This is a genomic window from Flavobacterium aestuarii (assembly GCF_040049115.1).
Lineage (GTDB): Bacteria > Bacteroidota > Bacteroidia > Flavobacteriales > Flavobacteriaceae > Flavobacterium > Flavobacterium aestuarii.
In genome coordinates, this window is sequence record NZ_JBDLZZ010000019.1 from 14,160 (window position 1) to 71,830 (window position 57,671).

The 57,671-nt window shown below is 35.1% G+C and carries 44 protein-coding genes and 1 pseudogene (1 of these 45 only partly in view); 20 read left to right on the forward strand and 25 right to left on the reverse strand.

The annotated features are described in order from the left end of the window. The first annotated feature begins 143 nt into the window (after window positions 1-143). The 12 genes from ABEG11_RS16600 to ABEG11_RS16655 all read left to right on the forward strand — a co-directional run bounded on the left by ABEG11_RS16600 (window position 144) and on the right by ABEG11_RS16655 (window position 12,720). A complete protein-coding gene (locus ABEG11_RS16600) occupies window positions 144-803 on the forward strand; it encodes a DNA/RNA non-specific endonuclease (protein ID WP_348825302.1) in 660 nt (219 codons plus the stop codon). Window positions 804-902: 99 nt separating this feature from the next. Next, window positions 903-1,580 carry a tRNA (guanosine(37)-N1)-methyltransferase TrmD gene (trmD, locus tag ABEG11_RS16605; RefSeq protein WP_348825303.1) on the forward strand — a complete coding sequence of 226 codons (678 nt, stop codon included), beginning with the start codon at window positions 903-905 and terminating at the stop codon, window positions 1,578-1,580. Between the two features lie 67 nt (window positions 1,581-1,647). Continuing rightward, complete coding sequence (locus ABEG11_RS16610) at window positions 1,648-2,019, forward strand: hypothetical protein (protein ID WP_348825304.1); 372 nt, start codon at window positions 1,648-1,650, stop codon at window positions 2,017-2,019. Window positions 2,020-2,163: 144 nt separating this feature from the next. Continuing rightward, window positions 2,164-2,514, forward strand: coding sequence for a 50S ribosomal protein L19 (gene rplS, locus ABEG11_RS16615; RefSeq protein ID WP_348825305.1), 351 nt, complete (start codon window positions 2,164-2,166; stop codon window positions 2,512-2,514). Window positions 2,515-2,803: 289 nt separating this feature from the next. Continuing rightward, complete coding sequence (locus tag ABEG11_RS16620) at window positions 2,804-5,041, forward strand: NADP-dependent isocitrate dehydrogenase (protein ID WP_348825306.1); 2,238 nt, start codon at window positions 2,804-2,806, stop codon at window positions 5,039-5,041. A gap of 159 nt (window positions 5,042-5,200) precedes the next feature. After that, complete coding sequence (locus tag ABEG11_RS16625; protein WP_348825307.1) at window positions 5,201-5,791, forward strand: TetR/AcrR family transcriptional regulator; 591 nt, start codon at window positions 5,201-5,203, stop codon at window positions 5,789-5,791. Between the two features lie 11 nt (window positions 5,792-5,802). Beyond that, the gene (locus tag ABEG11_RS16630) at window positions 5,803-6,030 is read left to right on the forward strand and encodes a hypothetical protein (RefSeq protein ID WP_348825308.1); all 228 of its coding nucleotides are present in this window, start codon (window positions 5,803-5,805) and stop codon (window positions 6,028-6,030) included. A gap of 10 nt (window positions 6,031-6,040) precedes the next feature. Next, window positions 6,041-7,312, forward strand: a complete 1,272-nt coding sequence (locus ABEG11_RS16635; protein WP_348825309.1) for an MFS transporter — start codon at window positions 6,041-6,043, stop codon at window positions 7,310-7,312. 78 nt (window positions 7,313-7,390) lie between these two features. Further along, window positions 7,391-8,443 carry an alpha/beta hydrolase gene (locus tag ABEG11_RS16640; RefSeq protein ID WP_348825310.1) on the forward strand — a complete coding sequence of 351 codons (1,053 nt, stop codon included), beginning with the start codon at window positions 7,391-7,393 and terminating at the stop codon, window positions 8,441-8,443. Window positions 8,444-8,696: 253 nt separating this feature from the next. Continuing rightward, complete coding sequence (locus tag ABEG11_RS16645; protein WP_348825311.1) at window positions 8,697-11,099, forward strand: TonB-dependent receptor; 2,403 nt, start codon at window positions 8,697-8,699, stop codon at window positions 11,097-11,099. 4 nt (window positions 11,100-11,103) lie between these two features. After that, on the forward strand, window positions 11,104-11,940 hold the full coding sequence (locus ABEG11_RS16650; RefSeq protein ID WP_348825312.1) for a DUF4249 family protein: 837 nt from the start codon (window positions 11,104-11,106) through the stop codon (window positions 11,938-11,940). A gap of 117 nt (window positions 11,941-12,057) precedes the next feature. Beyond that, window positions 12,058-12,720: a thiamine diphosphokinase gene (locus ABEG11_RS16655; protein WP_348825313.1), complete on the forward strand. Its 663-nt coding sequence runs from the start codon at window positions 12,058-12,060 to the stop codon at window positions 12,718-12,720. 81 nt (window positions 12,721-12,801) lie between these two features. Here ABEG11_RS16655 and lysA read toward each other — a convergent pair whose 3' ends face one another. The 6 genes and pseudogenes from lysA to gltB form a co-directional block, all read right to left on the reverse strand. Then, window positions 12,802-14,028, reverse strand: coding sequence for a diaminopimelate decarboxylase (gene lysA, locus ABEG11_RS16660; RefSeq protein ID WP_281635733.1), 1,227 nt, complete (start codon window positions 14,026-14,028; stop codon window positions 12,802-12,804). Window positions 14,029-14,215: 187 nt separating this feature from the next. Next, complete coding sequence (locus ABEG11_RS16665; RefSeq protein ID WP_348825314.1) at window positions 14,216-16,873, reverse strand: type I restriction endonuclease subunit R; 2,658 nt, start codon at window positions 16,871-16,873, stop codon at window positions 14,216-14,218. A 61-nt stretch (window positions 16,874-16,934) separates the two neighbouring features. After that, window positions 16,935-17,759 (reverse strand): KilA-N domain-containing protein, encoded by an 825-nt coding sequence (locus tag ABEG11_RS16670; protein WP_348825315.1) that lies wholly within the window; start codon window positions 17,757-17,759, stop codon window positions 16,935-16,937. A gap of 311 nt (window positions 17,760-18,070) precedes the next feature. Continuing rightward, window positions 18,071-19,626: pseudogene (locus tag ABEG11_RS16675) on the reverse strand (type I restriction-modification system subunit M). Between the two features lie 204 nt (window positions 19,627-19,830). Continuing rightward, window positions 19,831-21,285, reverse strand: coding sequence for a glutamate synthase subunit beta (locus ABEG11_RS16680; RefSeq protein ID WP_348825316.1), 1,455 nt, complete (start codon window positions 21,283-21,285; stop codon window positions 19,831-19,833). A 2-nt stretch (window positions 21,286-21,287) separates the two neighbouring features. Continuing rightward, a complete protein-coding gene (gltB, locus tag ABEG11_RS16685) occupies window positions 21,288-25,805 on the reverse strand; it encodes a glutamate synthase large subunit (RefSeq protein WP_348825317.1) in 4,518 nt (1,505 codons plus the stop codon). A gap of 408 nt (window positions 25,806-26,213) precedes the next feature. Between gltB and sucC the strand changes: the two genes are divergently transcribed. Further along, window positions 26,214-27,407, forward strand: coding sequence for an ADP-forming succinate--CoA ligase subunit beta (sucC, locus tag ABEG11_RS16690; RefSeq protein WP_348825318.1), 1,194 nt, complete (start codon window positions 26,214-26,216; stop codon window positions 27,405-27,407). A 91-nt stretch (window positions 27,408-27,498) separates the two neighbouring features. Here the strand turns inward: sucC and ABEG11_RS16695 are convergent, their stop codons facing one another. Then, on the reverse strand, window positions 27,499-28,641 hold the full coding sequence (locus tag ABEG11_RS16695) for a geranylgeranyl reductase family protein (protein WP_348825319.1): 1,143 nt from the start codon (window positions 28,639-28,641) through the stop codon (window positions 27,499-27,501). Between the two features lie 175 nt (window positions 28,642-28,816). Here ABEG11_RS16695 and ABEG11_RS16700 point away from each other — a divergent pair, with 175 nt between their 5' ends. Further along, window positions 28,817-30,382, forward strand: coding sequence for a protein adenylyltransferase SelO (locus tag ABEG11_RS16700; protein ID WP_348825320.1), 1,566 nt, complete (start codon window positions 28,817-28,819; stop codon window positions 30,380-30,382). Between the two features lie 20 nt (window positions 30,383-30,402). On the opposite strand, the gene ABEG11_RS16705 is transcribed toward ABEG11_RS16700, so the two are convergent. Next, the gene (locus tag ABEG11_RS16705; RefSeq protein ID WP_348825321.1) at window positions 30,403-30,867 is read right to left on the reverse strand and encodes a DUF1456 family protein; all 465 of its coding nucleotides are present in this window, start codon (window positions 30,865-30,867) and stop codon (window positions 30,403-30,405) included. A 161-nt stretch (window positions 30,868-31,028) separates the two neighbouring features. Here ABEG11_RS16705 and ABEG11_RS16710 point away from each other — a divergent pair, with 161 nt between their 5' ends. Then, complete coding sequence (locus tag ABEG11_RS16710) at window positions 31,029-32,540, forward strand: redoxin domain-containing protein (RefSeq protein ID WP_348825322.1); 1,512 nt, start codon at window positions 31,029-31,031, stop codon at window positions 32,538-32,540. Window positions 32,541-32,552: 12 nt separating this feature from the next. Here ABEG11_RS16710 and ABEG11_RS16715 read toward each other — a convergent pair whose 3' ends face one another. After that, the gene (locus ABEG11_RS16715; protein ID WP_348825344.1) at window positions 32,553-33,362 is read right to left on the reverse strand and encodes an alpha/beta hydrolase; all 810 of its coding nucleotides are present in this window, start codon (window positions 33,360-33,362) and stop codon (window positions 32,553-32,555) included. A 53-nt stretch (window positions 33,363-33,415) separates the two neighbouring features. Here ABEG11_RS16715 and ABEG11_RS16720 point away from each other — a divergent pair, with 53 nt between their 5' ends. Further along, entirely contained in the window at window positions 33,416-33,817 is a 402-nt protein-coding gene (locus tag ABEG11_RS16720; protein ID WP_348825323.1) for a TerB family tellurite resistance protein, read from the forward strand. On the opposite strand, the gene uvrB is transcribed toward ABEG11_RS16720, so the two are convergent. The 3 genes from uvrB to ABEG11_RS16735 all read right to left on the reverse strand — a co-directional run bounded on the left by uvrB (window position 33,810) and on the right by ABEG11_RS16735 (window position 37,341). Next, a complete protein-coding gene (gene uvrB, locus ABEG11_RS16725) occupies window positions 33,810-35,801 on the reverse strand; it encodes an excinuclease ABC subunit UvrB (protein WP_348825324.1) in 1,992 nt (663 codons plus the stop codon). The two genes, ABEG11_RS16720 and uvrB, sit on opposite strands and share 8 nt — an antisense overlap. A 76-nt stretch (window positions 35,802-35,877) precedes the next feature. Continuing rightward, window positions 35,878-36,858: a 23S rRNA (adenine(1618)-N(6))-methyltransferase RlmF gene (rlmF, locus tag ABEG11_RS16730; protein ID WP_348825325.1), complete on the reverse strand. Its 981-nt coding sequence runs from the start codon at window positions 36,856-36,858 to the stop codon at window positions 35,878-35,880. A gap of 117 nt (window positions 36,859-36,975) precedes the next feature. Further along, the gene (locus tag ABEG11_RS16735; RefSeq protein ID WP_348825326.1) at window positions 36,976-37,341 is read right to left on the reverse strand and encodes a DUF2200 domain-containing protein; all 366 of its coding nucleotides are present in this window, start codon (window positions 37,339-37,341) and stop codon (window positions 36,976-36,978) included. Window positions 37,342-37,624: 283 nt separating this feature from the next. Between ABEG11_RS16735 and ABEG11_RS16740 the strand changes: the two genes are divergently transcribed. Then, complete coding sequence (locus ABEG11_RS16740) at window positions 37,625-38,221, forward strand: hypothetical protein (RefSeq protein WP_348825327.1); 597 nt, start codon at window positions 37,625-37,627, stop codon at window positions 38,219-38,221. A 68-nt stretch (window positions 38,222-38,289) separates the two neighbouring features. Here the strand turns inward: ABEG11_RS16740 and pafA are convergent, their stop codons facing one another. The 13 genes from pafA to guaA all read right to left on the reverse strand — a co-directional run bounded on the left by pafA (window position 38,290) and on the right by guaA (window position 55,616). Continuing rightward, window positions 38,290-39,906: an alkaline phosphatase PafA gene (pafA, locus tag ABEG11_RS16745; protein ID WP_348825328.1), complete on the reverse strand. Its 1,617-nt coding sequence runs from the start codon at window positions 39,904-39,906 to the stop codon at window positions 38,290-38,292. 278 nt (window positions 39,907-40,184) lie between these two features. Continuing rightward, window positions 40,185-40,598 carry a hypothetical protein gene (locus ABEG11_RS16750; protein ID WP_348825329.1) on the reverse strand — a complete coding sequence of 138 codons (414 nt, stop codon included), beginning with the start codon at window positions 40,596-40,598 and terminating at the stop codon, window positions 40,185-40,187. 36 nt (window positions 40,599-40,634) lie between these two features. Continuing rightward, window positions 40,635-41,579 carry an NAD(P)H-dependent flavin oxidoreductase gene (locus tag ABEG11_RS16755; protein ID WP_348825330.1) on the reverse strand — a complete coding sequence of 315 codons (945 nt, stop codon included), beginning with the start codon at window positions 41,577-41,579 and terminating at the stop codon, window positions 40,635-40,637. A 12-nt stretch (window positions 41,580-41,591) separates the two neighbouring features. After that, a complete protein-coding gene (locus ABEG11_RS16760) occupies window positions 41,592-43,205 on the reverse strand; it encodes a S8 family serine peptidase (RefSeq protein WP_348825331.1) in 1,614 nt (537 codons plus the stop codon). A gap of 27 nt (window positions 43,206-43,232) precedes the next feature. Further along, complete coding sequence (gene mnmA, locus ABEG11_RS16765; RefSeq protein WP_348825332.1) at window positions 43,233-44,420, reverse strand: tRNA 2-thiouridine(34) synthase MnmA; 1,188 nt, start codon at window positions 44,418-44,420, stop codon at window positions 43,233-43,235. Between the two features lie 195 nt (window positions 44,421-44,615). Further along, window positions 44,616-45,332: a toxin-antitoxin system YwqK family antitoxin gene (locus tag ABEG11_RS16770; protein WP_348825333.1), complete on the reverse strand. Its 717-nt coding sequence runs from the start codon at window positions 45,330-45,332 to the stop codon at window positions 44,616-44,618. 176 nt (window positions 45,333-45,508) lie between these two features. Next, a complete protein-coding gene (gene yidC / locus ABEG11_RS16775; RefSeq protein ID WP_348825334.1) occupies window positions 45,509-47,401 on the reverse strand; it encodes a membrane protein insertase YidC in 1,893 nt (630 codons plus the stop codon). A 124-nt stretch (window positions 47,402-47,525) separates the two neighbouring features. Then, window positions 47,526-49,139, reverse strand: coding sequence for a CTP synthase (pyrG, locus tag ABEG11_RS16780; protein WP_348825335.1), 1,614 nt, complete (start codon window positions 49,137-49,139; stop codon window positions 47,526-47,528). A gap of 167 nt (window positions 49,140-49,306) precedes the next feature. After that, entirely contained in the window at window positions 49,307-49,537 is a 231-nt protein-coding gene (locus ABEG11_RS16785; RefSeq protein ID WP_194639588.1) for a DUF3820 family protein, read from the reverse strand. 65 nt (window positions 49,538-49,602) lie between these two features. Continuing rightward, window positions 49,603-50,004, reverse strand: coding sequence for an OsmC family protein (locus ABEG11_RS16790; RefSeq protein WP_348825336.1), 402 nt, complete (start codon window positions 50,002-50,004; stop codon window positions 49,603-49,605). Window positions 50,005-50,097: 93 nt separating this feature from the next. Continuing rightward, window positions 50,098-52,056: a LysM peptidoglycan-binding domain-containing protein gene (locus ABEG11_RS16795; protein ID WP_348825337.1), complete on the reverse strand. Its 1,959-nt coding sequence runs from the start codon at window positions 52,054-52,056 to the stop codon at window positions 50,098-50,100. A gap of 90 nt (window positions 52,057-52,146) precedes the next feature. After that, a complete protein-coding gene (locus ABEG11_RS16800; RefSeq protein ID WP_348825338.1) occupies window positions 52,147-54,024 on the reverse strand; it encodes a lytic transglycosylase in 1,878 nt (625 codons plus the stop codon). 62 nt (window positions 54,025-54,086) lie between these two features. Beyond that, on the reverse strand, window positions 54,087-55,616 hold the full coding sequence (guaA, locus tag ABEG11_RS16805) for a glutamine-hydrolyzing GMP synthase (protein ID WP_348825339.1): 1,530 nt from the start codon (window positions 55,614-55,616) through the stop codon (window positions 54,087-54,089). 361 nt (window positions 55,617-55,977) lie between these two features. On the opposite strand from guaA, the gene ABEG11_RS16810 reads away from it, so the two are divergent. From ABEG11_RS16810 to ABEG11_RS16820, 3 genes are all read left to right on the forward strand, one after another. After that, window positions 55,978-56,253, forward strand: coding sequence for a hypothetical protein (locus tag ABEG11_RS16810; protein WP_348825340.1), 276 nt, complete (start codon window positions 55,978-55,980; stop codon window positions 56,251-56,253). Beyond that, window positions 56,228-56,449 (forward strand): hypothetical protein, encoded by a 222-nt coding sequence (locus ABEG11_RS16815; RefSeq protein ID WP_348825341.1) that lies wholly within the window; start codon window positions 56,228-56,230, stop codon window positions 56,447-56,449. Before ABEG11_RS16810 ends, ABEG11_RS16815 begins: the two co-directional genes overlap by 26 nt. A gap of 251 nt (window positions 56,450-56,700) precedes the next feature. Then, window positions 56,701-57,671: the 5' portion of a DNA methyltransferase gene (locus ABEG11_RS16820; RefSeq protein ID WP_348825342.1), read on the forward strand. Its footprint extends 604 nt past the window's final position; the window shows 971 of its 1,575 coding nt (coding positions 1-971); the start codon lies at window positions 56,701-56,703; its stop codon lies beyond the right edge, outside the window.

A 57,671-nucleotide genomic window follows, 5' to 3' on the forward strand; every position in this document is an offset into this window, starting at 1 on the left:
TCTGCTCATCACATAAAGCAGTTTAACGTATAAACCTTAAAATATTAAACAAACTCATTTATGAGTATCATTAGACAATATAATCTGCTCATCACATAAAGCAGTTTAACGTATAAACCTTAAAATATTAAACAAACTCATTTATGAGTATCATTAGACATAAACATTACTTTTTATCTTATTCTGAAGAACACGAACAAGCTGAATGGACGGCTTATTATTTGACTGGCAGATCACAGCATCAGCACCATTATGAACGCCCCTATTTTAAGCAGGATCCTCTAGTAGATACTGAATCGGCTCACTGGAGAAATTATAGAGACACAGGCTATGACAAAGGACATCTGGTTCCAGCAGCTGATATGAAATTCTCTAGCGATGCTTATATAGAAACTTTTTACACCTCCAATGTTGCTCCTCAAAACAGGGACTTTAATGCAGGAATCTGGAACAGGCTCGAACAGAAAGTCAGATATTGGGCAGATAAATACACGGCACTTTTTATTGTAACAGGAAGCATTCTGCATGATAATCTGATTAGAATTGGAGAGGAAGAAGTTTCAGTCCCTGATTATTTTTTTAAAATCGTAGTCAGGGTTGAAAACAACGGATTGAATATGATTTCGTTTTTGATTCCCAATGCAAAATCAGACGCCCCTCTTTACAAATTTGCAACAACGATTGATCAGATTGAACAAATTACCGGAATTGATTTCAACCAGAAGCTAATGGAAAGAATCGAAGAAAAAATCCAGAAAGAACTAAGTTATAAAGAATGGAGCTTTAGCAAGGCTTCCCTTTAACCTCGAAGCTTTACGCTCATTGCGTTTTTACACTGTAATATAATTATCATTGTGAACCTTACGGTTAAATACTATATTTGCCATTCTTAAAAAAGCAATATGAGAATTGATATTATAACCGTATTACCTGAATTGTTACGAAGCCCTTTTGAAGCCTCGATTATGAAACGCGCCATAGACAAAGGGCTGGTAGAGGTTCATTTTCATAATTTAAGAGATTACACAGCCAATAAGCAGAAAAGTGTTGATGATTATCCTTTTGGCGGCGGTGCAGGAATGGTAATGACTGTTCAGCCTATAGATGCCTGCATTACTCATTTAAAAAGTGAAAGATCATACGACGAAATTATTTATATGTCTCCTGATGGTGAAACCTTAAACCAGAAAATGGCCAACAACATGTCGATGCATGAAAACATCATTATCTTGTGCGGACATTATAAAGGTGTCGATCAGCGTGTCCGCGACCATTTTATAACAAAGGAAATCTCAATAGGTGATTATGTTTTATCTGGCGGAGAATTAGGCGCTCTTGTATTATGTGATGCTTTAATACGATTAATTCCTGGGGTTTTAAGCGATGAAACATCAGCATTGACAGACAGCTTTCAGGACGGCCTGCTATCTGGTCCTATCTACACCCGGCCTGCTGATTATAAAGGATGGAAAGTTCCCGATGTACTGCTGAGCGGTCATTTTGCCAAAATTGACAAATGGAGAGAAGACAAGGCTTACGAACATACAAAAAACAGAAGACCCGATTTATTAAATGATTAATTTATGAGATTTTATACTTTAAAGTGAATAAAAACGTTCATTTTAAATAACTTTAAAGTATAAAATCATGAAAAAAATAATCAATAAAATATTTTTAGCTGTTCTCCTTTTAGGAACTTCCGCTTCTTTTGCACAAGGAATAAACAAAAGTTCCTTACTAAATGAACTCAACAAAACAAATGGAGTTACACTAAGTACAGATGAAAAAATGTACTTCGAAAAAGCAAACAGCCAATTAGTCTTGGAATTGTTTGGCATTGATGAAAAGAATTTATCTAAAGAAAACCGAAATAAAGAAATTGATAAATTATTTGACAAACGAGACAAAACATTGACTTCTTCATTAGGAATAAACAAATACAGCGACATTAAATCCAGAACTGATTTGAAAACTGCTGCAACTATTCAAAAAATAAAAGAAGCAAAAATGACTCCTTAACCCTTTAAATCAATTAATTATAAAAAAATTACAATTTATAATTCATAATTCATAATTTATAATTAATTTTGCACCCTCATTAGACCAACCTCTGGCGAAAACCGTGAATGTTGCTCTTTTAAAAAACCATAAAATAAAAATAAAATGGCAGATTTATTGAAATTCGTTCAAGACGAATTTGTTACTAGAAAAGATTTCCCAGATTTCGGAGCTGGAGACACAATCACAGTTTTCTACGAAATTAAAGAGGGTGAAAAAACAAGAACACAGTTTTTTAAAGGTGTTGTTATTCAAAGAAGAGGTTCAGGAAACACTGAAACTTTTACAATCCGTAAAATGTCTGGATCAGTTGGAGTTGAGCGTATCTTCCCAGTTAACTTGCCAGCATTGCAAAAAATTGAAATCAATAAGAAAGGTGCTGTACGTAGAGCGAGAATTTTCTACTTCAGAGAACTTACTGGTAAAAAAGCAAAAATTAAAGATAAAAGAAGATAGTCTACTAATTTCTTTACTCACAAAAAAGTCCCATTTCGATCTAAATCGAATTTGGGACTTTTTTTTTGATAATTTTCAGGGGTCAAAAATCATAATTTGAAAATCAAACAGCACTAAAAATAGCAAATTGAAAATATCACAGAATATGTTCTTAATATTATTTTTTTATATAAATTTTAAAACGCTATTACAACTTCATTTCATATCTTTGCCCGCCTTATCTAAATCGTTGTAATACTAGAAAGGCTGTTTATAAACTTATGATTTTAGATCAAAAAAAATAAAAAAAATGACACCAAAAGCCAAAATTTTTTACACACTGACAGACGAGGCACCTTTATTGGCAACCTACTCTTTTTTGCCAATTGTTCAAGCATTTACTGCTGCTTCAAATATTGAAATTGAAACAAGAGACATTTCACTTGCTGGAAGAATATTATCTAACTTTCCTGAGTTTTTAAAGGAAGAACAAAAAACAGCTGATGCTTTATCTGAACTTGGAAAACTAGCAACATTACCAGAAGCCAACATTATAAAACTGCCAAACGTTTCAGCATCGGTACCTCAATTGAAAGCTGCTATTGCCGAATTGCAATCACATGGATATGCAGTACCTGATTTCCCGGAAGATCCACAAAACGAGACCGAAAAGGAAATTAAAGCTAAATATTCTAAAGTATTAGGTTCTGCCGTAAATCCAGTTTTGCGTGAAGGAAACTCAGACCGCAGAGCACCAAGAGCTGTAAAGAATTTTGCAAAAGCAAATCCACACTCAATGGGAGCGTGGTCCAGTGACTCTAAAACAAAAGTTGCATCAATGTCTAATGGAGATTTTTATGGAAGTGAAAAATCAGTTACTGTTTCCGAAGCCAATGATGTAAAAATAGAATTTGTTGCAAAAGACGGAACAACAACAGTTTTAAAAGCAAGCACTCCTTTAAAAGCAGGAGAAATCATTGACAGCTCAGTATTAAACATTACTGCTTTGAAAAGCTTTGTTGCTGAAGCTATTGCTGAAGCTAAAAAAGAAAACGTATTGCTTTCGGTTCACTTAAAAGCTACGATGATGAAGGTTTCGGATCCAATCATTTTTGGCGCAATTGTAGAAGTGTATTTCAAAGATGTTTTCGAAAAATATGCCGCTTTATTTACTGACCTGGGAATTGATACAAAAAATGGCTTAGGTGACGTTTATGCCAAAATAGCAGGAAAACCTGAACAAGCAGAAGTTGAAGCTGCAATCAATAACGCTATAGAAAACGGACCAGCTTTGGCAATGGTAAATTCCGACAAAGGTATTACCAATCTGCACGTTCCATCAGATGTAATTGTAGATGCTTCTATGCCTGCAATGATCCGTACTTCGGGTCAAATGTGGAATAAAGACGGCAAAGCACAAGATACTATCGCTATTATTCCTGATAGATGTTATGCTGGAGTATACACTGCTACTATCGATTTTTGCAAAAAAAACGGTGCTTTTGACCCGACTACAATGGGAAGTGTTCCTAACGTAGGCTTGATGGCTCAAAAAGCTGAAGAATATGGTTCCCACGATAAAACTTTCCAAATGAAAGCTGATGGAACTGTTCGTGTTGTTGACCAGAATGGAACTGTTGTAATGGAACAGGCGGTTGAAGCCAATGATATTTTCAGAATGTGCCAGGCTAAGGATGCTCCAATCCAGGACTGGGTTAAACTAGCTGTAAACAGAGCCCGTTTATCTAATACTCCAGCAGTTTTCTGGTTAGACGAAAACAGAGCACATGATAGAGAATTAATTGTTAAAGTTGAAAAATATCTGAAAGATTATGACACATCATCTTTAGATATCCGCATCCTAAATCCAGTTGCGGCTACTGAATTTACTTTAGAAAGAATTATCAAAGGTTTAGACACCATCTCGGTAACTGGTAACGTTTTACGTGATTATTTAACTGACTTGTTCCCTATTCTTGAAGTTGGAACATCGGCAAAAATGCTATCTATCGTTCCATTAATGAATGGTGGCGGATTATTCGAAACCGGCGCCGGCGGATCAGCTCCAAAACACGTTGAGCAATTTATCGAAGAAGGATATTTACGCTGGGATTCATTAGGAGAATTCCTTGCTTTAGGTGCTTCATTAGAACATTTAGGACAAACATTAAACAATTCAAAAGCAATTGTTTTATCAGAAACTTTAGATGAAGCCAATGATAAATTCTTAGCAAACGATAAGTCACCAGCTCGTAAAGTTGGACAGATAGACAATAGAGGTTCTCACTTTTATCTGGCTTTTTATTGGGCACAAGCCTTGGCTGCTCAAACGAAAGATGCTGCATTAAAAGCAATCTTTACTCCTATTGCTGCTGAATTGGAAGCTAACGAAAGTCTTATTAACAGTGAATTAATTGGAGCACAAGGAAAAGCACAGAACATTGGAGGCTATTATCAGCCAAATCCAGAATTAGTAAGCAGTGCAATGCGTCCTAGCACTACTTTCAACAGTATTTTAGATAAAATTGCAACTTCGAAAACTGCATAATTTACTTTTTTTAGTTTATATATTTAAAGACAGCTCGAGAGGGCTGTCTTTTTTTATCTCTCTAATTTCAACAATAAAAAAATTAACATAAACATTTTTTATAAATAAGCGAACATTCATTTATATTTAATATTTTTGTCTTGTCCCAAAAAAAATAATATGCGTACCAGAGATACAAACAAAGAAGAAATAGTTAAGCAAAAAGCTATAGAAATGCTTGTAAAATCAGGCATAGAAGGATTTAGCATGAATCGATTAGCCAAGGAATCAGGTGTATCAGTAGCAACTTTATACATCTATTATGCAGATAAAGAAGATTTGATAAAAAAAATCGGGATTGACATTGGCCAGTCTTTCTTCAGTGAAATGATCCAGCATTTCTCCCCGGCAATGCCTTTTAAAGAGGGATTACGCAAACAATGGGAAAACAGATCGCGCTTCACTATAGACAATCCCTTGAGCGTGGCATGCTGGGAACTTTTAAGCCATTCGAGTTATCGTGAGAGCATTTTAGAAAAAAGCATTATTGATTTTAAAACAGTAATGAGCACTTTTTTAAATAATGCTATTGAGAAAAAAGAATTAGTCAGTATGCCCAAAGAAGTCTTCTGGAGTATTGCTTATGGCCCTTTATACACCTTGTTACGTTTTCATAATGAAGGAAAAAACATGGCAGGGACTCCTTTCAAACTGACAAAAGAAGCTACTGACGAAGCATTTGAACTAGTAATAAAAGCATTAACACCATAAAGCAGCAAACCATGGAAAACCTCACAGAAAATATACTGGTTTTTGCAACCAATATTAAAACAGAAAATGACAAGCTGAAAATAAGAAGCACTCTTGATGAACATTCCGAAATAGATGATTGGAACATCGATCAAGAGGATATTGATTGTGTTTTGAGAATTGTAAGCAAATCTTTAACCGAAGAACAAATTATTAAACTTATTGACAAACACGATTTTGAATGTGTTGCATTAGAATAAAAAACCAAAAATGAAAGAAAAAAATATTGCAGCGACACCGTTTACATCTTATCAGAAACTGGCCGTTTTTTTACTGGCTGTCACGCAGTTTACAGTAATCCTAGATTTCATGGTAATGTCGCCTCTTGGAGATATTCTCATGAAATCTCTAAGCTTAAAACCAGCTCATTTTGGGTTGGTAGTTTCAGCTTATGCCTTTAGCGCAGGAATTTCTGGGCTTCTAACGGCCGGTTTTGCAGATAAATTTGACCGGAAAAAACTATTGCTGTTTTTTTATATTGGGTTTATTGCAGGAACCATTTTATGCGGAATAGTGACAAATTATCCATTATTAGTTGCAGCGCGAATTATTACTGGCCTCTTTGGCGGAGTCATTGGCTCTATCTCCATGGCAATAGTGGCTGATTTATTCAGCATTCAGCAACGCGGGCGAGTGATGGGTTTTATCCAGATGGGATTTGGTGCCAGCCAGATTTTAGGAATTCCAATTGGCTTATACCTCGCGAACGCCTGGGGCTGGCACGCACCATTTATCTGGGTGGCGGGAATGGCAGGAATTATTGCTTTAATCATAGCCGTTAAACTAAAACCTATAACAAAGCATTTAGAAATACAATCAGACAAAACCGCTTTTAAGCATCTGATACATACCATTGCAAAAAAAGATTACCGAGTAGGTTTTACAGCCACAGCATTGCTCTCAATCGGCGGATTCATGATGATGCCTTTCGGGAGTGCTTTTGCAATAAACAACCTGCATATTACCGAAAATGAACTGCCAATGATATTTATGATTGCTGGGATTGTTACCTTAGTCGTCATGCCATTAATCGGAAAATTAAGCGATAGAATAGATAAATACAAAACATTCGCATTCGGTTCTATATGGACCATTGTAATCATAGCAATTTACACCAACCTGAGCATTACTCCTTTTGCAATAGTAGCAATTTTTAATGTACTGATGATGGTAGGAATTATGGGACGTATGGTACCCTCGACAGCACTGGTTACAGCAATACCTGATATGCAGGACAGAGGAGCATTTATGAGCATTAATTCATCGCTTCAGCAGATAGCTGGTGGTATTGCTGCGGCTTTTGCAGGTACAATTGTTGTTCAGAAAGACAAATTAAGTCCTTTGGAACATTACGATACCTTAGGACTCATTATTATTTTTATTTCAATTATATCTATACTGCTTATGTACAGAGTGGATAAACTTGGAAAAAAAAGAGCAAAGGAAAAAAAAGAGGATTTTTTTACAGTTAACGAAATATAACCGCCGTAATACTATTCTGCTGATTAAACCATTTGCCAAAATAACTATCCAACAGCAAACCAAATAAAACCGAAATGCATGAAAATTTCTTTACCCTTGATTTTGATGTTAACTGTACTTATCACATCATCCTGTTCTAAAAATGATGAAACACCAGCTGCACCAGTTAATATTGATGATGATTTAGCTGGACCGATTTCTAGACCTAAAAACGGATATGGATCCGATGGAACTTACACTGTTGCCAAAATATCATTCCCGAGCCCAATGTATAGCGGAAAAAATGTAGAAATATTCTATCCTAAAGGGATCACCTCGCCAAGACCAACTATCTTTTATTCCCATCCTTTTGGAGGAGAGGAAAGCAGCTATAACATTGGTCTATATGAATTCATTGCAAAAAAAGGGTATGTTGTAGTTTTTGCACCCTACCCGACAACCGGTGTCACTGTAGATGAAAGATACATCACTTTATGGGAAAGTTTTAAAAAAGCAGTAACCAATTACCCCAATATCATTGATACTTCCAAAGTGGGTTTCATGGGTCATTCCTTCGGTGGCGGCGCTTCTTTCACATTGGCTCACAAAGCATTTATTGACGAGGGCTGGGGACAAAACGGACGTTTCATTTTCACAATGGCACAATGGTATGCACATCAAATCACTCAGGAAGACCTGCAGGATTTTCCCGCCAATACTAAACTTATCACCCAAGTCTATGATGACGACGTAACCAATGACCATAGACTGGCAATTGATATTTTCAAAAACATTGCTATTCCTGATTCGGAAAAAGATTTTATTTTAATCAAAAAAAGTGTTTTACCAGCCTATACCTATACAGCCGAACATAACTTACCCAATACACAATCTGCCTATGATGCATACGATTATTATGGCATCTACAGACTATTGGATGCTTTGATTGATTATAGTTTTAATGGAAGTGCAGCTGGCAAAAAAACAGCATTAGGAAATGGTTCGGCAGAACAGATTACAATGCCAAGCTACAATGGACAAGCTTTATCATCACTTGAAGTAACTGATAATCCAGCTCCTCTTTATCCTCAAAGCAAATATTTATTTCCATGCAATAACGCAAACAACCCAAGAATTGCAAATTGTAAATAAACTCAAAGAAGCATTATCTTACTGCTAATCTGAACTCGATTATTAATTGTCATTAAAACATTTCGCTCCATGGAGCAAAATAAATTATTAATCGTGTTCAAGTTACTAGTCATTTGGCTGAAACAAAAATTTCACCAAATGACTTTTATTGTTTCCCAAAAGTTCTATTAAAGCGTTATTAACGATAGATTAACATATTAAATGTACGAATTGAACCTCAAATTAATGACATTTGCAAATCAAAACTAAAAAAATGATTTTTAAGAAATTTATTTACACTTCTTTATTACTCCTCATTTCCTTTTCCGTTTTTTCGCAAGAAAAGAACAATGGCGATGCTAGTAAACAGAAATTTACTCTCAGCGGAACAATAACAGATTCCAACAATAATGAAACCCTGATTGGTGTAAATGTTTTAGTTCCTGAATTAAAGGCGGGAGTTATAACAAATGAATACGGCTTTTATTCCATAACACTTCCTGCGGGCAATTATAAAATCCAGATTACATCTATAGGATTTGGAACTATTGAGGAAACTGTTGAATTAAAGCAAAACTCAAAAAAGAATTTCAAGCTGACCGGCAACGAAAATGTGTTGCAGGAAGTAGTTATTAATTCCGAAAAAACAACGGCAAACATCCGGAAACCCGAAATGAGTGTCAATAAACTATCTATTTCGGCTATCAAAAAAATGCCTGTTGTCATGGGAGAAGTAGATGTTATTAAATCCATTTTATTCCTCCCTGGTGTTACCAATGCTGGTGAAGGACAGTCAGGATTTAACGTTCGAGGCGGTGGTGCAGACCAGAATTTAATCCTTTTGGATGAAGCCATGATATTTAACTCGTCTCACGTATTTGGTTTTTTCTCAGTATTTAACCCCGATGCTATCAAGGATTTGAAGTTATACAAAGGCGGAATCCCATCCAAATATGGAGGAAGAGCTTCCTCTGTTTTGGATATTTACCAAAAAGACGGTAACAGCAAAGAATTTCACATGAATGGCGGAATCGGTTTGATTACCAGCCGGATTCTTGCCGAAGGTCCTATTGTAAAAGACAAAGGCTCCTTCCTGATTGGAGGCAGAGCATCATATGCACATTTATTTTTAAGATTAGCAGATAATGATAACACAGCTTACTTTTATGATTTAAACACAAAGCTGAATTACAAACTCAACGCTAATAATAACTTATACCTTTCGGGTTATTTTGGACGTGATATCTTTTCTCTTAACGAAACTTTTGCTAATACCTACGGCAACGCAACATTGAATTTGAGATGGAATCACTTGTTCAGCGATAAATTATTCTCTAACCTATCGTTCATTTATAGTGATTATTATTACGGATTAACACTTGATTTTCTAGGATTCGACTGGAATTCTGGTATAAAAAATTATAATTTAAAATACGACTTCAAGCATTATATATCTAATAATATAAAATTAAATTACGGTTTCAATTCTATCTATTATGATTTCAATCCTGGTACAATTGACCCAAGCGGCAGCAAGTCCAGCGTTAATTTTAAACAGTTAGAAAAAAAATATGCTTTAGAAAACGGTATCTATCTGGAAGCAGAACAAATCCTGACCAATAAATTGGCAATCAATTATGGAATCCGTTACAGCATTTTCAACCGATTGGGAAGCTCAACCATCAATCAATACGAAAATGATCAGCCCGTAGCTTACGATTCGGATTTAAAGATTTATGAAAAAGCAAAGCCAATTGGAAGCACTTTTTACAAAAAAAACAAGAGTATTGCCAGTTTCGACAACTTTGAACCACGTGTTTCTGCAGCTTATGAGTTAAATGAAAACCAATCGATCAAAGCCAGCTACAACCGCATGGTGCAATACCTGCAATTGGTTTCTAATACCGCCTCTCCTACTCCATTAGATGTTTGGACGCCAAGTGACCAATACATAAAACCACAAATTGCGGATCAGGTAGGGATTGGGTATTTCAACAATTTCAAAGACAATGAATACACCCTGGAGCTGGAAACTTTTTACAAAAAAATTAAAAACCGCATGGATTACATTGATGGTGCCGACTTAATTGCCAATGAAGCCATAGAGCAGGTAATACTTAACGGCGAAATGCGTTCGTATGGACTGGAAATACTGTTGCGGAAAAACACTGGGAAATTCAACGGATGGATTTCATACACCTTATCCAAATCACAGCAGCGAACTCCTGGAAGAACTCCTGACGAAATAGGAATCAATAATGGAGAATGGTACCGTTCTGCCTACGATAAATTACACAACTTAGCTTTTACAGGAAATTATACCTTAAGTGAAAAATGGAATTTCGGAGCGAATTTTACTTTCCAATCAGGACAGCCGGTAACCTATCCAAATAGTCAATATGTTTACCAAGGCATCACAGTTCCTAATTATGGTGAACGAAATGGCAACAGCCTGCCTTTATACCATCATTTAGACGTTTCGGCAACTTACACTCCAAAACCATACAAAAAGAAAGGCTGGCAAGGCGAATGGGTTTTCAGTATTTATAACCTATACAACCGCCGAAATGCTGCTTCCATGAGTTTTAGAGAAAATGCAGATACAGGAGCAAACGAGGCTGTACGGCTTTCTATTTTTGGTGCTATTCCATCTGTTTCTTATAATTTTAAATTTTAACATAATGAAATACATAAAACTTTACATAACATTAGTAATTATCTCATTATCAATTTCAAGCTGCGAAGATGTAGTTGATGTCGATCTGGACACGGCTCCACCAAAACTAGTAATAGATGCATCTATTAAATGGGAAAAAGGAACCACTGGAGAAGTTCAGAAAATTAATTTAACCACCACCACCGATTTTTATTCCAGCAGTGTTCCTCCAGCAACTGGAGCTGCAGTGACTGTTACCAACACATCATTAAGCACTCCTGTCACTTTTCAATTTGTTGAAAATGGACAAACAGGAGAATATGTATGCAGCAATTTCAATCCTATCATCAACAATGAATACTCGCTTACGATAATCTACAAAGGTGTAACTTATACTTCAAAATCAAAACTCATGCCTACACCCATTATTGCATCAACAGAGCAAAGCGTGAAACCCGGAATTGAAGGCAAGGATGTATATGAAATTAAGTTTTATTGGCAAGACAATGGTGACGAAGACAATTTTTATCTGGTAGGAGCCAAAAACACCAATATAGTCTACCCGGAATACGGTGTGCTTTCGGACGAGTTCTATCAGGGTAATTCGATGTTTGCTTTTTATCGTGACGATGAACTTGAAAAAGGTGACAAAATACAATTCAGCTTGCAGGGAATTACCGAGCAGTATAATAATTACATGAACAAATTGCTCAATATTGCTGGCACCGATGGAGGAAACCCTTTTGCAACACCGCCGGCAACCGTGCGTGGGAATATCGTAAATCAAACCAATCCTGATGATTATCCTCTTGGCTTTTTTCATCTTTCTGAGATAGATTCAGATAGTTATACCATTCAGTAGCTAAACAGAAAAATTACGAATTACCGGTTATGAATTACGAATCAAGAAATACTATCTTTGTCAACTAATTTATAATTGGCAATTTTATAATTGACAATTCGTAATTCGTAATTGATTATGTCTTCACACCACATTGTTCGCGACGACCAGGAACCCGCTTTAATCATTGCAAACGGTGCTGCCTGCAATCCTGAATTGCTCGGACAGCTGCTGGAATGGTCGCCGTTGGTAATTGTTCTGGACTCGGCAATGGAACGTGTATTGGAATTAGGTATCAAAGTGGATGTGTTATTAGGTGATTTTGACCGCGGATTTGACCCTGAAATATACAAAACCACACAATATCCAATAGAAATTGTACACACGCCAGATCAGGAAAAAACCGATCTGGAAAAAGCATTTGATTACCTCATAGCAAGACAAATTCCTGCAGTAAATGTTGTTTGGGCAACCGGAAAACGTGCAGATCACACTATTACGAATCTTACCAATATTGTTCGCTACCGAAACCTGATTAAAATCGTAATACTGGACGATCATTCCAAAATATTTCTGCTTCCAGATAAATTCGAAAAATGGTACACCGCAGGAACACCAATTTCATTAATTCCAATAGGAGTTGTCAACGGAATAAGTTCTGTAAATTTAGTATATCCATTAAAAAATGACACATTAACTATAGGCTATCGAACCGGAAGCAGCAATTCGGTTGCTCAGGATGGACTGGTAACCATATCACATACCAATGGCGATTTATTGCTTATGGAATGTATGGATTAATGATTTTAGAAAACAACCAATGATTATTAAAAAGAAATCCCGAAACATCAGTTAGACTGTGTGTTTCGGGATTTTTTAGTTTTATACTGCTGCTACAGCTATTTCAGCAGGCAGCGGAATCTGATTTTGAAGCAGGTCTTCGAATTTTTCATGAGCACGGATTAAATATCCTTGTCCATTCATCCATAAAACTTCTGCTGGTTTGTATCTTGAATTGTAATTAGAAGACATTGAGAAGCAGTAAGCTCCTGCATTGCGGAAAGATAGAATATCACCTTCTTTAATTTCGGCAATTCTTCTGTTAGTTGCAAAAGTATCCGTTTCACAAATGTATCCTACAACTGAATAAAAACGCTCTTTTCCTTTTGGATTGGATATGTTTTCGATAAAATGCTGTGACCCGTAAAACATTGGTCGGATTAAGTGGTTGAAACCACTGTCAATTCCAGCAAAAACTGTTGAAGTAGTTTGTTTTACTACGTTTACTTTTGCTAAAAAGAATCCAGCCTCACTTACTAAAAATTTACCAGGCTCAAATATCAAAGTCAGATCTTTACCATATTCTGCGCAGAAAGCGTTGAATCTTTTTGATAACTTTTTACCTAATTCATCAATATCTGTTGCGATATCATCTTTTTTGTAAGGAACTTTAAATCCGCTTCCGAAGTCTAAAAACTCTAAGTTTTTGAAGTTTTTGGCAGCGTCAAATAAAATTTCGGCAGCATATAAAAATACTTCAATATCCAGAATGTCTGATCCTGTATGCATGTGAATACCTGCGATATTCATATTGGTGTTTTCCACGATACGAACCAAATGTGGTAACTGATGTACAGAAATACCAAATTTGCTGTCAATGTGGCCTACAGAAATATTAGCATTACCGCCAGCCATTACGTGCGGATTGATACGTATACAAACTGGAACATGCGGGTGTTTTGCACCAAATTGTTCCAATATAGATAAGTTGTCGATATTAACCTGTACGCCTAATGCGTGTACTTCTTCGATTTCCTCCAAAGAAACACCGTTTGGAGTATAAAATATTTTTTCTGGAGCATAACCAGCATGTAAGCCTAACAAAACTTCTTGAATAGAAACGGTATCTAGTCCAGATCCCATATCTCTCAATAACTGTAATATGGCAACATTGGATAATGCTTTCATTGCATAGTTGATGCGTAAATTAGGTACTTTTGAAAAAGCCTTCGTTAATCGATTATACTGGGATTGTATTTTTTCGGCATCATACACATAAAGTGGACTTCCAAATTGTTCTGCTAAGTGTAGTAAATCGTTTGCTTGCATCTTTAATTATTATTTTTTTACAAATTTATTATTCTTTAATATCACGACCAAATTAATTGACATTATTTAACAAAATATAACAAATTGTTTTGTTTTGAACAAAAAATCATTATTTATGTGTTTTTTTAACCTGATAGAATGTAATATAAAGTCTAAATTTTTAACAAAAAAAAACGAGTTTTATGTTTTATACTCCCGTTACTCCGTTAACAAATGTATCTACAAAACTTATAATTTTACTTAAAATTCGGTCTCCAGTTTTTTTACGAAGTAAAATGGAGGGCTTTTCACCTTCAATTAATTCTAGAATTTCATCTCTCAATGGTTCTCTTTCGGCAAAAAGATAATTTTCTAGTAATTTCTCTGTTTTGGATTCTGAAAGATTTTCTTCATCGATTAATGATTTGAAAGCTTTAATCTGCTCTTCATTCCAAAATTTTTCAAACTCATCCGGAATGTTATCATTATCATCTATTAGTGGCAAGTTTTCCTGAATAAATTTATCAATTAATTCACGTTTACTCCTTAAGGAAACTTGACTGTTTAATAAATTTGCAACTTCTTTTTCAATATTCTCCTTGTCTTTGGAATTGTTTTTAGATTTCAATTTTATCAATAATTGAATGATATAAGTTACATTGATAGTGTCTTTTTGTATCAGTTCCAATTCAAAATCGATATCATTTAGTATTGATGTTTTTTCTTTATCAGGCTGAATAGCTATTTGTTGTTTTAAATCTTGGTATTTACCACTATAATCCGCAAAAAGCTGTTCATCAATTTTTAAATCATCCCAAGTGAATTCTGTAAAATGACTCATTTTTTTATACAAACGCATCAGATTTCTAAAAGCCAGTATAAATTTCATTTTATCTTCTTCTGTATATAAATCATCTACAGATCGTATTTGTGGAACTAATTCCAGCATTTTTCCTGAAGCTTCATTGAATTTCGCTACATATTGTTCATAAGGCTCTACAATAATTTCGTCAATTGCCTCTTTGTTGCTAAAGAGTGTTATTGCTTCATCAGTTTTATCCTTTAAATTTCGAAAACAAACAATATTTCCTTGAGTTTTATTTTTGTCGTAAGTACGATTGGTACGGCTGAATGCTTGTATCAAACCGTGGTATTGCAGATTTTTATCGACATACAAAGTGTTAACAAATTTGCTGTCAAAACCTGTCAGAAACATATTGGCAACCAATAATATATCGGCTTCCTTTTGTTTTGCTTTTTTGGCTACATCATTATAATAATTATAAAAACTCTGACTGTCTTTTGTGCTATGAGCTGTATCAAAAGTCGTATTGAAGTCAGCTATATAATTATCCAATAATTCACGACGGTGTGGTTTTGGATTATTTCCATATTGAGTTTGTGGTTCGGCAACCATACCTAATTGAAATTCTTCAGTATTGTATTCCATTTCCTCTTCGTTTTGAGCAAAACTAAAAATGGTAATTACCTTTAAATCGTGTTCGCCATACTGCTTTTTTGTTTTAAAAATTTCGTAATACTGAATCACGGCATCAATATCCTGTACGCACATCATTGCACAAAATTTTCCATTTTGTGTCTTTTGGTCATGATATTGTAGAATATAATCAACAATGGCATTTTTGCGTTCGGGTGCTTCAAAGACTTCGGCTTCGTTAATTTGTTCGACTTTTAAATCTACAATATGATCTTTTTGTTTGAAGGTTTTGATGTATTCTACCGAAAAGCGCAATACATTTTCATCCCTGATGGCATCGGTAATGACATATTTGTGCAAACATTTGCCAAACAAACTCGTGGTTGTTTTTTCGCCATTAGCATTTTCTGCTAAAATTGGCGTTCCGGTAAATCCAAAAAGCTGGATGTTGGTAAAATAACTGACTATATTTTTATGTGTTTCTCCAAATTGCGAGCGATGGCATTCATCAAAAATAAAAACCATTCGTTGATCTTGAATGTTTTTCATTTTATAAAAGTTTCTGCCCGAAATCGCATTGTTCAATTTCTGAATCGTAGTTACGATAACTTTTACATTCGGGTCATTAAATTTTCGAATCAAATCATCTGTGTTTTCTGCCGAACTCACACAGCCTTTGCTGAATTTATCATATTCCTGATTTGTCTGATAATCCAAATCTTTTCTATCTACTACAAAAACTACTTTTTGAATTCCTTTAATAGTTGATAAAATCTGACTGGCTTTAAAACTGGTTAGTGTTTTTCCAGAGCCTGTAGTATGCCAGATATAACCGTTTTTTTCGATGTCATAACCGTTCAAAATAGTGTTTTCGGTTACTTTTTTGATGATGTTTTCTACGGCAAAATATTGATACGGACGCAATACCATTAATTTCTTTTCGGTTTCGTTCAGTACTATATACTTGCATATCATTTTACTGATATGGCAAGGTTCCAGAAAGGTATCGGCAAATTCGTTTAAGAGATTGTTCAGCGGTTTGTTGTTTTCGTCTGTCCAATGAAAAGTTTGTAAATATTGCTGTTCGTATGATCCAAAATTGCTAAAATATTTTGTGTTCACACCGTTGCTGATAATGAATAACTGCACAAAATGAAACAGCCCTTTACCTGCGCCAAAACTATGTTTTTGATAACGATTGATTTGGTTAAAAGCTTCTTTCATCTCCAAACCCCGCCGTTTGAGTTCTATTTGTACCAAAGGCAAACCGTTGATAAGCAAAGTTACATCATAACGATTTTCGTAAGTTCCTTTTATCGTTATTTGCTGTGTTACCTGAAATTGATTTTGACACCAATGCTCATTTTGGATAAACTCAAAATAAAGATTGTCGCCATTATCCCGTACGATATGTTGTTTTTCACGCAAAGTTTTAGCTTTCTCAAATACTGAACATTGAGGGCTTTAGATATCTTATTTTGATTTTCCATTACTTTAGTTTTTTTACATTAGGGTTTTGAATAAGCGATTTCAGTTGTGTAATGGCAATTTGGTTTAGTTTTGTTAATCGCTCATTTTGTGGTAATTCCATTCGTATAAATTCTGCATTCATACTTTCTATATTGGCTAATACCAGCAATTGTTCAATTGAGGCATAGTCTCTTATATTTCCGTCAAGTTCCGTGTTTTCGTCTCGCCATTGCTTTGCTGTTTTTCCAAATAATGCTACGTTTAAAGCATCGGCTTCATTGGTATATATAAAATTGGCTTGTTCTTTTGTGATGCTTGCTGGTATGATATGTTCTTTAACAGCATCGGTGTGTATGCGATAGTTTATTTTGGAAAGCGTTCTGTGAAGATTCCATGTTAATTTTAGACGATCGTTTTCTTCTTCTTTTAAACGTTGGTATTCTTTTATTAGGTATAATTTAAAAGTCACACTAATAGCAGATCCAAATTCAAAAGCGATATCCTTATGGGCATAAGTACCACCATATTTTCCTTTTTTTACAGTGATGCCAATCGCATTGGTTTTTTCTATCCATTCAGAAGCACTCAATACAAAACTTGGTAAACCTGCCTGTGTTTTAAAGTGGTCAAATTCGACCACTTTAAAATTGGGGTTGTTTATTAATTCCCAAGTACCTAAAAATTCAATTGTATATCTATTTCTTAACCAGTTTTTTATAATATCAGCAGCTCTACTTTCGCTTTCTTTTCCATTAGCCATATCTGTCAAACAAATGAAGTCTTCATTTATAAAAGAGGTTAAATTTATCGGAATGTTTTGAACTATTAAAACTTGCTTTTTCATACTTATTATCTTTATAGGAAACCATTAATCTTTACGATTATCATAGTTCTTGTTTTTTTTAAAGATTTCGAATTCGAAATCTTCAATTATGGCGAATTCGCCATAATTAAAATCGGGATTATAAATACTTTCCCAAATGCCTAAAAACTCAACGGTGTTTCTGTTTCTAAGCCAGTCGGCAATAAAAAAATTTTGCTTTTAACATATCTGTAATTGAAATGTAATCCTCATTTTGAAATTGGAGTATTATTATTTCTGTACCTTGTACGTTTATGGTTTTATTTTTTGCTATTACTTCTTATTTTTCAAAACTAAAATACCAATCCTAGTTCTTTAAAATACACTTCAATTTCTTTATCAAGAGTGGCTCTTTTTGTTTCCAGTTCTTTTATTCCAGCCATTACAGCTTGGATATCTATTTCTTCCTGTTCTTCAAAAGTATCTACATAACGTGGAATGTTCAGGTTGTAATCGTTATTGGTAATTTCCTTCAGCGTGGCTTTGTGACTGTACTTTTCGATAACAGTTCTGTCCCTGTATGTGGATACGATTTATCGATATGTTCATCACGCAATATATTTTGAGTTTTTACTTTTTCGAAATCTTTGCTGGCATCTATAAACAAAATATCATCAGGTGTTTCTCTGCATTTTTTGAATACCAAAATGCAGGTTGGAATACTGGTTCCATAAAATATATTGGCGGGCAGGCCAATTACAGCATCCAGATAATTTTTTTGTTCAATCAAATATTTTCGGATATGCAGTTCAGCTCCTCCACGGAATAAAACACCGTGTGGCAGAACAATTGCCATAATACCATTTTCAGACAAATGATGAATCATATGCTGTACAAAGGCAAAATCGGCTTTACTGCTTGGAGCCAATTTCCCATATTGACTAAAACGATCATCGGTTGAAAATAGGGGATTGGCACTCCATTGTGCCGAAAAAGGCGGATTGGCAACAATAGCTTCAAACTCTAAACCTTTATGTTGCGGATGTTCGAGTGTGTCTTCCTGCTTGATATCGAATTTTAAAAAGTGAACACCGTGCAAAATCATATTCATTCGGGCAAGGTTGTACGTGGTTCGATTCATTTCCTGACCGTAAAAACTGCTCACATCTTCTACTTCTTTTGCTACGCGAAGCAACAAAGAACCTGAACCACAAGTGGGATCATAAACCGATCTCAATCTATTTTTCCCTGAAGTAACAATTTTTGCCAATATTTTAGAAACTTCTTGAGGCGTATAGAATTCACCAGCTTTTTTTCCTGCTCCACTAGCAAATTGTCCAATTAAATATTCGTAAGCATCCCCTAAAACGTCTAGTTCAGTATGCTGTAATTTAAAATCAATTTCATCCAAATGCATTAATACTTTTGCAATAATAGCATTTCGTGCTTCAGCCGTTTTTCCTAATTTGGTACTGTTCAGATCCATATCTTCGAAGAGATTATCAAAATCTTCTTCACTTTGCGTACCCATCGTACTCAATTGGATATTGGTCAGTATTTTTTGTAAATCTTCAAGAATAAAAGTATTACTATCACTATTTCCTCGTTTGGCAATTTCGCTAAAAAGTTCAGAAGGTTTTAAAAAATATCCTAGTTTTTCTAAAGACGCTTCTCTAATAGCTTCAATATATTGTTGCCCTTCAGTGGTATTTTCTTCTATATCTCTAAATTGTATCTTGTCTTGCTCTAAAATGTTATTGGCATAAATTTCCATTTTTTCAGCCAGATATTTATAAAAAATAAATCCTAAAATATAATCACGAAACTCATCGGCATTCATTTTTCCTCTGAGGGTGTTGGCGATATTCCAAAGTTGTTGTTCGAGCTGTTTCTTTTGATCTTCTGACATTCTAAATTAAAATTGAGGATTTATAATCTTTAAAAAAGAAACTAAAAGTAATGTTTTTGACTATATAATCTGTCTTCACCATAAAATAATTTTGAAAGATTTTTTTGTATTTATCGATAGGAGGTTGTTAAAGAATGAGATCTTAAAAAAAATCCCTCGACAAATAGAATGTCGAGGGATTTTAAAATTTATTTATTTCAAATATTATAAAGCTGGTAAATCGCCATTACCTTTTGTTGGTAAATTGCTATAACCCATCAAGTATAAATCAACTTCTCTTGCAGCTTCACGTCCTTCCGAAATAGCCCATACAATTAAGGACTGACCTCTTCTCATATCACCAGCAGTGAAGATGTGCGGAACATTTGTCTGATAATTGGTCGCTTTATAATTTGTTCTAAAATCAGTTTCGATACCTAATTGCTCAGCTAATGTTTTTTCCGGACCAGTAAAACCTAATGCTAACAAAGCTAAATCGCAAGGCCAGATTTTCTCAGAACCTTCTTTTTCAATTAATTCAGGTCTTTGTCCTGGAGTTATTTTCCATTGAACTTCAACAGTTTTCAATCCAACTAGTTCTCCTTTTTCGTTAGCAAGGAATTCTTTAGTGTTAATTAACCAGTTTCTGTCACATCCTTCTTCGTGAGACGAAGACGTTTTTAACTGTAACGGCCAAAATGGCCATGGAGTAGTTTCGCTTCTTCCTATTGGAGGTTTTGGCATGATCTCAAAATTAGTAACTGATTTTGCACCGTGTCTGTTTGATGTTCCAACACAGTCAGATCCTGTATCACCACCACCAATAACGATAACATCTTTACCAGTTGCCAATACTTGGTCTTCGATTTTTTCTCCGTATAATACTTTAGTCTGCTGCGTAAGGAAATCCATTGCCTGAACAACTCCTTTGCTGTCAGCACCTTTGGTAGGTAAGCCTCTTCTTTCAGTTGCTCCGCCACATAAAACGATAGAATCAAAAGAGTTCAATTCTTCTACACTAAAGTTAACACCTACGTTAACGTTAGTTTTGAAAGTGATTCCTTCAGCCTCTAATATTTTTACACGTCTGTCAATAATTCCTTTTTCCAATTTGAAATTTGGAATTCCGTAACGTAATAAACCTCCAATTGCATTGTCTCTTTCGAAAACAGTAACAGTGTGTCCGGCACGGTTTAATTGCTGTGCAGCTGCTAATCCAGCAGGACCTGATCCAATTACAGCAATGGTTTTTCCAGTTCTTACTTCTGGAGTCTGCGGTTTGATCCATCCTTCAGCAAAACCTCTTTCGATTATGCTTTTTTCAATATTTTCGATGGAAACGGGCTCTTGAATAATTCCCAATACACATGATTTTTCGCATGGTGCAGGGCATAAACGGCCTGTGAATTCTGGGAAGTTGTTTGTAGACTGTAAAATCTGCAGTGCGCTTTCCCATTCTTCATGGTGAACCATGTCATTGAAATCAGGAATTAAATTTCCTAACGGACAGCCACTGTGGCAAAAAGGAATCCCGCAATCCATGCATCGGGAACCTTGCTGTTTTAATTTTTCTTTTTCTACCGGTATTGTAAACTCATTATAATTTTGTACTCTTTCAGAAACAGCAACGTTAGTTTCGTCGGTTCTGCTATATTCTTTAAATCCACCTATTTTACCCATGACTATTGTGCTATTAATTCTTGAACTTGCTTTTCTTCTGCCAATCTTTGCAATGCTTTTTTGTAATCAGTTGGCATAACTTTTGTGAAATTTTTGCTTTCGTTTTCCCAATCTGCTAAAAGGCGTTTCGCCAATGGGCTATTGGTATACATCGAATGGTTTTTGATTAAGCGTTTCAATTTGGCTAAATCTTCTTCTTCCAATGTTTCTAAGGCAACCATTTCCATATTGCACAATCCATTTTCAAATTTCTTTTTGGCGTCATATACATAAGCAATACCGCCGCTCATACCTGCTGCGAAGTTTCTTCCTGTTTTGCCAAGTACAACTACTGTTCCTCCGGTCATGTATTCACAGCCGTGGTCTCCAATTCCTTCAACAACAGCTGTTGCTCCAGAGTTTCTTACCGCAAAACGCTCTCCTGCCATACCGTTGATGTAAGCTTCACCTGTAATTGCTCCATAAAGGGCAACGTTACCAATGATAATGTTATCTTCTGGGCTGAAAGTTGCAGTCGGCGGCACTTTAATAATTAATTTTCCTCCGGAAAGTCCTTTTCCTAAGTAGTCATTACAGTTTCCGTGTATTTTGAATGATAATCCGTTTGTTGCAAATGCTCCAAAACTCTGCCCTGCAGAACCAGTAAAGTCAACAAGAATTGTATCTTCTGGTAATCCTTGAGCTCCGTATATTTTTGAAATCTCATTACTTAAGATAGCACCAACAGAACGGTCTGTATTTTTGATATTGAAAGTAACTCTTGTTCTTTCTTTTCTGTAAATAGAAGGAATAGCCGCTTTAATAATATCAAAGTCAAGTACATTTTCTAATGCGTGATCCTGAGTAGTTGTATTATGATTTGGAACAGTTTTTGCTTTCTCTGGTTTGTAAAGAATGGTAGACAGGTCTAATCCATTTGCTTTATAGTGTTTAATCGCTTTGTTAACATTTAATTTCTGCGATTGTCCAACCATTTCTTTCAATGTTCTGAATCCAAGCTGAGCCATGATTTCTCTAAGCTCTTCTGCAATAAAATACATGAAGTTAATAACGTGTTCTGGCGTTCCTTTGAAATTCTTTCTCAATTCTGGATCCTGTGTTGCAATACCTACTGGGCAGGTATTCAAGTGGCAGGCTCTCATCATGATACATCCTGAAGCTACAAGTGGTGCAGTTGCAAAACCGAATTCTTCTGCTCCAAGCAATGCTGCGATAGCAACGTCACGTCCTGTTTTCAATTGTCCGTCACACTCTAAAACTACACGGCTTCTTAAATCGTTTAAGATTAAAGTCTGTTGTGCTTCTGCAAGTCCAAGTTCCCATGGAATACCTGTATGTTGCAGTGAAGTCAATGGTGCAGCACCAGTTCCTCCGTCATATCCTGAAATCAATATAACATCAGCTTTTGCTTTGGCAACACCGGCAGCAATTGTTCCAACACCTACTTCGGCAACTAATTTAACGTTAACTCTTGCTTCACGGTTGGCATTTTTTAAGTCAAAAATCAATTGAGATAAATCCTCAATAGAATAAATATCGTGGTGCGGCGGAGGAGAAATAAGACCTACATAAGGAGTAGAGTTTCTAGTTTCTGCAATCCAAGGCACTACTTTTTCACCTGGTAATTGCCCGCCTTCTCCAGGTTTAGCACCTTGAGCCATTTTAATCTGAATCTCTTGGGCGTTTGTCAGATAGTTGATAGAAACTCCAAATCGTCCAGAAGCTACTTGTTTAATAGCACTGTTTTTTGAATCTCCGTTCATTTCTTTCTGGAAACGTTTTGGGTTTTCTCCACCTTCACCGGAGTTAGATTTACCGCCGATTCTGTTCATGGCAATTGCTAGATTTTCATGAGCTTCCTGGCTGATAGATCCGTATGACATAGCACCGGTTTTGAATTTTTTCACGATTTCAGTCCATGGTTCTACTTCGTCAATAGAAATAGGGTCAAGGTTGTTGAATTCGAATAAACCTCTGATGGTCATTAAGTTTTCACTTTGTTCGTTGACCATTTTAGAATATTCTTTATAACTTTCAGGGCTGTTCAAACGAACGGCTTGCTGCAGTTTAGAAATTGTTGTTGGATTGAACATGTGTTTCTCACCGTTTCTTCTCCATCTGTAAACACCACCAATTTCTAAAGGCAATAGATTTGCAATTTTAGATTTAGGGAAAGCATTCTGGTGTCTTTTCTTAACTTCTCTTTCAATTTCCATTAAACCGATACCTTCAATTCTGGAAGGAGTGTATGGGAAATATTTTGAAGAGAATGTTTTGTTAAGACCTAAAATTTCAAAAATCTGGGCAGCTCTGTATGAATGTAAAGTAGAGATACCAATTTTGTTCATGATTTTTACAATTCCTTTTGCAATCGCTTTGTTGAAGTTTGCAATCGCATAATCAGCTTTAACTCCAGTTATGTGTCCTTCATTTACTTGGTTGTGAATAATTTCATTTACCATGTAAGGGTTGATTGCACTTGCGCCATATCCGAACAATAAAGCGAAATGGTGCGGTTCACGTGGTTCAGCAGATTCGATTATGATTCCGAAATTTGAACGAACCTTAAGAATGTTCAAAGTATGGTGTATGTAAGAAGTAGCCAATAACATAGGTATTGGAGCTAATTCTTCTGTTACGCCTCTGTCTGAAAGCACAACGATGTTGCATCCTTCTGAAACTGCCTTGAAAGTTGCCTGAACACATTTTTCCAAAGCACGCTCCATACCATTAACTCCTTTTTCTATTTTGTATAAAGTAGAAATAGTTACTGTTTTGAAATCAGCGTGGTCAAGGTTTTTTATTTTATCTAAATCTTCATTAGATATTACAGGATTCTGAATTTTGATTTTTTTACAGTGAACATCAGTAATGTCAAAGATGTTGTAATCGCCTCCAATTGCTAAACTTGTATCAGTAATTATTTCTTCACGTATACCATCCAAAGGAGGATTTGTTACCTGTGCAAATAATTCCTTGAAATAGTTATACAATAATTGCGGCTGGTCTGATAATACCGCAAGAGGAGTATCATTACCCATAGAACTCAATGCTTCATTACCTTGAGCTCCCATTGGGTTAATCATGGTTTTTAAATCCTCATGAGTATATCCGAACAAACGAAGTCTGGTTTCGAAATCAATTTTTTCTGTTGGCAATACATTATTTGTGTAAGGAATATTAGCCAATTGCAATAAATTGTTGTTTAGCCATTCTCTGTACGGACGTTTTGTAACTACTGAATGTTTAACCTCTTCGTCTTCGATGATACGGCCTTCATTCATGTCTACAAGGAACATTTTTCCTGGCTCCAGTCTTCCGTGCTGTACTACATCTTCTGGTTTGATGTCAAGAACACCAATTTCTGATGACATGATTACAAATCCGCTTTTTGTCAATGTATAACGAGATGGACGCAATCCGTTTCTGTCCAATAATGCACCAATTACATTACCGTCAGTAAATGGAATAGAAGCAGGACCGTCCCATGGTTCCATGATACAAGCGTTGTATTCGTAGAATGCTTTTTTCTCATCAGACATGGTTTTGTGTTTTTCCCATGCTTCAGGAACAACCATCATCATAACTTCTGGTAAAGAACGTCCAGTCATTAATAATAATTCTACAACCATATCCATAGAAGCTGAATCTGATTTTCCTTCCAGGATGATTGGGAACAATTTTTTCAAATCTTCTCCAAAAACATCACTTTTCATTAATTCTTCACGAGCACGCATTCTGCTCACATTTCCTCTTAATGTGTTGATTTCACCATTGTGACACATGTATCTAAATGGTTGTGCCAAATCCCATGATGGGAAAGTGTTAGTAGAAAAACGCTGGTGAACCAATGCTAGACGGGTTACCAAGTCGCTGTCTAATAAATCAGTATAGTATCTGCTGATGTCTTCCGGCATCAATAGTCCTTTATATATTATAGTAGTTGTAGAACAGCTTGAAAAGTAAAACATGTGGCTTTCCGAAGTTCTTGAATTGCGGATTTTATGTTCAGCAATTTTTCTAGCCATAAATAATTTGGCATTGAACTGCTGTTCAGTAATATCCAAACCGTTTTTGCCAACAAATACTTGTTTAACGGTTGGTTCTTTTTCGGCCGCAATCTGCCCTAAATTAGAAACATCCACAGGTACGTCTCTCCATCCTAAAATAGAAAGGTTTTGATCTTTTATTGCCGATTCAAAAGTGTCTTTGCAAAAAGCAACCTGGTTAGGACTTTTTGGCATAAATGTCATACCTACAGCATATTCTCTAACTTCCGGGATTTCAAAGTCACAGACTTTTTTGAAGAAATCATGTGGAATATCGAATAAGATTCCAGCTCCATCTCCAGTTCTTCCATCCGAGCTTACCGCTCCGCGATGTTCCAGCTTGATTAGGATGTCCAGAGCCTTATGAATAATGTCATTAGACTTAATTCCATTCAAATTACATATAAATCCTGCGCCACAGTTGTCGTGCTCAAATTCGGGTAAATAAAGACCTTGTTCTTTAACTCTCATGCTTGATATTTTTTTTGACAAAATTAAAGATTTAGTAACATATAACGAATGAATCTAGGGCTAAAGGTTATATTTTTGCTATAAAATTAAAAAAGTAATGTATAATTGATAATAATGTTGATTTTTTACTTCGGAATTGATATATCAGCAAAAATTTTTTTTTTAATTTTTACAAAGAACTGTTTTTTGTAATAAATATACGGTTATACTTTTTTGGACTGAATATTTTAACAAAAAAGATAATAATTTTTAAATTTTAAATACTATCTCGATTTCGATTTGAAGAATTGTCTTTTTTTACTTTTGTATGGCATAAATTTTAAAAAAAATTTCAATTAAACTAAATTTTGCTATTTTTGTGCCACTTTCGAACTGAAATAAATTCAGCTCCAGTCAAAAAACATAATTATGAACATACACGAATATCAAGGTAAAGAAATTTTAGCTAGCTATGGAGTTCGCATTCAGCGCGGAATTGTAGCTAACAGTCCTGTAGAAGCTGTAGCGGCTGCAAAACAATTAACTATTGAAACTGGTACAAGCTGGTATGTGGTTAAAGCCCAAATTCATGCAGGTGGAAGAGGAAAAGGCGGTGGAGTTAAACTTGCCAAAGGAATTGATAAAGTAGAAGGAATTGCAGAAGAAATCATCGGAATGCAGTTAATTACGCCGCAGACTTCTGCCGAAGGAAAAAAAGTACACAAAGTTTTAATTGCGGAAGATGTTTATTATCCAGGTGAAAGCGAAACTTCTGAATTTTATGTTTCTGTTCTTTTAAACAGAGCTACAGGTCGTAACATGATTATGTATTCTACTGAAGGAGGTATGGATATCGAAGAAGTTGCAGAGCACACACCACATTTAATTTTTACAGAAGAAATCGATCCTGCTGTTGGATTACAAGGTTTTCAGGCAAGAAGAATTGCTTTTAACTTGGGGCTTTCCGGTAATGCTTTCAAAGAAATGGTAAAATTCATTGATTCATTATACAATGCTTACATTGGTTCTGATGCTTCTATGTTTGAAATCAACCCGGTTTTAAAAACGTCAGACGATAAAATCCTGGCGGTTGATGCTAAAGTAAATATCGATGATAACGCTTTATACAGACAAAAGAAATATGCTGATATGCGTGATATCCGTGAGGAAAATCCGATCGAAGTTGAAGCTAAAGAAGTAGGTTTGAACTACGTAGATCTTGACGGAACTGTAGGATGTATGGTAAACGGTGCCGGTCTTGCAATGGCAACTATGGATTTGATTAAATATGCAGGTTTTGAACCAGCAAACTTCCTTGACGTAGGAGGAACTGCAGATGCAAAACGTGTTGAAACAGCTTTCCGTATTATCTTGAAAGATCCAAACGTGAAAGCAATCTTGATTAATATTTTTGGAGGAATCGTTCGTTGTGACCGTGTGGCGCAAGGTGTTGTTGATGCTTACAAAAACATGGGTGATGCTATTAAAGTGCCAATCATTGTTCGTTTGCAAGGTACAAATGCTGAAATTGCTAAAGAATTAATTGATAATTCTGGAATGCCAATTTTATCTGCAGTACAATTTCAGGAAGCTGCTGATCAAGTACAGGCAGCGCTTTCTTAATTAAGGATATAAGTTTATATATTGAAAAATCCTGAGCTTTCACTCAGGATTTTTTTATGGAGTTAATGAATCTGCATTTCATTTCAGCATTTTAAAAAATTGCCTCTTTAATTTTTCTGCTGATGCGTTTCAAATAATCTTTTGGGTATGTTCTTTCCCCCATAAACAGATCTGTCATTGCTTCTGCTGCATATTGTCCATATTTTTTTAAAATAATATTTCTAAAGGTTTTTTTATGGTAGAAATGATGAGCTAAAACTCCAGCTTTTTCGACTTCGGGCAAAATAGTGGCTTCTAGTTTTTTGCGATATAAAATTGATGCTTTATCGGCGTCTAAATTACTTTCGATGATGGCTTGTGCAGCCTGGACACCGCTTAAGATAGAATTAGAAATGCCTTCAGCAACCAATGGATCTCCAAAACCAGCAGCATCTCCAGTTAAAAAAACATTTTTCTGTACAAAAGAATCTGTTCTGGGTGAAACTGGAATAACAAATCCGTGCCCAGCTTCATTTAGAATTTCAGATATTCCCAATGTTTTTAGATACTCGGCATAATATTCTTTAAGATTGATTTTTTTATTAGTTTTTACAACCACAGCAACACCAATAGAGAGATGGTTTTTTTTCGGAAAACACCATCCATAACCATAAGGAATTGCATCAATGTCAAAACGGGCATTCTGCGACAATCTTTCAAAATCTGCCATAGGAACTTCAATTTCGTATTCCAATGCCGGAATCAATGTCCTTGTTTCTTTCCAGCCAGCTATTTTAGCTATTGGGCTCAAAGCGCCGTCTGCAGCTATAATAAATTCTGCAGTAATATTTCCTTCAGTAGTATGAATCGTCTGGATGTCTCCAAAAGTAATATCCAGTACCTTATGATTTTGCAGTAAAGCAACTCCATTGTCTCTGGCTTTTTCAACTATCAGATTATCAAAAGCATCGCGCATCACCATACTGACGATCGGTTTTTCTCTTCTGGTTGTTATGCAGGGATGTTTTGCAGAAAAATAGGTGTCGATTGAATAAAATTCTTTTTCAACTACTGATGTAATGTCGAATGGCATCATTTTAAGACCTCGATAAACAAGACCTCCGCCACAGGTTTTATATCTTGGAAGGGTTTCTTTTTCAATAATTACTGTAGAAATTCCTGATTTGGATAATTCAAATGCTGCAGAAGCACCCGCGGGACCACTGCCTATAATCGCGACATCAAATGATTTCATGTGTTTTTTCACAAATCTAAATTAATAATTTGTAAACTTCAAAATTATCTGCTGATGTGATAATAGATATCGTTGTGCTGATAAGTGAACTGAAACTCATGATAGATTAAAATTATATCAAGTATTCCAAAATCTGTTCATGATGGTGTACCTTTATAGCTAAAACAGCTAAGAAATGAAACTTCATATTCAAAATAATTTTACTTCCGAATTGCCTGCAGACCCTAGCAATGTCAATATTCCGAGACAAGTGGAGCGAGCCAGCTTTTCGTATGTGGTGCCAAAGCAGCCTTCCAATCCGTTGTTAATTCACGCTTCTTTAGAAGTCGCTAATTTGTTAGGGCTATCTGAAGCTGATATTCAATCAAGTGATTTTTTGAATGTTTTTTCAGGAAAGTCTGTATATCCAGATACTCAGCCTTATGCTCTTGCTTATGCAGGTCACCAGTTTGGGAATTGGGCTGGACAATTGGGCGATGGACGTGCCATAAATTTAACGGAAATAGTTCACAATAATAAATCGTATACTTTACAATTAAAAGGCGCGGGACCAACACCATATTCCCGCACTGCCGATGGTTTTGCTGTATTGCGTTCTTCCATTCGGGAGCATTTATGTGCCGAAGCGATGCACTATCTGGGTGTGCCTACTACGCGTTCGCTTTCGCTAATGCTTTCCGGAGATCAGGTTTTGCGTGATATTCTCTATAACGGAAACCCAGCTTACGAAAAAGGAGCCATCGTTTGCAGGGTTGCGCCTTCGTTTATCCGTTTTGGAAGTTTTGAGTTATTTTATTCCCGAAATGATCGCGCAAATCTCAAATTACTGGCAGATTATACTATCAAACATCACTTTCCCGAAATTCAAAGTGAAGGAGCTGAAAAATATCTTGCTTTTTTTAAGGAGGTAACTCAAACCACTTTGAAAATGATTATTCATTGGCAACGCGTTGGTTTTGTTCACGGTGTCATGAATACCGATAATATGTCTATTCATGGCTTGACTATAGACTATGGTCCTTACGGCTGGCTGGAAGATTACAATCTGAATTGGACTCCCAATACAACCGACAGGCAGTATAAAAGATACCGTTTTGGGAACCAGCCTGATATTGCATTGTGGAATTTATACAAATTAGCAAATGCATTATTTCTTTTAATTAATGACGCCAAACCTCTCGAGGAAATTTTGAATGGTTTTAGTGTCAGCTATCAAAAAGAATATTTGAGTATGATGCGAAATAAATTAGGTCTCAAAATTGTAAAAGAGGAAGATACTGTTTTGATTGAAAGCCTGACAGAACTGCTTCAATTGGCAGAAACTGATATGACTATTTTCTTTAGAAATTTAGGGAATATTCAAAAAATGAATTCTGTAGAAATAGCTTTTGAAAGAATAAAAGAAGCTTTTTATAACGAAAAAGATGTAACCGGATCAACTTTAGATAACTGGCATGACTGGTTAAATCATTACAGGAATCGCATTAGCGAAGAGACACTTACAGATGCTGAAAGAAAAGAACAAATGAATGCTGTAAATCCTAAATATGTATTACGAAATTACATGGCTCAATTATGTATTGATGATGCAGAGAAAGGAGATTATGTTTTGTTAAATGAATTGTTTGAGTTGCTTAAAAAACCTTATGATGAACAGCCTGATAATCAAAAATGGTTTGCTAAAAGACCCGATTGGGCTAGGGATAAAGTGGGCTGTTCGATGTTGAGCTGCAGCTCTTAAAAACAAAAAATCCCAGATGACTAGGATTTTTTGTTTTTACCAAAGTTGAATTTTACTTTTTCTACTACCTGAGGTTTTCCATTTCCTTTTGGGAATTGTTTTTTGGCAGGTTTTTTTGCTGTATTCAATTTTCCAGGAGCTTGATCGCCTCTAGCGCTTTCTGAATCTTTTGCTTTCGCCTTAAATTCTGGCCTCTCTTTTGAGGCTTCCTTCTTTGAAATCTGAGCTTTGTGCTTGGCTAAAACTTCATTGGGATTTCTTGGATTTTCTTTAGTTCCTCTCAAATGAATTACCAATCCGTTTAGGAAATTACGCAACACCTGATCACCGCATTCCATATAGTTTGCATGTTTCTCATCACGAAAAAAAGCACCCAGTTCTGATTTTGAAATTCTAAAATCAACCAATTCCAAGATTTCAACTATTTGATCATCGCGTAACATTAAAGCCACTCGGAGTTTTTTGAATATATCGTTATTCGTCATTTTTAACTTTTTAAAGAACAAAGATAAGCATTTGCTGAATGAATTAGTCATTATTGTTTTTGAGACTGCAAAAAACACAGTGCTAATAGTTTGAAATATATTATAATTCGATTATTTTTGAATTATAAAGTGATTTAACTCTCAAAGTTTATTTTGTATTTATGAAAAAAAAATTAACTCCTTTTGTACTTTTTTTTTGTATTGTTTTTGCCAAAGCTCAGACAGGTCACGAAATTAAGATTAACTTGAAGAACTGCAATGATACAATTGCTTATCTGGCTTATTATCAATTCGATAAACTTTATATTGCTGACACATGCAAGAAAGTTGTCAACGGAAATATTATATTTAAAGGAAAAAAGAAACTAGATAAAGGGGTTTACTTTCTGCTCAGCCAAGAGAAGGGTAACTATTTCGACTTTATTATTGATAATCAATCTCAGAAACAGCAGATTACTTCGGATAAAACAGATCTTATTGAAAATTTAAGATCTGTTAATTCAAAACAAAATGAAAATTTTTTCAATTATATTCGTTTTGTTTCTGGTAAGAATAAAGAGTTTGACGGCTTTAAAAAATCAATAAAAGCACAAAAAAAACCAGATTCCACAAAATTGATAGCCAGTGAATTAAAAAATCTGAATGAGGTTACTCGGCAGAATGACTTGAATTACATTGACCAAAATAAAGGTACGTACCTTTCTGAAATGCTCAACTTGAAAACAGAAAAAGTGGCCAAGGATGTTCCGAAAGCTTCCAATGGAAGGCCCGATAGTATTTATTCCTATACATATTATAAAAAACATTTTTGGGACGGAGTCAATTTTGAAGATGATGCCACGTTGAGAAATCCATTTTTTGCCAATAAAATAAAGCAATATTTTAATACCGTTCTGGTGCAGCATCCTGATTCTATCTGTGTAGAAATTGATAAAATGATGCTGAAAACTAAGCAGGGAACAAAAATGAATATGCTGTTGCTTGTTTATTTCACATCTACATACGAAATACCAAAAATTATGGGTCTGGACAAAGTCTTTGTCTATATGGTAAATAATTATTTTAAAACAGGAAAAGCCCATGGAGTTTATGACGATAGCGTAATCCCTATTATCATAAATAAAGGGGATGTACTGGCACCGCTGCAATTAGGAAAAACTGCACCCGATTTGTACATGATTGATATTCCGGGGCACGATAAAATTGCAAAAATGGGTTTTGATACGGCAAAAACCAGCGAAGAAATTACTAAAATATATTATGCAAATAAAGATGAAATAGAGAAATCCTATGTGACATTATCCAGCATCAAGGCAGATTATTTGATTCTTCTTTTCTGGGATGTCGACTGCGGGCATTGCCAAAAAGAAGTACCTAAAATTCTCGAATTATACCACGATTTATTAAAAGAAAATAAAGATGTCAAAGTATTTGGGGTTTATACCCAAAATGAATTTGATAAATATAAAAAGTATATTATTGATAACAAAATTGATTGGATTAACGTTTATGACGGTGCTCACGTCAATAATTTAAAAGATAAATATGATGTGGTAACTACTCCAATTATTTATATTCTGGATAAAAATAAAGTTATCAAAGCCAAAGGGATCAGCTCTGAATCCATACGAAGGATCATTGAGCAAATGGAAAAAGAATACTCGAGAAAATAATTTAATGCCTGATTAATATCCCAGCCAGATAATTGCATCATCAAAACTATCTCTCCATAATTTTTCATTATGGTGTCCACCTTTTACAATTACTTTTTTATTGAGGTGCAGGCAGGAACAGCGATTGGTATTTAGCAAAAGTTCTATACTGTTCAGGTCTTTGACTATGCTGTCATCATCACCTTCGGAATCGCCGCATAGAAAATAAATTTTAGCTTTTATTTTTTTGCTATTGGTGGTCAAATCATGTATTTCGGTTCTGTTAATCCAGAAGGCTGGAGAAAAAACGCCAGCTTTTCCAAAAACTTCAGGATATTTTATAACGGCATAATAGGAAGTTAGTCCACCTAAGGAGCTCCCTATAATCGCAGTATTTTTGGTATTTGGTTTTGTTCTGTATTTTTTATCGATTTCAGGCTTTAAGGTTTTAACGATAAATTCCAGATATTTATCGGTTTCACCACCACCATATTTAGCATTTTTGTACGGAGTAAGCTCGTCAATTCGTTTTTCTCCGCCATTTTCAATTCCTACCACAATTGCCTGGGTTTTCAGGCTGTCCAGTTTTTCATCGACATTCCATTCTCCAGCAAAAGAGGTTTTTTTGTCGAATAAATTCTGGGCATCATGCATGTATATTACAGGGTATTTTTTGGCAGATGTTTCATAGCCTATAGGCAAATAAAGCCATATTTTTCTAGTTGTTTTCAGTTGAGGCACTTCCATGGTAAAAGTTGAAACCTGCTTGGAAGCTGTACTTTCTTGTGCAGAAGCTGTTCCAAAAAAGAAAAGAAACTGAATCAGGATAAATATTTTCAAGATGAATTATTTTAGATTTAGAAAAAATGAATATTTTAGCTAAAAATACTAATTTGATGAATACGCAAGAAGAAAAAATGAAATTGTTGGCTGATATGATTGCATTCTCAGTTGTCGATGGCAGATTGCATGAAAGAGAATATCAGTTTGTCTGGATAGTGGCTCAGGAATTGGGTATTGGCAAGGACGAATTCAATGATTTATTTCATCAGGAATTGCCGCAAGGAATTATCAAATCGGAATTCGAGAGGATTCAGCAGTTTTACCGCCTGGCATTGTTAATGCATTGTGATGGTGTTTTGCATCCAAAGGAAGATGAATCTATCCGGCAGATTGCAATCAACATGGGATTGAATCCAAGTGCAACCAATCGTATTTTGAAATTAATGCAGAAATCACCAAATGCGATGATTACGCCAGAAGTGCTTTTAAGCCTTTTTCAAGAGCAGCTTAACTGATTTTTTCCTGTAGTTTCTTAATCTCATCACGGAATTTTGCCGCCTGCATGAAGTCTAGATCCTTTGCAGCTTTTTCCATTGCTTTTCTTTTTTCGCGAATCAGTTTTTCCAAATCTGGTTTTGACATATACGCAGTTTCGGGTTCTGCAGCAGCTGATAATGTGTGGCCTAATTCATATTCCACCAATTTGTTGTTGGTAAAAGCGCTTTCTATTTTTTTATTTAAAGCTTGTGGTACAATATTATTTTCTATGTTGAAATTAATTTGCTTGGTACGTCGATAAGAAGTTTCGTCAATTGTTTTCTGCATGCTGGCAGTAATTTTATCTGCATACATAATGGCTTTTCCATTCAGGTTTCTTGCAGCACGGCCAATAGTCTGGGTGAGTGATCTATGGCTTCTTAAAAAACCTTCTTTATCTGCATCTAAAATAGCTACTAATGAAACTTCGGGCAGATCTAGTCCTTCCCGCAATAAATTTACACCAATTAAAACATCAAAGATTCCTTTTCGCAAATCCTGCATGATTTCGATTCGCTCCAGAGTGTCTACATCCGAATGAATGTAACGGCATCTAATGCTTACCTTCGTTAAATATTTAGCCAATTCTTCTGCCATTCTTTTTGTCAAGGTGGTTACCAGAACACGTTCGTCCAATTCACAGCGCTGTTGGATTTCTTCTATCAAATCATCGATTTGGTTCAAACTTGGGCGAATTTCAATGATTGGATCTAATAATCCAGTTGGACGGATTACCTGTTCGACATATACACCATCCGATTTTTGTAATTCATAATCAGCCGGTGTTGCCGAAACATAAATAACCTGATTCTGCATCGCTTCGAATTCCTCAAATTTCAAAGGACGATTGTCCATCGCTGCAGGCAGACGGAAACCATATTCTACCAAATTTTCCTTACGGCTGCGATCACCTCCGTACATGGCGTGTACTTGTGAAACGGTTACGTGACTTTCGTCAACTATCATCAGATAATCTTGAGGAAAATAATCCAGCAGGCAAAAAGGACGAGTTCCAGGCTCCCTCCCATCGAGATAGCGGGAATAATTTTCAATTCCAGAGCAATACCCCAATTCCCGAATCATTTCCAAATCAAAATTGGTACGCTCTTCAAGACGTTTGGCTTCAAGATGTTTGCCTATTTCTTTGAAGTAATCAACTTGTTTAACCAGATCCTGCTGAATCTGCCAAATAGCATTTTGCAATACATCTGGTGAAGTTACAAACATGTTGGCTGGATAAATATTCAGCTTTTGATATCTCTCAATAACTTTGGAAGTTTTTACATCAAAGCTTTCTATTTCTTCGATTTCATCTCCAAAAAAGTGAATCCGGAAGCCATCATCGGCATAACTTGGGTATACTTCGACTGTATCTCCTTTTATACGAAAATTACCGGGTGTAAAATCAGCTTCGGTTCTGGAGTATAAGCTTTGCACTAAACTATGTAATAATCTGGTTCTCGAAATTACCTGATTACATTCAATTGCAATTACATTTTTTTGAAATTCAACAGGATTTCCAATACCATATAAACAGGAAACTGATGCCACGACCAATATATCCCGACGCCCAGAGAGCAGAGAAGAAGTGGTGCTTAAACGCATTTTTTCCAGCTCTTCATTGATTGATAAATCTTTTTCGATGAAAACTCCTGTAACAGGCATGAAAGCTTCTGGCTGGTAATAGTCGTAATACGATACAAAATATTCCACCGCATTATTTGGGAAAAACTGCTTAAACTCCGAATACAATTGCGCAGCTAATGTTTTATTGTGCGCCAGGACCAAAGTTGGTTTCTGTACTTCCTGAATGACATTAGCCACAGTAAATGTTTTTCCTGAGCCTGTAACTCCTAAAAGCGTTTGAAATTGTTCTCCAGCTTCGATTCCTTGAGACAATTTTTCGATGGCTTGCGGCTGATCGCCTTTTGGCTGGTAATCTGATACGACTTGAAAATTCATTTGCTTTTTTTCAAAGTTTAGAATTACAAAGTTACAAAGTTTATTACTAGGGATTAGATTGCAGGCATAAACTTAATTACTCAAACTTCCAATTTTCCTGCTGTTCTTCGGTTAAAAATGACCAGGCAACAAATCGGCTTGTCTTTTGGCCTTGAGCCATATCAATCGTTTTTATGACTGAGGGTTGAACTTTTGCCAATGTTTTATAAATACTTTTCAGGTTATCACTTTTAGAAACCAAAGTGGTAAACCATAAACATTGCATTGGGAATTTGGCACTTTCGTAAATCATTTGTTTTATGAATCCGAGTTCACCGCCATCACACCACAATTCGGCATTTTGGCCTCCGAAATTCAATACTGGTTTGTCAGTTTTGGGTTTGTCCGGATTTAAATTATTTACTTTTCGGGTGGCATTTTTTTGTGCTTCTTTGGCCGAATTATGAAAAGGAGGATTGCAGAGCACAAATGCAAACCGGTCTTCGGGAGTGATAATATTTTTGAAAATAAAACGTGATTCTGTTTGCTGTTGCAGACTGATGGCGTCTATTAATTTTGGGTTGGCCTCAATAATCGTACTGCAGTTTTCGATTGCTTTTGGGTCGATGTCGGTACCTACAAAGCTCCATCCATAAGTGGTATGGCCAATAATAGGATAAATGCAATTAGAGCCAACACCAATATCAAGCCCCATTATCTGTTCCCCTTCTGGAATTTGTCCTCTATTGGATAAGGCCAGCAAATCAGCGATGTAGTGAATATAATCAGCGCGTCCGGGAATTGGCGGGCAAAGATAATTTTTAGGAATGTTCCAGTTTTTAATACCGTAATCGGTTTGCAATAACGTCTGGTTGAGCGATTTTACGGCTTGAGGATTGCTAAAATCAATTGTTTGCTTCGCCTGTTCGCTATCGTTCGAGCCAATGTCATGCTGATTAACAAAAACAAATTTTCCTAATTCGGGATTATTTTGCGTCAATAGTTCAAAGTTATATCCAAATCGATGAAGATTTCTCGGATGTAAAGTTGTCTTTTCGGTATTTTTTATTGATTTCATTTTCTAAATTTCGGTGCAAAGATAGTTAAACCAATTTTGTTATCGGTATAACAGTCGTTTACAGTTGTTTTATAATGAAATCCCGTTGATAAAATGCTGAATAATGATTTTAAAAGTTTAAGAATTACGCAAAATTTTCTCCATCTTTCGGCCTTTAGCCAATTCATCTACTAACTTGTCCAGGTACCGCACCTGCCGTGTCAAAGTATTTTCGATTTCCTCAATGCGATAGCCACAGATCATGCCTGTAATGAGATGAGCATTGGGATTCAGAGCAGCTTGCTCAAAGAATCTTTCAAAAGTTACTCTTTCTTTTATAAGATCCTGCAGTTTAAAGTTATCAAAGCCTGTTAGCCATTCAATAACCTGATGCAATTCTTCCTTCGTCCTGCCTTTCTTTTCCACCTTTGCCAGATAAAGAGGATAGACAGATGAAAAAGTCATATTTGCTATACGCTGATTATGGGTCTCTGAATTGTTCATTGCTCTATAATTTTAAAAATAATCTTGACTGTCAATACGTTGTCGCTTTAAGAGTATTTACTGTTTCCAAATATAATAAGATTGAAAGTTAAAATAAAATATAGATTATTATGGAATATTTTCTAGCCGAATGTTCATTTCAAAATTTTTTCCATTGATATAGCTAATCAACTGCTAAAAGTAAAGATTTGATTATTAGATAACTCATTAAGGCAATAAAGCCAATAATTGAATGTTATATAAATAAGGCAAAATGTGTTTAATTTATTTAAAGATTGATGATATGAAGAAAATATTTTTTTTGATTTTAGCTGCAGGTTTATCTTTTCAGGGATATGCTCAAAGTGAATTTAAGGTTAAAAACAAAGCTATTCCTGAAAAAAAAATAGCTGTAAAGAAAGCTGATGCACCAGAAATAACTAAACCAAAAGCAGAACCGCCTGTTGCTGTGAAAAAACCAGACCCATTTGAAATTAATCCTGAGGGGCTTTTCAAAGATAAAAATCTGTATAAAGAGCCAAAGGATTCTGCGGGTATTTTTTATAGAAGAAATCAGTATTTAGGGAGTTTCAAAGCCAATACATTTACTTCCAGCATCCGATTCAGGGATGCAGCGTTTGTAGACGGTGATAAAATAAAAATTTATCTGAATGACAAAGTCATTGAGCCAGAAGTTGCCTTGGACGGAACATTTAAGGAATTCAAAATAAATTTAGTACCAGGGATTAACAAAATTGATTTTGAAGCCCTGAATGAGGGTTCAGCTTCGCCAAATACTGCCCAATTTGAGGTTTATGATGAAAAAGGAACAGCTATTACTAACCAGCCTTGGAATGTAGGAACTGGTTATAAAGCTACTCTAGTATTGATTAAAGAGTAAAAAGGATTATAAAACTAAAAAATCCCATCCGTTGTTACGAATGGGATTCCTATACTGTATAAACTGATTTATTTTTTCACAAACAAATCTTCTAAAACCTCCGATTCCGAACCATTTGGAGTGGTAATTTTCAACATTTTGGAAAGTGTTGGTGCAATCTCTGTTATGTATTCCTTTTTTACTGATTCACCTTTAGAAACATTCCATCCATAAAAAAGCAATGGAACATTAGTATCATAGTTGTTAGGAGTTCCGTGCGTAGTACCTGTTTCAATACTTTCTACATATCCTGTACCCTGAAGAACCACAAGGTCTCCATTTTGCTTAGGATCATATCCTTTAAAAATAAAATTCAAATAATAATCCTGACCGGTAGCTCCCAAAATTTCTTCTTGAGTGTAAACTCTTTTAACATGCACTTTAGTCATTAAAAATTCCTTGAAACTTTGCTTTACATTAGCCAGATCCAAGCCTTTTTCCTTTATTAATGCTTTGTTCAGATAAATATTGAAATTAGAATAACTCGATACTAAATTTGCTCCAAATGTATCTGTAGAAAATTTACTCAAATCATTATATGTTTCTTTCGAAGTCACATTGGTCACATCATATTTATGATCTTTCAAATAGATAGGGTTTTCGGCAACTGCATGATCTGCAGTGAGGAAAAGCAAATAATTCCCTTTACCTACAGCTGTATCCAAGTAATCCAGAAATGCAGCAATAGTAAGATCCAGACGTAAATAAGTATCCTGAACTTCCATAGATCTCGGACCAAAAGTATGCCCTACATAATCAGTTGATGAGAAACTTACTGCCAAGAAATCAGTACTGTTTCCTTTCCCTAATTGTTCCTTATCTATTGCTCTCATAGCCAATTCAGCCAAAAAATCATTTCCAAATGGAGTTGTCTTCAAGACTTCCATTCCAGATTCTTTGTATATTTTACTCAAATTATAAGGAAATACAGGAGGCATGCTTTTATCCAATCTTCCCTCATAATCATTATTATCAGCTATACTTTCATTATAGACAGTTACAGGCTTTAACAAACTCCAGCCTTTATCAATATACTTCATGTAATTCTTTTCACTATTGAATTGGGTAACCCAATCAGGTAATTTATCTCCATAAAAACTACTCGAAGTAAATGCTCCAGATTTAGTGCACCAAAAAGCCCAATCAGCAAAATGTCCCGCTGGCAAAATAGCTCCGCGATCCTTAATGCTCAGGCCAATTACTTTACCGCTAAAGTTTGTTGCCATTTTCAATTCATCGGTAATCGTAGTACTCAAAAGGTTTTTCGGAGACATTGCTCCTTCTTTTTCTGTACCTTCTACCAAAGTTTTCACACTAGCGTCATCTGTACAATACATATTTTTACCAGCCGATCGAATGTACCAATCATTGCCAATAATTCCATGGACTGCTGGAGTTGTACCCGTATAAATCGAAGCATGTCCAGGAGCCGTATAAGTTGGCATATAATTATAGTTCATGTTATGAAAGGTAAAGCCATTATTCATTAATCGCTTAAAACCCTTATCTGAGAAATCATCAGAATACCGATACAAATACTCCATTTTCATTTGATCGACAACAATACCAACGACCAATTTAGGACGCTGCTGTGCTTGACTTTGAACAGCAAAAACACAAACTAAAAGCAAAATAATTTTTCTCATAATAAATTTTAAATGGTAAACAAAAATACACTTTATCTCGGAAAAAAAGTCTATTAATAACAATTTACATAATAACTTAACCCAATATTAAACGAAACGTGCTGAATCATCAAAATCCTTTGGGCGTGACCACAATATAAAAAGGGGCTTTTCATAGAATTGTCTAGAAATGCCCCTTTTTATATTGCGGTCGGGCTATCCATGCTGCTTCGGCAGCTTATTTCTATCCCTCACGCTCACAGCAATTAACAAAACGATGTTTAAGCAGAAACCGTATATTACTCAAAATTGACAACATTATACACTAAAACCCGGTCATCATATTTGATATACAGCTGCTTTCTATTCTCCTGATTTTTTCGGGTGATAAATGAAAGCGTACAGTCTTCTCCATTATTATCTTTACAGACAAAAGGATAAATGAGATCCGTCTCGCTTTCCTCGGCATGAAGATATTCAACAATTTCAAACAGCTGAATGGCTTCAGAATAAATTACAATTCTATTTTTATTGGTATCTAAATTAATTAAAATATTAACCAATTTTAATTCGCTCCAATCTCCATATTTGCCATTTGCACCTTTAACAGCAACACTTAAGCCAGTGGTCTTGAATTTATACACTTGACTGAATCCTTGATTAAACCCTAAAAAAAGAAACAGCAATAAAAGGATTTTTTTTAACTTATTCATTATCTAAAAATTTGTAGAAAAGCAAATGTAAGACTTTTAAAAATTAAATAGAGCTACTTCCTGTTTAGCTTTCTCAAATTCAGCAATCATTGTTTCAACTATTTCTTTTACTGGAAGTATCTCTTTTATTAGCCCTGCAATTTGCCCAATTTCTAATTCACCTTCATCCAAATCTCCTTCAAACATTCCTTTTTTGGCTCTCGCTCTTCCTAGCAAAGCTGTTAATTCTTCTTTACTTGGACAGTTGGAATACAATTGTTCTACATCTTGATAAAATTTATTTTTAATCAAGCGGACAGGAGCCAGCTCCTTTAAGGTTAACTGAGTCCCACCCTCTCCCAAATCTATTATGGCCTGCTTAAAATTTTCATGCGACGAAGATTCGAATGAAGCTGCAAAACGGCTGCCTACTTGCACTCCATCGGCACCAAGAGCCATTGCTGCAAGCATTCCACGTCCTGTTGCAACACCTCCGGCAGCAATCAACGGAATAGATATCTTCTCTTTCACCATTGGGATCAAAGTTAATGTAGTAGTCTCTTCACGCCCATTATGCCCTCCAGCTTCAAAACCTTCAGCAACAACGGCATCAACACCGGCACTCTGAGCTTTTAAAGCAAAAACTGAACTGCTTACAACATGAACAACAGTTATTCCTTTTTCTTTCAAAAAAGAAGTCCATGTTTTGGGATTTCCTGCTGATGTAAAAACAATTTTAACCTCTTCATCAACAATAATTTTCATAATCTCATCAATATTCGGGTATAACAGCGGTACATTTACTCCAAAAGGTTCAGTGGTGGCTTTTTTACATTTCTGAATATGCTCTCTCAAAATCTCCGGGTACATCGAACCAGCACCAATAAGCCCCAAACCTCCTGCATTACTTACCGCACTTGCTAATTTATAACCACTAGCCCAAATCATCCCTCCTTGAATAATTGGATATTTAATATTGAAAAGCCCCGTAACTTTGTTCATATAAAAAGAAAATTATTGTTTGATTAGTTTTCCAGAAGATATATTTCCGTCCCGATTTATAGTATAAATATAAACTCCGGACTGCAATGATTTTAATGAAATCGAAGGTTGTTCTTTAGTGATTGCCAGTTCGAGTAATTTTTGGCCAAGTACAGAATAAACACTGAAAATTCCTGTATTAAAATTACCCGAAAAAGAAACAGCACTTAAATCACTGACTGGATTGGGATATAAAAAAACTGCTTTTTTAGAAGGATCATAAACTCCTAATCCGTCAGACAGAGCCAAACTGAAATCTGGAACTCCATAACCGTATTGATTATCGGGTGAAGTATATCTATCTGCCGAGTTTATAATCAAATTTCTAATTTCTTTATTCGTTTTATCTGGAAAAGCCTGCCACAGACACGCCACCATTCCAGCAGTGATTGGACTGGAAAAAGAAGTTCCATTAGCAGTAACAATAGCTCCTGTTTCATCAGATAAAACAACTGCTTCCCCTTGTGCCATAACATCAGGTTTTATTCTTCCATCGAAGGCTGAGCCAATGGAACTGAAAGCAGCTCTGCTTTTAACTGCATTTACAGCTCCTACAGTAAGAACAGAAATACCATCAGCTGGCGCACCTATATGAGGATCAGCACTTCCTCCTTCATTTCCTGCAGAAACAACAACGATTATTCCTCTCGAAAAAGCAATTTCGGCTCCTCTGGTAATAAATGCTGTTTTGCCATCCATCTGCGAATAAGTATGATTGTAAGCCGCTTTATCAAACTCAAAATACCCTAAAGATGTATTGATTATGTCTACACCCAGGCTATCTGCTTTCTCTGCTGCCTCCACCCAATAAGACTCCTCTACGGGGTTTTCACTTGAAGCATTTTCTGTCCTGAATAAATAATATGAAGCATCTGGAGCAGTTCCAATAAGCGAGTTTTCTTTATAACCTCCCATACTCGACAAAACCATAGTTCCATGGGAATCACCTGTATAAAAATCAGTGCTCCTGCCAACAAAATCATAGCCTCCTAAAATTTGATCATTATCTCTCAATCTCTGAAAAGGCTGAGCTGTATTGACCCCAGGAAATCCAGCATCCATAATTGCTATTATTTTTCCTGAACCAGTATAATTCTGCTGATGCAGATTGTCACCATTCAGCATCTGGATTTGGTTTGCGGAACTGCCATAAGCAAAATCTGCTTTGGTTTCCAAAACTTTACTAAACGATTTTACTTTATTTGCAGATACACTCCTTGATAGCGAATTTAGAGATTTATCCGCAAAATCAATCTTAGCAACAAATGCAAAAAATTTTAAGGAATTAATAGCCCCTTGTGTACCTGTAACATGCAAGGCATTAAGCCATTTAGACTTTGCCCTGACAGTAATACCAGAAACCGATTGTATTTGATTGATATAACTTATATCGATAGGAATGTCCTTAGAGTCTAAAGCAATGTTCTGTTTGATTCTCCTGTCGATAGCTTTTTGAGAAAGCATTAGTAAAGGATTATCAAAATATGATTGAGAATTATTTTTACTATTAAAATATACCCAAGCCTCTTCCTGTGCAATACCAGAAAAACATGAAAAAAACAAAATATAACATACAATTTTCTTCATGCTTATCCGCTGATTAAAAATTATTTTTTAAGAAATAACACCAGATCCAATTAATTCATCATTTAAATACCACGCAGCAAATTGCCCTTCTGTAATGGCGGATTGAGGTTCTTCGAATGAAATATACATTCCATTTTTAAACTGATGCAAGACCGCTTTCTGCAAAGGCTGTCTGTAGCGAATACGTGCCATTACTTCCATCGTTTGACCTTCAGCCAGTGCCAGATCCTTACGAATCCAATGTACCTCTGATTTATCAATAAACAAAGCCTTCTTGAATAAACCTGGATGTGTGCTGGATAACCCAGTATAGATTGTATTGGTTTCCACATCGGTAGCTATAACAAACAAAGGATCTGTTGTCCCTCCTACATTTAAACCTTTTCTTTGACCGACAGTAAAATAGTGAGCACCTTGATGTTTGCCCATTATTTTGCCCATTTTTGTCGTATATGGCAGTTTTTTAGAAGCAAGATATAATTCATTTTCCGTAGATAACTCATCATGAGAATTATTAGAGTACACAGGATCATTTTTATCAATCTGTATAATTATCCCTTCTTTAGGCTGTAATTTCTGCTGTAAAAATTCCGGCAGGCGCACTTTGCCAATAAAACATAACCCTTGAGAGTCTTTCTTTTCGGCAGTAACCAATTCCATTTCTGCAGCGATTTCCCGTACTTCGGGTTTGGTCAATTCACCGATTGGAAACAGTGCTTTTGACAATTGCTCTTGCGACAATTGACATAAAAAATAGGACTGATCCTTGTTGTTATCAACACCGGCAAGAAGCTGATATACTTTTTCTCCATTCACTTCCACTTCGCCTTTTCGGCAATAATGACCTGTAGCTACATAATCAGCACCAAGACTTAAGGCAATTTTCATGAAAACATCAAATTTTATTTCACGATTGCAAAGTACATCTGGATTTGGAGTCCTGCCTTTTTCATATTCATTGAACATGTAATCGACGATTTTTTCCTTATATTGTTCACTCAAATCCACCGTCTGGAAAGGTATTCCCAATTTTTCGGCTACAAGCAAAGCATCATTGCTATCTTCCAGCCAAGGACATTCATTCGAAATAGTCACCGAATCATCATGCCAATTTTTCATAAAAAGCCCTATTACCTCATATCCCTGCTGCTGCAGCAAATAAGCAGCAACACTTGAATCTACACCACCTGAAAGACCTACAACTACACGTTTCATATATTGAATACTATTAATTTCCAATCACAATTGGAACTAATTCACATTATTTAAAATTATGCTAACTAAAAATAATGTTTGTTTAATTTAAAAATCTGAACTTATAAAATTTAAGCTTTTGCAAAAGTACAAATATAACTCGAGCTATTTTTAATTGTAAATTGATGAAAACAATACGGCAATAATCTAAACTGATTATTTTGCTTTAACGTTATCTCTTTTTAATTGCGGTTTTTTAGGCTTGTTCATATTTTCCTCACTGGTCAGTTTTCCATTAACAAAAAACTGCCAGATTCCTACTTTCTTGCCATTCTTGAACATTCCTTTTGCCACTACAAGATCATTTGGATCTTTGTAAACGGCTTCGCCCTCATATTCACCGTTTTTAAAAAAACAGCTTTCCATAACAACACCGCTTTCTGAATATTTTTTATATGCACCTTCTTTAAGACCGTTTTTATAAAAAGTTTCATCAACAATTTTACCGCTAGGATAATAAACGGTTTTGGTTCCGTCAAGTTTTCCGCCTTTATAATTTTCTAAAGTCATTATAGATTTCGAAGCTTTATGATAATATTTCCATGGTCCTTCACGCAATTTATTAATTTCTTTGCCCTCACTTACTACATTTTTATTCTGATCATAAAAAACAGTGTAACATGAATTATCATTTGGATTGAATGTCCGTGTAGCTATGACAGATTTAGCTTTAGTATCATCAAAAAAATTAAACACACCCACTTCCTTTCCGTGTTCAAAAGTCCCCTCATATCTAGGCCTGCCAGAATCTTTATAAAAACCTTTCCAAACTCCATGTTTTTTTCCTTTGTCATCAACTGGATTGTTATCTGTTTGAGAAAACATAACCTGACAGCATAAAAAAACAACTAAAATTCTAAAAATAACTAACATATATTTCAAATTAAATTATCTAAACAATAATGATATTGCTTTTAAAATTCTCAATTACTATAAACTCTTTTTATCATATAAAAGTATAAAAAACAGCGGAATCCAATATTATTACTCTTTATTAAAAACAAAAAAGCTCCCATTTTATAAGGAGCTTTGGCAATATTTATTGAATATTATTTCTTTTTTGCTTTCTGAGCTTCAGCCTGCTCCATAGCTTCCTGCAAACGCTGCTGGAACTTACCTGGCTTTTTGGGCTCTTTCAATTTATTTTCCTGAATCTGAGCATGAATTTTATCTGAATCTACGATGTAATTTTTAATAACAAACATAATTCCGATTGTAATCAGATTCGAAATGAAGTTATACAGACTCAATCCAGCACCATAACTATTGAAGAAAATCAACATCATGATTGGCGAAATATAAATCATGTATTTCATCATTTTTGCCATATCTGGCATTCCTTCCTGCTGAGGCGCTGCCATCTGCTGATCGCCAGAAGTCATTTTCATATAAAAGAAAATTGCAATGGCTGCTAAAATTGGAAACAAGCTAATATGGTCGCCATATAAAGGAATATGGAACGGCAATTTATAAACAGAGTCAAATGAAGATAAATCATCTGCCCAAAGGAAACTTTTTTGTCTCAATTCAAAAGCTGATGGGAAAAACTGAAACGATGCATACATGAATGGAATCTGAATCAAAGCTGGTATACAGCCTGCCATAGGATTCACTCCTGCTTTACTGTACAGCTTCATAGTTTCCTGCTGTTTTTTCATTGGATCCTTTTTATACTTTTCGCCCAATTCAGTAATATCCGGTCTCAATACTTTCATCTTTGCCTGGGACAGGAATGACTTATAAGTAATAGGCGACATTGCTATTTTAATTATAATTGTAAAGATAATGATAGCAATACCATAAGAAATACCTCCACTTAAAAATCCGAATAATGGGATGAAAATAAATTTATTTATCCATCCAAAAATCCCCCAGCCTAATGGAACAATTTTTTCTAAATGCTTATCATAAGACTTTAGTGTCTCGTAATCAGTTGGGCCAAAATACCAGTTCATTTTATAATCCAGCTCGCCGTTATGAAAAGCTAATGGTACTGTCGCTTTAAGATCCTTTATAAAAATAGTATCTTTTGTTTCATCCAGAGCCAATTTATTAGATTTTAACTGCGCTTTTTCAAAAGGAGTATCCGTTATCAGAATAGACGTGAAAAAATGCTGTTTAAATGCAATATAATCTACTTTTTCAGGATTTTCTTCTTTGTCTTTTCCGTCATTTACATAATTATGCTTACCATCTTCGTATTGATAACGAACTTCGGTATATCGATTTTCATAAGCAATACTTTTTTCACTTCTATAGGATTTTAAAGTCCATTGCAGATCCATTGGCTTTGCCGTGTTCAAAACTTTACTAAGACCTTGGGAACGTACATCAAAGCCAACCATATAATTGTTTGGCTTCAAAATATATTTGTATTCCAAAAATTCATTAGCACCAGCTTTCAATTTCATCGAAAGCACTTGATCCGCACCTGATTTAGATAATGTAGGCTCAAAATACAAATCTTTTGTATTCAAAACTCTGCTGTCGCTAGTTTGCAATTGAAGATTCAAATTGGCATTATTGTTTTTTATCAAAGAAACCAATTGTCCGGAATTTTTTTCAAATTTTTGAAAATTTTTCAAGGTAGCTTCAACGATATAGCCTCCTTTGTTAGCAATCTTTAATAGTACATAATCATTCTGGATTGTTGTAATATCATTTTTAGCAGAAGGCAAGGTTGCCGAATAAGCAAATCCTCCTAATGTTTTTTGCAATTGAGCTAATTGTGTAGAATCTCCAGCAGTCACTGCAGCTGGAGCAGTAATTTCTTTGGCTGAAGCAGCCTTGGCCTGAGCTTCTTTTTCAACCAGTTCTTTTTTAGCCTTTTCTGCAGCAAGCTGTGCCTCTGAAGGTTTGTTCTGGTACATCATCCAAAAGAATATACCAACGATTAATAACATACCTATAATCGAGTTAAGGTCTAATTTTTTTTCTTCCATTTTATTTTTTGTTGTTTTTCGTCTTTCTAATTTAAATTTATTAGAAACTGATTGTGTTAGTCATCAATCCACATCCAATGTTACATTTTGACAATATCTTTTCTAAAAACCTAAATTATATATCCTACTTCTTTTTCCCTTTTACTGCTGCTGCAACAAAACTCACAAAAAGCGGGTGTGGATTTGCTACCGTACTTTTATATTCTGGATGATACTGGACCCCGATAAAGAAAGGATGATCTTCTAACTCCACAATCTCTACAAGGCCTGTATCAGGATTTACCCCAGAAGAAATTAACCCAGCATTTTGCAATTGGCCAACGTATTGACTATTATATTCATAACGATGACGGTGACGCTCCGATATTGAAGTTTTTCCGTAAATTTTATGAGCTAATGAGTCCGGTTTAATATCGCATTTCCAAGCTCCAAGACGCATGGTACCACCTTTGTCTGTGACATTTTTTTGATCTTCCATCAAATTCACCACAGGGTTTTTGGTTTTGTCATTCATCTCTGTAGAATTGGCATCTGCCAGCCCCAAAATAGTTCTGGAATATTCGATAATCGCCATCTGCATTCCTAAACAGATTCCAAAAAATGGCACCTTGTTTTCACGGGCATAACGGATAGTTTCTATTTTTCCTTCTATTCCTCTTTCACCAAAACCTGGAGCTACAAGAATAGCATCAAGATCTTGTAATTTTTCTGTTATATTTTCAGAATCAATAAATTCTGAATGTATTGAAATAACGTTTACTTTCGTTTCATTAGCGGCACCTGCGTGTATAAATGCTTCCAGAATCGATTTGTAGCAATCCTGCATTTCGACATATTTTCCGATCAAACCGATGTTTACGGTATGCTTAGGCAATTTCAATCTGCGCAAGAAAGTATTCCAATGTTTTAAATCCGGAGCTGCTTTTTTAGGCAAATCTAATTTTTTCAAAGCAACAATATCCAGTCCTTCTTGCAGCATTAAATTAGGCACTTCATAAATAGTAGATGCATCAATAGATTGAATAACAGCTTCTCTTTTAACATTACAGAATAATGCCAGTTTATTACGGATTTCATCTGAAATTTCATGCTCTGTCCTGCAAACCAAGATATCGGCCTTGATACCGCTTTCCATCAAAGTTTTGACAGAATGCTGTGTCGGCTTAGTTTTTAATTCGCCCGCTGCTGCCAAATATGGCACTAAAGTCAAATGAATTACGATAGCATTATTTTCACCTAAATCCCAAACCAATTGACGAACTGACTCAATATAAGGCAATGATTCAATATCTCCGACAGTACCTCCAATCTCAGTAATAATAATATCGTAATCACCAGAATTACCCAGCAATTGCATTCTATCCTTAATTTCATTGGTGATATGAGGTACAACCTGAACTGTTTTCCCTAGAAATTCTCCTCGGCGTTCTTTTTCTATTACCGAAAGATAAATTCTTCCAGTAGTTACATTGTTGGCTTGAGAAGTCGGTACATTGAGGAAACGTTCGTAGTGACCTAAATCCAAATCTGTTTCGGCACCATCATCTGTTACATAGCATTCGCCATGTTCGTAGGGATTCAGGGTTCCTGGATCAACATTTAAATAGGGATCAAATTTTTGAATAGTTGTCCTATATCCTCTTGCCTGTAACAATTTTGCTAAAGATGCCGCTATAATTCCTTTTCCTAAAGAAGAAGTCACACCACCAGTAACAAAAATATATTTCGTTTGATTCATTCTAGTTGTTGTTTGTATTGCAGTTGTGTAAAAAACGTGGCAAAAGTACAAATTTAATTGGAATACTAGAGCGTTAGATTATTAGATTTTTAGACTAAAAGGATTATTAGCTAATTAGCAAGTAACTTGGTTTTAACTATCAAAATTTCAATAAATTAACATTCCAATTAAGGTTTTGGGTACTTCTTTTTTATATTCCGAATCAGTTCTTCGAGTCCGTTGAGTTTTAATTCGTGAACTAATTTCAATTGTTCACCCAGTTCTCCTTTTGGAAAACCTTTATTGCTGTACCACACAATATAATATTCAGGAATATCGATAAGAAACCAGCCCTCGTATTTACCGAAAGGCATTTTTGTATGTGCTAGTTTAATAAGCTGTTTTTGGTTTTCGTCCATTTTTAAACGTAAAAAGAAGCACAAATACAGCGCTTCTTTCATTGAAAATTATTATTGTATCCTTTTTATTTCCAGATAAAACTAACATCTTTTTTAATCTCAGTATTCAAACTCAGGAAAACCGGACAGGTCATTGCAGCTCTTTCCAGAATTGTTTTGTCTTTTTGCTCCGAAACACCCTGCATTTCAAAAATAATTTCGATGGCACCAATACGTCTTGGTTCGGCGTTCATGATTTTGGTAACAGCCGCTGTAGAACCTTTAAAATCAATATTCAGATCCCTTGCTTTGATTCCCATAATCGTCATCATGCAGGTCGCCAAAGCATTGGCAACTGAATCAGTTGGAGAGAAAGCTTCTCCTTTTCCATTATTATCCACTGGAGCATCAGAAAGTACTTCTGTTCCTGATTGTATGTGTATTGAGGAAGTTCTTAAATCTCCTAAATAAGTTACTTTTGAAGTCATTTTTTTTAATTGTTGGTTGATGGTTTTGGTTTGTCAGTTAACAGAAAACAAAAAATAATCTCTGCAAACCGAACTGCAATCTGCACTTGCTTTCTATTTCGCTTCTTTTACTGTCAAATCCGTGTCGTAATAGAGAATGTAAACTCCTTTATTGACATAACCGCCTTCTTCTTTTTTATGATATTCGAATTTGTTTTCAACTTGTTCGGTTATCATTGTTTCTGCAGTTTCCTGATAGGTTTTGTCCTGAGCCAGACGCATCATCGTATCAAAAGTGATATCGAAACCACGGATTGCAAAAGTACTCGGGTTGACTTTATTCTTTTTTCGATAACTCTGCATGAAGATCTGAGCCTCAGGAGAATTGTTCTCGCGGGTTGCCGAAGGATACATCAAATGCAGTTTGGTTAAATTTTCAAAACTTATTTCATCGGTATCCAAAGTTTCATTTGGCTCAAGAATCACCAGCTGTACTTGATAACCAGCCATTACACTGACCATTGCATTTATTGTATATTTAATCATTCCGGTATTGGCAGTTTCGAGAATAACATAATTCATTCTGTCTTTTACCAGCTGGCTTTTGAAACCTTCTACATTTAAACCTCCGGTTGGCGTTAATGGCGCAATTTTCACTTCTTTTTGATTCTCTAAAATGTATTTTCTGATGGTTTCTCTTTTCTTGTCAATCACAGCTATTGTATTGCCTTGCTTTGCTTTTAAAAAATCGAACATTGCCGTTTTCAAATCAGTAGCTGGAACAATTGACTGATATAGATTTGGTGTTGGATTTCCTGCATCTTTTGACAGTGGCGAAATAACCGGCACATTGCTTTGACCTAGCAGATTGGCCATTTTTTCTACATTAGTCTGATAAAATGGCCCAACAACAGCATCGGCACTGGCCAAATCATTATTACTGTAAATCGCAGCCACGTTTGAAGTCGTTTTTGCTTCGTTCGAATCAAAAATCTTCACATCCAGATTAACACCTAACTGCTTTGCTGAATCTATTGCTACCAAAGCTCCTGCATAAAAATCCAAAGTCATATTCAGAAATTTATCATTATTCAAGCGGCTGACATTGGCACTGATGGTATCACCATTTTTGGCAATATTGAAAGGCAATAACAACGCCAAAGTCTTTTTGTCATTACTGTTTTTCTTGGTCAAGGCAACTTTTTGCTTTATAGTATTAGACGCAATCTGATTTGATTTTGATGGCACTTTCAAAACCATTCCGTCTTGAACACCAGCTGATAAGTTAGGATTTAAATCAATTAACTGCTGCTGGGTCAAGCCAAATTGTTTGGACAAGCTATAAAAAGTTTCTTTGGCTTTTACTGTGTAATCAATATAACTTACAGGTTCAGCTGCTGTTACTGATTTTACAGCTGTTGGCTTTACAGGCACAGCTTTCGTTTCTGCAGTGGTTTTCACAACTGCTTTTGGTCTGGTTCCTTTTATCAACAGCTCATATCCTACGGTCAGATTTGGTATAATTTCAGGATTCTTCTGTTCCAATTCGGCTACAGTTATATTATAAAGCTTGGCAATAGAATACTTGGTTTCCTTTGCCAGAACCGTATGATAAACAACTGCTGTTTTAGTCACTGTACTGGTTTTTGGAGCATTTTTAAGAGGAATAGTCAAAACCTGGCCTACTTGCAAGCCTAGTTTTTCAAGGTCTGGATTTGCTTTTTTCAAATCAGCGTCGGTTACATCGTATTTTTTTTCGATACTGAATAACGTTTCTTTTGCCAATACCAAATGCGTTTTTAGCTGCTGTTTAACCATAGGAGCTGCTGTCTTTGTTTCAGCAGCTGCCATCTTTCCTTTACTTTTTGGAATCAGCAGAACACTATTGGGTTTCAATTCTTTTTGAGCATCGGGATTGAGTTTATAAATATCGTAAGGAGTAACATTAAATTTTTGAGCAATTTGATTTACTGTTTCCCCCTTGCCAACGATATATTTATCAATCTTTTCTTGCGCCAAAACTGAAGTCAGCGAAAAAAACATCGTGAAAATTGTTACAAAAAAATAGTTCATATTAATAAGGTCAAGTTATAATTTTAGTAAAAATACAGTCTTTATAACAGATATTTTCTCTACAGATTGTTAATTTATTCTTTTATTGAGTTACTCAGAAACTACATTTGCTATAAACATTTTTTCAAAAAGCGGTTTACCCTGTTTTTGAATACATTCGTATTGCGCTTCCTCTTGTGTTGTTACTATTTTTGAATACACATAATAGGAAATCACATTTATATTATAGAAGAAATTGCTTTCCAAAGCGCCAGCATCTGATAATTTCTTGATAAAAATATCTCTTTCCTTCGCATCTTTATAACTGCCTAGAACTATATAATACCCAGTTTTTAAATCTTTCACACCTTCAACTTTCTCAATTTTGATAGTTTTGACTTTAGCTGGCTGTTTTGCCAATTCTTTTTTTATCTGTTCCAGAGACAAAGGTTTTGAAACTGCAGCTGGTTTAGTTTTTGCTTGAGCTTCTGAAGCCTTATTTTGATAGCTCTGATTTTTTAGTTTAGCTAGATTATCATCAAATGCTCTAGCCTGCTTGCTGTAAAAATCGGCTTTATTTATATGTAATCTAAGTTCAGATTTACTTTCATTATTAAGCGAATCCAGTTTTGTAATCAGCTTGATATTATTTAGATCACGAACACGCTGCTGCATTTCCATCGTTTTTAACTCAGCTGGAGTTAATTTTACTGTTTTTGGTTCTGCTGGCTGTGATTTACTGTTTTCTCTGATGCTTTTTTTGTAAGCCTGATTTTCTTCAACAGCAATGCGCTCTGCTTTGTCCATCAGATTTGTATATACTTTTCTATTATCAGCCAGCTGTTTTTTTAGCTGCTGTGACAATTCATTTGTTTTCTGGATATTTTCATTTGATATTTTTTGCAAGCGGACTGATTCATCAAGGTCTACCAGTTCTGTCTTTTTTAGTGCCGTCAAATCTTTACTCATCGTATTAACCAACGAGTCCAGTTTTACCAAAAGAATTTCCTGTATATTTTTATTAGCTTCTAAAACAAATTTCAATTTTTCAGCAGAACTTTCCTTTGTATTATCAATTTCCTTCAAATCTATCAAAAGACCATTAACCTTAACTACTCTTTGATTGATTTCCTGCTGCAGTTCTAGTTTATCTTTTAGGCTGTTAATTTCTTTTTCCTTCGCTTTAGATTTCTCAACCACCACTTGCTTTTCTGCCAAAGCAAGCATCAGTTCTTCATTTTCATTGGAAGGTTTCACTTCCTTAACGTTAATTGCCAACTTATTTCCTTCAGTCAAACCATTAACAATTTCGGGATTTTGAGATTCCAATTGCTGCACGGTAATCCCAAATTGCTTAGCAATCGAATATTTAGTTTCTTTTGGTTTTACCACATAAAAAACAGTTTCGGCATTGATAACTCTCACTCTCCCGTCAAGTGTTTTCTTTTTATTTGGAATGGTAATTTCCTGTCCAATCTGCAGTCCATTTTTCAAAAGAGCGGTATTCGCCTTATCTAAATCTTCAACCGATACATTATAAAGCCGTGCAATGCTGAACAATGATTCTTTTGGCTGCACTAAATGGGTATTTTTGGACGAAACTGTTCCTGATTTTAATTCTTGCGGTATAATCAGCTCCTGACCGACCTGCAATCCATTAGTCAAAACTGCCGGGTTTGTATTTTGAATAGCTTCTACCGTAACATTATACTTAGATGCCAGACCAAACAATGTTTCCTTTGGAGCAACTGTATGAGTAATTTGATTTTGTGGAAGTAATTCTGGAATCGAAAGGACTTGATTTTCTGAAATTCCATTCTGGGCTTCTGGATTTAACTTGTAAATTTCAGAAGGTGTAGTTTTGTAATTTTGAGCGATCTGGGGGATTGTTTCGCCTTTTAATACTGTATGCTTAGTTGCTGATTGCTGTCCAAAAGAGACATTTGATACAAAAGCAACAAACAATAAAAATCTTGAAAATTCTTTCATAAATAAGTAGGTTTAAACAATTAAGTCGTTACAAATGTAACGACTTAATGTTAAAAAAATTACTATTCCCACTCAATTGTTGCAGGCGGTTTTGAACTAATATCATAAACGACACGATTCACACCTTTTACTTTATTGATAATATCATTGGAAACTTTCATTAAGAATTCATATGGCAAATGTACCCAGTCTGCAGTCATTCCGTCTGTAGATTCTACCGCACGAAGAGCAACTACTTTTTCATAAGTACGCTCATCGCCCATTACACCTACACTGTTTACAGGAAGCAAAATAGCACCAGCCTGCCATACTTTATCATACAGACCCCAAGATTTTAATCCGTCGATAAACACTTTATCAACATCTTGTAAAATTTGTACTTTTTCTAATGTGATATCTCCTAAAATACGAATAGATAATCCTGGTCCTGGGAAAGGATGTCTTCCTAATAATTCTGGATCAATTCCTAAAGTTGCTCCTACTCTGCGGACCTCATCTTTGAAAAGCATACGCAAAGGCTCAACAATCTTCAGTTTCATATAATCAGGCAGACCGCCTACATTATGGTGCGATTTGATAGTTGCCGATGGCCCTTTTACCGAAACCGATTCGATTACATCAGGATATATCGTTCCTTGGGCTAACCAGGTAACATCTTCAATTTTGTGTGACTCATCATCGAAAACTTCGATAAAAGCATTACCAATTGCTTTTCTTTTTAATTCAGGATCTGTAACTCCTGCCAAGGCATCATAAAAACGCTGTGAAGCATCTACTCCTTTCACGTTCAGCCCCATTCCTTCGTATTGATTTAAAACACTTTCGAATTCATTTTTACGAAGCAGTCCATTATTAACAAAAATACAATACAGGTTTTTCCCTATAGCTTTGTTCAATAAAACGGCAGCTACTGTTGAATCTACACCTCCTGAAAGTCCAAGAACAACTTTGTCGTCTCCGATTTTCTCTTTCATTTCCGCTACGATTTCTTCAACAAAAGCATTTGGAGTGAAGTTTTGAGGAACTTCAGCAATTTTCACCAGGAAATTTTCTAACATTTTTGATCCGTCAGTAGAGTGAAAAACCTCTGGATGGTACTGAATAGCATAAGTAGTTTCCCCTTCAATTTTGTAAGCAGCAAATTCCACATCGTGAGTACTCGCCAATTTTACTCCATTAACCGGCAGGGCTTTAATACTGTCACTGTGGCTCATCCATACCTGGCTGTTTTCTGAAACGCCATCGAAGAAAGTTTCTCCTTCTTTAATATAAGACAAATTCGCCCTTCCGTATTCTCTTGTATTAGAAGCAGCAACTTCTCCACCACTGAAATGGGCTAGATATTGTGCTCCGTAACAAACGGCAAGCATAGGAAGCTTACCTCTGATTTGTGATAAATCTGGATGTGGTGCATCTTCTCCTCTAACAGAAAAAGGGCTTCCTCCAAGAATTACGGCTTTATAACTTGATAAATCATCTGGAAAATGATTGAAAGGAAAAATTTCGCAGAATATATTTAATTCGCGAACTCTACGCGCAATAAGCTGTGTGTATTGCGATCCGAAATCTAAAATAAGTACGTTGTGTTGCATGCGCAAAAGTATAGTTATTTGTAATTTATTGATTTTTAAACATTTAAAATTAACTTCTTTTAAAGTGGGATAAAAAGTGGGAAACTTTATTATCTACTTTTTTTATTTTAAACGTTGCAAAGGTAGTAAAAAAGAACAGAAGAGTAGTTAAAGTCAATCGTTTTAAAATATTGAACCAATACCTAAGAAATGTATATACATGCTAATACAATTAATCATACCTGTCCGCAATTTCACTTACTAATGAATTTACTACCCCTATAAAAAATCCATCTTAAAAAAAACTATTCCAAATTCTTGAATATATAATAAATGGATTGAAACAATTTGTTTTAATTCTAAGAAAAAAAGAGATTATATTATGAAAAAGAAAACACACTTACACACCAACTTTATCAAGTTTATTGTTGAGAAATACAACAAAGAAATTCAAGAACTCCCAGACGAAGAGACAATAGAACCAAAAGAAAATATATCTGATGAATTTGATAAAATCATAAATAGTGATGATGAGGTTCAAGATGAAAAAGATGAAGACCAAGACGATGAGAATATTGATGACCTCATAAAAGAGTATAGATCTTTAGAAAAAAAATATTGGAGAATAAAAAATGATAAAATTTATAAAAGACGATAAAATACTATATGACATAGAAACCATCAAACAAATTCTAAGAGTTCCACGTTCCAAAGTTCAAAGGGAAATAAAAAAACAACAAACCGAAATTGTTAAATACAAGAATTTGTATTTATATCCTGAAACAACATTGTTTAAATTAATGGAAATCATCCTTATTGAAAAATTAAATAAGACAAATGACAGACTGGAATAAAATCAAAAAATGCCAGGCCAATATTAAAATCAATAATGATAAATTACTTATTGAGAAAGACTTTAAAAAAAAGGAGAAATTAAGATTGAAAAATAGGATACTAGAATTACAGGTTAAAATTTTAAAACTTGATTAAAATCTAATGAATTCAAGAGAATGGATTCACTTATTATTTATATTTGTTTCAAAGAGTATAACTTTCTTTCATCTGACAGAAAGTTATTTTTTTGATAACTTTAAAGTCAAATTAAATGCAAAGTCAAGTTTTTGAAGAAGAGGAACAAATGGAAACGATGGAAGTTTTTGAAATTGAACTTTCAGAAATTAAACCTCATCCAACATCATTATCAATTTATGAATATAAAAAGAACAGTAAAGATATAAAGGTTCTTGCTAAAACCATTGAAGCGGTAGGACAGTTAGAACCTATTGTAATAAATGAAGAAAACTTCATCATATCAGGTAATAGAAGATATAGAGCATTTATGTTTCTTGGTAAAAAGTATATAAAAGCAATACGAACAGATACCACCAAAAATGAAGGTGATAAAATTGTTTTCCATAATCAACAAAGAAAAAAAACTACTGGTGAAATAATAAGAGAGGCCGAAAGTATTCTAGGAACTCTTGGAGTTAATCAAGGAAAAAGAAAGGATTTAATTGGAGATAAGCCAAATAGTTATGGAACGGTTGGTAAGGATAGATTTGATATTGCGGCCAAAGTAATTGGTGATATATCAGCATCAAGCTTGCGCCGTATTATGGATGTCGTTGCCTTTGAAAAAGAAACTGAGGAAAATAAAAATATTGGGCTTTTAGAAAAGGTTATAAAAGGTGACCTAACAGCTAATCGAGCTCATACTATGATGAAAACTATCATAGATGATAGAAAAGTTCAAGAAAAATTACAAAAACAATCTTTAAGACCTATTGCAAATGATGATTATAGTATTTACAATAAATCATCTGAAAAAATGGATGAGGTAAAAAGTAATTCTGTCCAAGTTGTATTTACCAGTCCCCCTTATTTTAATTTAAGATATTACGGCAATAGTACTGAGGATACAAATGAATTGGGACACGAATCAACACCTCAACAATTCGTTAAAAATCTAGCCAAACATTTTAAAGATGTCAAAAGAGTATTGAAAAAAGAGGGTTCATTCTTTTTAAATATTGGTGAAACATATAGTAAAGGTGAGAATCTCCTAATTCCGACACG

Excerpts from the sequence above, each read along its gene's own strand:
- ABEG11_RS16600 (WP_348825302.1), top strand. The coding sequence starts at position 144 with ATGAGTATCATTAGACATAAACATTACTTTTTATCTTATTCTGAAGAA.
- trmD (WP_348825303.1), top strand. The coding sequence starts at position 903 with ATGAGAATTGATATTATAACCGTATTACCTGAATTGTTACGAAGCCCT.
- ABEG11_RS16610 (WP_348825304.1), top strand. The coding sequence starts at position 1,648 with ATGAAAAAAATAATCAATAAAATATTTTTAGCTGTTCTCCTTTTAGGA.
- rplS (WP_348825305.1), top strand. The coding sequence starts at position 2,164 with ATGGCAGATTTATTGAAATTCGTTCAAGACGAATTTGTTACTAGAAAA.
- ABEG11_RS16620 (WP_348825306.1), top strand. The coding sequence starts at position 2,804 with ATGACACCAAAAGCCAAAATTTTTTACACACTGACAGACGAGGCACCT.
- ABEG11_RS16625 (WP_348825307.1), top strand. The coding sequence starts at position 5,201 with ATGCGTACCAGAGATACAAACAAAGAAGAAATAGTTAAGCAAAAAGCT.
- ABEG11_RS16630 (WP_348825308.1), top strand. The coding sequence starts at position 5,803 with ATGGAAAACCTCACAGAAAATATACTGGTTTTTGCAACCAATATTAAA.
- ABEG11_RS16635 (WP_348825309.1), top strand. The coding sequence starts at position 6,041 with ATGAAAGAAAAAAATATTGCAGCGACACCGTTTACATCTTATCAGAAA.
- ABEG11_RS16640 (WP_348825310.1), top strand. The coding sequence starts at position 7,391 with ATGAAAATTTCTTTACCCTTGATTTTGATGTTAACTGTACTTATCACA.
- ABEG11_RS16645 (WP_348825311.1), top strand. The coding sequence starts at position 8,697 with ATGATTTTTAAGAAATTTATTTACACTTCTTTATTACTCCTCATTTCC.
- ABEG11_RS16650 (WP_348825312.1), top strand. The coding sequence starts at position 11,104 with ATGAAATACATAAAACTTTACATAACATTAGTAATTATCTCATTATCA.
- ABEG11_RS16655 (WP_348825313.1), top strand. The coding sequence starts at position 12,058 with ATGTCTTCACACCACATTGTTCGCGACGACCAGGAACCCGCTTTAATC.
- lysA (WP_281635733.1), bottom strand. The coding sequence starts at position 14,028 with ATGCAAGCAAACGATTTACTACACTTAGCAGAACAATTTGGAAGTCCA.
- ABEG11_RS16670 (WP_348825315.1), bottom strand. The coding sequence starts at position 17,759 with ATGAAAAAGCAAGTTTTAATAGTTCAAAACATTCCGATAAATTTAACC.
- ABEG11_RS16680 (WP_348825316.1), bottom strand. The coding sequence starts at position 21,285 with ATGGGTAAAATAGGTGGATTTAAAGAATATAGCAGAACCGACGAAACT.
- gltB (WP_348825317.1), bottom strand. The coding sequence starts at position 25,805 with ATGAGAGTTAAAGAACAAGGTCTTTATTTACCCGAATTTGAGCACGAC.
- sucC (WP_348825318.1), top strand. The coding sequence starts at position 26,214 with ATGAACATACACGAATATCAAGGTAAAGAAATTTTAGCTAGCTATGGA.
- ABEG11_RS16695 (WP_348825319.1), bottom strand. The coding sequence starts at position 28,641 with ATGAAATCATTTGATGTCGCGATTATAGGCAGTGGTCCCGCGGGTGCT.
- ABEG11_RS16700 (WP_348825320.1), top strand. The coding sequence starts at position 28,817 with ATGAAACTTCATATTCAAAATAATTTTACTTCCGAATTGCCTGCAGAC.
- ABEG11_RS16705 (WP_348825321.1), bottom strand. The coding sequence starts at position 30,867 with ATGACGAATAACGATATATTCAAAAAACTCCGAGTGGCTTTAATGTTA.
- ABEG11_RS16710 (WP_348825322.1), top strand. The coding sequence starts at position 31,029 with ATGAAAAAAAAATTAACTCCTTTTGTACTTTTTTTTTGTATTGTTTTT.
- ABEG11_RS16720 (WP_348825323.1), top strand. The coding sequence starts at position 33,416 with ATGAATACGCAAGAAGAAAAAATGAAATTGTTGGCTGATATGATTGCA.
- uvrB (WP_348825324.1), bottom strand. The coding sequence starts at position 35,801 with ATGAATTTTCAAGTCGTATCAGATTACCAGCCAAAAGGCGATCAGCCG.
- rlmF (WP_348825325.1), bottom strand. The coding sequence starts at position 36,858 with ATGAAATCAATAAAAAATACCGAAAAGACAACTTTACATCCGAGAAAT.
- ABEG11_RS16735 (WP_348825326.1), bottom strand. The coding sequence starts at position 37,341 with ATGAACAATTCAGAGACCCATAATCAGCGTATAGCAAATATGACTTTT.
- ABEG11_RS16740 (WP_348825327.1), top strand. The coding sequence starts at position 37,625 with ATGAAGAAAATATTTTTTTTGATTTTAGCTGCAGGTTTATCTTTTCAG.
- pafA (WP_348825328.1), bottom strand. The coding sequence starts at position 39,906 with ATGAGAAAAATTATTTTGCTTTTAGTTTGTGTTTTTGCTGTTCAAAGT.
- ABEG11_RS16750 (WP_348825329.1), bottom strand. The coding sequence starts at position 40,598 with ATGAATAAGTTAAAAAAAATCCTTTTATTGCTGTTTCTTTTTTTAGGG.
- ABEG11_RS16755 (WP_348825330.1), bottom strand. The coding sequence starts at position 41,579 with ATGAACAAAGTTACGGGGCTTTTCAATATTAAATATCCAATTATTCAA.
- ABEG11_RS16760 (WP_348825331.1), bottom strand. The coding sequence starts at position 43,205 with ATGAAGAAAATTGTATGTTATATTTTGTTTTTTTCATGTTTTTCTGGT.
- mnmA (WP_348825332.1), bottom strand. The coding sequence starts at position 44,420 with ATGAAACGTGTAGTTGTAGGTCTTTCAGGTGGTGTAGATTCAAGTGTT.
- ABEG11_RS16770 (WP_348825333.1), bottom strand. The coding sequence starts at position 45,332 with ATGTTAGTTATTTTTAGAATTTTAGTTGTTTTTTTATGCTGTCAGGTT.
- yidC (WP_348825334.1), bottom strand. The coding sequence starts at position 47,401 with ATGGAAGAAAAAAAATTAGACCTTAACTCGATTATAGGTATGTTATTA.
- pyrG (WP_348825335.1), bottom strand. The coding sequence starts at position 49,139 with ATGAATCAAACGAAATATATTTTTGTTACTGGTGGTGTGACTTCTTCT.
- ABEG11_RS16785 (WP_194639588.1), bottom strand. The coding sequence starts at position 49,537 with ATGGACGAAAACCAAAAACAGCTTATTAAACTAGCACATACAAAAATG.
- ABEG11_RS16790 (WP_348825336.1), bottom strand. The coding sequence starts at position 50,004 with ATGACTTCAAAAGTAACTTATTTAGGAGATTTAAGAACTTCCTCAATA.
- ABEG11_RS16795 (WP_348825337.1), bottom strand. The coding sequence starts at position 52,056 with ATGAACTATTTTTTTGTAACAATTTTCACGATGTTTTTTTCGCTGACT.
- ABEG11_RS16800 (WP_348825338.1), bottom strand. The coding sequence starts at position 54,024 with ATGAAAGAATTTTCAAGATTTTTATTGTTTGTTGCTTTTGTATCAAAT.
- guaA (WP_348825339.1), bottom strand. The coding sequence starts at position 55,616 with ATGCAACACAACGTACTTATTTTAGATTTCGGATCGCAATACACACAG.
- ABEG11_RS16810 (WP_348825340.1), top strand. The coding sequence starts at position 55,978 with ATGAAAAAGAAAACACACTTACACACCAACTTTATCAAGTTTATTGTT.
- ABEG11_RS16815 (WP_348825341.1), top strand. The coding sequence starts at position 56,228 with ATGATAAAATTTATAAAAGACGATAAAATACTATATGACATAGAAACC.